The organism is Azospirillum sp. RU38E, assembly GCF_900188385.1.
GTDB lineage: Bacteria > Pseudomonadota > Alphaproteobacteria > Azospirillales > Azospirillaceae > Niveispirillum.
Genome location: NZ_FZOI01000001.1, coordinates 688,593 through 743,400, shown reverse-complemented (window position 1 = coordinate 743,400; position 54,808 = coordinate 688,593). Strand labels below are relative to the sequence as shown.

General features: G+C 62.8%; 62 protein-coding genes (2 of these 62 only partly in view). 19 read left to right on the top strand and 43 right to left on the bottom strand.

The genetic code is table 11. The annotated features are described in order from the left end of the window. Positions 1-107: the beginning of a hypothetical protein gene (locus CHB97_RS03200; RefSeq protein ID WP_089367391.1), read on the bottom strand. Its footprint begins 697 nt before the window's first position; 107 of the gene's 804 nt are visible here — the first part of the coding sequence; its start codon is at positions 105-107; its stop codon lies off the left edge, out of view. A 364-nt stretch (positions 108-471) separates the two neighbouring features. On the opposite strand from CHB97_RS03200, the gene tkt reads away from it, so the two are divergent. After that, complete coding sequence (gene tkt / locus CHB97_RS03195; protein ID WP_089286464.1) at positions 472-2,469, top strand: transketolase; 1,998 nt, start codon at positions 472-474, stop codon at positions 2,467-2,469. Positions 2,470-2,542: 73 nt separating this feature from the next. On the opposite strand, the gene CHB97_RS03190 is transcribed toward tkt, so the two are convergent. The 7 genes from CHB97_RS03190 to fabD all read right to left on the bottom strand — a co-directional run bounded on the left by CHB97_RS03190 (position 2,543) and on the right by fabD (position 7,992). Next, positions 2,543-2,944 (bottom strand): type II toxin-antitoxin system VapC family toxin, encoded by a 402-nt coding sequence (locus CHB97_RS03190; RefSeq protein WP_089286463.1) that lies wholly within the window; start codon positions 2,942-2,944, stop codon positions 2,543-2,545. Continuing rightward, on the bottom strand, positions 2,941-3,201 hold the full coding sequence (locus tag CHB97_RS03185; protein WP_089286462.1) for an antitoxin: 261 nt from the start codon (positions 3,199-3,201) through the stop codon (positions 2,941-2,943). Before CHB97_RS03185 ends, CHB97_RS03190 begins: the two co-directional genes overlap by 4 nt. A gap of 64 nt (positions 3,202-3,265) precedes the next feature. After that, entirely contained in the window at positions 3,266-4,294 is a 1,029-nt protein-coding gene (gene mltG / locus CHB97_RS03180) for an endolytic transglycosylase MltG (protein ID WP_244559359.1), read from the bottom strand. A gap of 99 nt (positions 4,295-4,393) precedes the next feature. Continuing rightward, the gene (gene fabF, locus CHB97_RS03175; protein ID WP_089286460.1) at positions 4,394-5,659 is read right to left on the bottom strand and encodes a beta-ketoacyl-ACP synthase II; all 1,266 of its coding nucleotides are present in this window, start codon (positions 5,657-5,659) and stop codon (positions 4,394-4,396) included. 151 nt (positions 5,660-5,810) lie between these two features. Further along, positions 5,811-6,047: an acyl carrier protein gene (locus CHB97_RS03170; protein ID WP_089286459.1), complete on the bottom strand. Its 237-nt coding sequence runs from the start codon at positions 6,045-6,047 to the stop codon at positions 5,811-5,813. Positions 6,048-6,280: 233 nt separating this feature from the next. Then, entirely contained in the window at positions 6,281-7,021 is a 741-nt protein-coding gene (gene fabG, locus CHB97_RS03165; RefSeq protein ID WP_089286458.1) for a 3-oxoacyl-[acyl-carrier-protein] reductase, read from the bottom strand. Between the two features lie 35 nt (positions 7,022-7,056). Further along, positions 7,057-7,992, bottom strand: a complete 936-nt coding sequence (gene fabD, locus CHB97_RS03160) for an ACP S-malonyltransferase (protein WP_089286457.1) — start codon at positions 7,990-7,992, stop codon at positions 7,057-7,059. Between the two features lie 254 nt (positions 7,993-8,246). On the opposite strand from fabD, the gene CHB97_RS03155 reads away from it, so the two are divergent. The 9 genes from CHB97_RS03155 to CHB97_RS03115 all read left to right on the top strand — a co-directional run bounded on the left by CHB97_RS03155 (position 8,247) and on the right by CHB97_RS03115 (position 16,496). After that, positions 8,247-9,068 carry a hypothetical protein gene (locus CHB97_RS03155; RefSeq protein ID WP_089286456.1) on the top strand — a complete coding sequence of 274 codons (822 nt, stop codon included), beginning with the start codon at positions 8,247-8,249 and terminating at the stop codon, positions 9,066-9,068. 200 nt (positions 9,069-9,268) lie between these two features. Further along, positions 9,269-9,736, top strand: a complete 468-nt coding sequence (gene rpsF / locus CHB97_RS03150; RefSeq protein ID WP_089286455.1) for a 30S ribosomal protein S6 — start codon at positions 9,269-9,271, stop codon at positions 9,734-9,736. Next, positions 9,733-10,020 (top strand): 30S ribosomal protein S18, encoded by a 288-nt coding sequence (rpsR, locus tag CHB97_RS03145; RefSeq protein WP_089286454.1) that lies wholly within the window; start codon positions 9,733-9,735, stop codon positions 10,018-10,020. Before rpsF ends, rpsR begins: the two co-directional genes overlap by 4 nt. Positions 10,021-10,040: 20 nt before the next feature. Next, entirely contained in the window at positions 10,041-10,595 is a 555-nt protein-coding gene (gene rplI, locus CHB97_RS03140; protein ID WP_089286453.1) for a 50S ribosomal protein L9, read from the top strand. Between the two features lie 177 nt (positions 10,596-10,772). Continuing rightward, entirely contained in the window at positions 10,773-11,999 is a 1,227-nt protein-coding gene (locus CHB97_RS03135; RefSeq protein WP_089286452.1) for a cyclopropane-fatty-acyl-phospholipid synthase family protein, read from the top strand. Positions 12,000-12,103: 104 nt separating this feature from the next. Continuing rightward, positions 12,104-13,606: a replicative DNA helicase gene (locus CHB97_RS03130; RefSeq protein WP_089286451.1), complete on the top strand. Its 1,503-nt coding sequence runs from the start codon at positions 12,104-12,106 to the stop codon at positions 13,604-13,606. A gap of 36 nt (positions 13,607-13,642) precedes the next feature. Further along, positions 13,643-14,785: an alanine racemase gene (gene alr / locus CHB97_RS03125; protein WP_089286450.1), complete on the top strand. Its 1,143-nt coding sequence runs from the start codon at positions 13,643-13,645 to the stop codon at positions 14,783-14,785. 140 nt (positions 14,786-14,925) lie between these two features. Continuing rightward, positions 14,926-15,696, top strand: a complete 771-nt coding sequence (locus CHB97_RS03120; protein WP_089286449.1) for an ABC transporter permease — start codon at positions 14,926-14,928, stop codon at positions 15,694-15,696. Further along, the gene (locus CHB97_RS03115; RefSeq protein ID WP_244559358.1) at positions 15,693-16,496 is read left to right on the top strand and encodes an ABC transporter ATP-binding protein; all 804 of its coding nucleotides are present in this window, start codon (positions 15,693-15,695) and stop codon (positions 16,494-16,496) included. Before CHB97_RS03120 ends, CHB97_RS03115 begins: the two co-directional genes overlap by 4 nt. 36 nt (positions 16,497-16,532) lie before the next feature. On the opposite strand, the gene CHB97_RS03110 is transcribed toward CHB97_RS03115, so the two are convergent. From CHB97_RS03110 to CHB97_RS03055, 12 genes are all read right to left on the bottom strand, one after another. Beyond that, positions 16,533-17,738: a DUF2336 domain-containing protein gene (locus CHB97_RS03110; protein WP_089286448.1), complete on the bottom strand. Its 1,206-nt coding sequence runs from the start codon at positions 17,736-17,738 to the stop codon at positions 16,533-16,535. Positions 17,739-17,773: 35 nt separating this feature from the next. Next, positions 17,774-17,974, bottom strand: a complete 201-nt coding sequence (locus CHB97_RS03105; protein ID WP_089286447.1) for a twin-arginine translocase TatA/TatE family subunit — start codon at positions 17,972-17,974, stop codon at positions 17,774-17,776. Between the two features lie 222 nt (positions 17,975-18,196). After that, positions 18,197-18,493 carry an energy transducer TonB gene (locus tag CHB97_RS03100; RefSeq protein ID WP_089286446.1) on the bottom strand — a complete coding sequence of 99 codons (297 nt, stop codon included), beginning with the start codon at positions 18,491-18,493 and terminating at the stop codon, positions 18,197-18,199. A 112-nt stretch (positions 18,494-18,605) separates the two neighbouring features. After that, entirely contained in the window at positions 18,606-19,889 is a 1,284-nt protein-coding gene (locus tag CHB97_RS03095; protein ID WP_160105510.1) for a tetratricopeptide repeat protein, read from the bottom strand. A 178-nt stretch (positions 19,890-20,067) separates the two neighbouring features. Then, positions 20,068-20,502, bottom strand: coding sequence for a biopolymer transporter ExbD (locus CHB97_RS03090; protein ID WP_089286444.1), 435 nt, complete (start codon positions 20,500-20,502; stop codon positions 20,068-20,070). Positions 20,503-20,547: 45 nt separating this feature from the next. Beyond that, positions 20,548-20,994 carry a biopolymer transporter ExbD gene (locus CHB97_RS03085; RefSeq protein WP_089286443.1) on the bottom strand — a complete coding sequence of 149 codons (447 nt, stop codon included), beginning with the start codon at positions 20,992-20,994 and terminating at the stop codon, positions 20,548-20,550. Between the two features lie 2 nt (positions 20,995-20,996). After that, positions 20,997-21,911 (bottom strand): MotA/TolQ/ExbB proton channel family protein, encoded by a 915-nt coding sequence (locus tag CHB97_RS03080; RefSeq protein WP_200819780.1) that lies wholly within the window; start codon positions 21,909-21,911, stop codon positions 20,997-20,999. A 61-nt stretch (positions 21,912-21,972) separates the two neighbouring features. Then, complete coding sequence (locus CHB97_RS03075; RefSeq protein WP_089286442.1) at positions 21,973-22,662, bottom strand: energy transducer TonB; 690 nt, start codon at positions 22,660-22,662, stop codon at positions 21,973-21,975. Between the two features lie 319 nt (positions 22,663-22,981). Beyond that, positions 22,982-23,389 (bottom strand): hypothetical protein, encoded by a 408-nt coding sequence (locus CHB97_RS03070; protein ID WP_089286441.1) that lies wholly within the window; start codon positions 23,387-23,389, stop codon positions 22,982-22,984. 114 nt (positions 23,390-23,503) lie between these two features. After that, positions 23,504-23,935, bottom strand: a complete 432-nt coding sequence (locus tag CHB97_RS03065) for a TIGR01244 family sulfur transferase (protein WP_089286873.1) — start codon at positions 23,933-23,935, stop codon at positions 23,504-23,506. Positions 23,936-24,234: 299 nt separating this feature from the next. After that, positions 24,235-24,744 (bottom strand): MarR family winged helix-turn-helix transcriptional regulator, encoded by a 510-nt coding sequence (locus CHB97_RS03060; RefSeq protein WP_089286440.1) that lies wholly within the window; start codon positions 24,742-24,744, stop codon positions 24,235-24,237. Positions 24,745-24,918: 174 nt separating this feature from the next. After that, positions 24,919-25,581 (bottom strand): Fe2+-dependent dioxygenase, encoded by a 663-nt coding sequence (locus CHB97_RS03055; protein ID WP_089286439.1) that lies wholly within the window; start codon positions 25,579-25,581, stop codon positions 24,919-24,921. A gap of 111 nt (positions 25,582-25,692) precedes the next feature. On the opposite strand from CHB97_RS03055, the gene CHB97_RS03050 reads away from it, so the two are divergent. Then, positions 25,693-26,508, top strand: coding sequence for a hypothetical protein (locus CHB97_RS03050; protein ID WP_089286438.1), 816 nt, complete (start codon positions 25,693-25,695; stop codon positions 26,506-26,508). Positions 26,509-26,551: 43 nt separating this feature from the next. On the opposite strand, the gene CHB97_RS03045 is transcribed toward CHB97_RS03050, so the two are convergent. Next, positions 26,552-28,357 (bottom strand): ABC transporter transmembrane domain-containing protein, encoded by a 1,806-nt coding sequence (locus tag CHB97_RS03045; protein ID WP_256387112.1) that lies wholly within the window; start codon positions 28,355-28,357, stop codon positions 26,552-26,554. Positions 28,358-28,546: 189 nt separating this feature from the next. Here CHB97_RS03045 and rpmE point away from each other — a divergent pair, with 189 nt between their 5' ends. Continuing rightward, positions 28,547-28,768: a 50S ribosomal protein L31 gene (gene rpmE, locus CHB97_RS03040; protein ID WP_089286437.1), complete on the top strand. Its 222-nt coding sequence runs from the start codon at positions 28,547-28,549 to the stop codon at positions 28,766-28,768. 146 nt (positions 28,769-28,914) lie between these two features. Here the strand turns inward: rpmE and era are convergent, their stop codons facing one another. The 9 genes from era to folK form a co-directional block, all read right to left on the bottom strand. Next, positions 28,915-29,949 carry a GTPase Era gene (gene era / locus CHB97_RS03035; RefSeq protein WP_089286436.1) on the bottom strand — a complete coding sequence of 345 codons (1,035 nt, stop codon included), beginning with the start codon at positions 29,947-29,949 and terminating at the stop codon, positions 28,915-28,917. Beyond that, the gene (gene rnc / locus CHB97_RS03030; RefSeq protein WP_089286435.1) at positions 29,950-30,663 is read right to left on the bottom strand and encodes a ribonuclease III; all 714 of its coding nucleotides are present in this window, start codon (positions 30,661-30,663) and stop codon (positions 29,950-29,952) included. Next, on the bottom strand, positions 30,660-31,481 hold the full coding sequence (gene lepB, locus CHB97_RS03025; protein WP_089286434.1) for a signal peptidase I: 822 nt from the start codon (positions 31,479-31,481) through the stop codon (positions 30,660-30,662). The genes rnc and lepB overlap by 4 nt, the downstream gene beginning before the upstream one ends. Beyond that, positions 31,478-31,888, bottom strand: a complete 411-nt coding sequence (gene acpS / locus CHB97_RS03020; RefSeq protein ID WP_089286433.1) for a holo-ACP synthase — start codon at positions 31,886-31,888, stop codon at positions 31,478-31,480. Before acpS ends, lepB begins: the two co-directional genes overlap by 4 nt. After that, complete coding sequence (locus CHB97_RS03015; protein ID WP_089286432.1) at positions 31,885-32,637, bottom strand: pyridoxine 5'-phosphate synthase; 753 nt, start codon at positions 32,635-32,637, stop codon at positions 31,885-31,887. The genes acpS and CHB97_RS03015 overlap by 4 nt, the downstream gene beginning before the upstream one ends. Before the next feature lie 3 nt (positions 32,638-32,640). Further along, a complete protein-coding gene (locus tag CHB97_RS03010; RefSeq protein WP_160105508.1) occupies positions 32,641-33,180 on the bottom strand; it encodes a DUF2062 domain-containing protein in 540 nt (179 codons plus the stop codon). Positions 33,181-33,247: 67 nt separating this feature from the next. Next, positions 33,248-35,461, bottom strand: coding sequence for a bifunctional (p)ppGpp synthetase/guanosine-3',5'-bis(diphosphate) 3'-pyrophosphohydrolase (locus CHB97_RS03005; protein ID WP_244559357.1), 2,214 nt, complete (start codon positions 35,459-35,461; stop codon positions 33,248-33,250). Between the two features lie 69 nt (positions 35,462-35,530). Then, entirely contained in the window at positions 35,531-35,917 is a 387-nt protein-coding gene (gene rpoZ, locus CHB97_RS03000) for a DNA-directed RNA polymerase subunit omega (protein WP_089286430.1), read from the bottom strand. Positions 35,918-36,039: 122 nt separating this feature from the next. Next, complete coding sequence (gene folK / locus CHB97_RS02995; RefSeq protein WP_089286429.1) at positions 36,040-36,531, bottom strand: 2-amino-4-hydroxy-6-hydroxymethyldihydropteridine diphosphokinase; 492 nt, start codon at positions 36,529-36,531, stop codon at positions 36,040-36,042. 284 nt (positions 36,532-36,815) lie between these two features. On the opposite strand from folK, the gene CHB97_RS02990 reads away from it, so the two are divergent. Further along, positions 36,816-37,448, top strand: coding sequence for an NYN domain-containing protein (locus CHB97_RS02990; RefSeq protein ID WP_153202183.1), 633 nt, complete (start codon positions 36,816-36,818; stop codon positions 37,446-37,448). 11 nt (positions 37,449-37,459) lie between these two features. Continuing rightward, positions 37,460-38,119, top strand: coding sequence for a uracil-DNA glycosylase (locus tag CHB97_RS02985; RefSeq protein ID WP_089286428.1), 660 nt, complete (start codon positions 37,460-37,462; stop codon positions 38,117-38,119). A gap of 359 nt (positions 38,120-38,478) precedes the next feature. On the opposite strand, the gene CHB97_RS02980 is transcribed toward CHB97_RS02985, so the two are convergent. Continuing rightward, positions 38,479-38,832 carry an ArsC family reductase gene (locus CHB97_RS02980; protein ID WP_089286427.1) on the bottom strand — a complete coding sequence of 118 codons (354 nt, stop codon included), beginning with the start codon at positions 38,830-38,832 and terminating at the stop codon, positions 38,479-38,481. Positions 38,833-38,951: 119 nt separating this feature from the next. Between CHB97_RS02980 and CHB97_RS02975 the strand changes: the two genes are divergently transcribed. Beyond that, positions 38,952-39,371 (top strand): DUF1810 domain-containing protein, encoded by a 420-nt coding sequence (locus CHB97_RS02975; RefSeq protein ID WP_089286426.1) that lies wholly within the window; start codon positions 38,952-38,954, stop codon positions 39,369-39,371. 1 nt (position 39,372) lies between these two features. Here the strand turns inward: CHB97_RS02975 and CHB97_RS02970 are convergent, their stop codons facing one another. Next, positions 39,373-40,242: an SDR family oxidoreductase gene (locus CHB97_RS02970; protein ID WP_089286425.1), complete on the bottom strand. Its 870-nt coding sequence runs from the start codon at positions 40,240-40,242 to the stop codon at positions 39,373-39,375. A gap of 83 nt (positions 40,243-40,325) precedes the next feature. Here CHB97_RS02970 and CHB97_RS02965 point away from each other — a divergent pair, with 83 nt between their 5' ends. Further along, the gene (locus CHB97_RS02965; protein WP_089286424.1) at positions 40,326-40,772 is read left to right on the top strand and encodes a helix-turn-helix domain-containing protein; all 447 of its coding nucleotides are present in this window, start codon (positions 40,326-40,328) and stop codon (positions 40,770-40,772) included. Between the two features lie 63 nt (positions 40,773-40,835). Here the strand turns inward: CHB97_RS02965 and CHB97_RS02960 are convergent, their stop codons facing one another. The 4 genes from CHB97_RS02960 to CHB97_RS02945 all read right to left on the bottom strand — a co-directional run bounded on the left by CHB97_RS02960 (position 40,836) and on the right by CHB97_RS02945 (position 45,914). Beyond that, positions 40,836-41,468 carry an NAD(P)H-dependent oxidoreductase gene (locus CHB97_RS02960; protein WP_089286423.1) on the bottom strand — a complete coding sequence of 211 codons (633 nt, stop codon included), beginning with the start codon at positions 41,466-41,468 and terminating at the stop codon, positions 40,836-40,838. Positions 41,469-42,089: 621 nt separating this feature from the next. Next, entirely contained in the window at positions 42,090-42,437 is a 348-nt protein-coding gene (locus CHB97_RS02955) for a zinc ribbon domain-containing protein YjdM (RefSeq protein ID WP_089286422.1), read from the bottom strand. Between the two features lie 203 nt (positions 42,438-42,640). Next, positions 42,641-44,809 carry a TonB-dependent receptor gene (locus CHB97_RS02950; RefSeq protein WP_160105506.1) on the bottom strand — a complete coding sequence of 723 codons (2,169 nt, stop codon included), beginning with the start codon at positions 44,807-44,809 and terminating at the stop codon, positions 42,641-42,643. Positions 44,810-44,897: 88 nt separating this feature from the next. Then, on the bottom strand, positions 44,898-45,914 hold the full coding sequence (locus tag CHB97_RS02945) for an MBL fold metallo-hydrolase (RefSeq protein WP_244559356.1): 1,017 nt from the start codon (positions 45,912-45,914) through the stop codon (positions 44,898-44,900). Positions 45,915-46,086: 172 nt separating this feature from the next. On the opposite strand from CHB97_RS02945, the gene CHB97_RS02940 reads away from it, so the two are divergent. Next, positions 46,087-47,922, top strand: a complete 1,836-nt coding sequence (locus CHB97_RS02940; protein ID WP_089286420.1) for a tetratricopeptide repeat protein — start codon at positions 46,087-46,089, stop codon at positions 47,920-47,922. Positions 47,923-48,132: 210 nt separating this feature from the next. Here CHB97_RS02940 and CHB97_RS02935 read toward each other — a convergent pair whose 3' ends face one another. Then, positions 48,133-48,267, bottom strand: coding sequence for a YdcH family protein (locus tag CHB97_RS02935; protein ID WP_347710428.1), 135 nt, complete (start codon positions 48,265-48,267; stop codon positions 48,133-48,135). Between the two features lie 291 nt (positions 48,268-48,558). Here CHB97_RS02935 and CHB97_RS02930 point away from each other — a divergent pair, with 291 nt between their 5' ends. Beyond that, positions 48,559-49,209, top strand: coding sequence for a UbiX family flavin prenyltransferase (locus tag CHB97_RS02930; RefSeq protein WP_089286418.1), 651 nt, complete (start codon positions 48,559-48,561; stop codon positions 49,207-49,209). A gap of 6 nt (positions 49,210-49,215) precedes the next feature. Here CHB97_RS02930 and CHB97_RS02925 read toward each other — a convergent pair whose 3' ends face one another. The 6 genes from CHB97_RS02925 to CHB97_RS02900 all read right to left on the bottom strand — a co-directional run bounded on the left by CHB97_RS02925 (position 49,216) and on the right by CHB97_RS02900 (position 54,472). Further along, complete coding sequence (locus CHB97_RS02925) at positions 49,216-49,431, bottom strand: hypothetical protein (protein ID WP_143270678.1); 216 nt, start codon at positions 49,429-49,431, stop codon at positions 49,216-49,218. 95 nt (positions 49,432-49,526) lie between these two features. Next, positions 49,527-49,739 carry a hypothetical protein gene (locus CHB97_RS02920; protein WP_089367389.1) on the bottom strand — a complete coding sequence of 71 codons (213 nt, stop codon included), beginning with the start codon at positions 49,737-49,739 and terminating at the stop codon, positions 49,527-49,529. Then, positions 49,726-50,475: an RNA methyltransferase gene (locus CHB97_RS02915; protein WP_089286415.1), complete on the bottom strand. Its 750-nt coding sequence runs from the start codon at positions 50,473-50,475 to the stop codon at positions 49,726-49,728. The genes CHB97_RS02920 and CHB97_RS02915 overlap by 14 nt, the downstream gene beginning before the upstream one ends. A gap of 8 nt (positions 50,476-50,483) precedes the next feature. After that, positions 50,484-51,425 (bottom strand): DUF2971 domain-containing protein, encoded by a 942-nt coding sequence (locus tag CHB97_RS02910; RefSeq protein ID WP_143270677.1) that lies wholly within the window; start codon positions 51,423-51,425, stop codon positions 50,484-50,486. A gap of 68 nt (positions 51,426-51,493) precedes the next feature. Then, positions 51,494-52,963, bottom strand: coding sequence for an IMP dehydrogenase (gene guaB, locus CHB97_RS02905; RefSeq protein ID WP_089286413.1), 1,470 nt, complete (start codon positions 52,961-52,963; stop codon positions 51,494-51,496). A gap of 204 nt (positions 52,964-53,167) precedes the next feature. Next, the gene (locus CHB97_RS02900; protein WP_089286412.1) at positions 53,168-54,472 is read right to left on the bottom strand and encodes a CAP domain-containing protein; all 1,305 of its coding nucleotides are present in this window, start codon (positions 54,470-54,472) and stop codon (positions 53,168-53,170) included. A 271-nt stretch (positions 54,473-54,743) separates the two neighbouring features. On the opposite strand from CHB97_RS02900, the gene CHB97_RS02895 reads away from it, so the two are divergent. Beyond that, positions 54,744-54,808, top strand: partial view of a DMT family transporter gene (locus CHB97_RS02895; protein WP_089286411.1) — the start only. 811 nt of this gene lie beyond the right edge of the window; 65 of the gene's 876 nt are visible here — the first part of the coding sequence; it begins with the start codon at positions 54,744-54,746; its stop codon lies off the right edge, out of view.

The following is a 54,808-nucleotide window of genomic DNA, read 5'->3' as shown; positions in this document are numbered from 1 at the left end:
TCCAGGGACGAACTGTTATCCAGCCGTTCCAGCCGTTTGGTCAGGGCCTTGTCCAGTTGGCCGATGGCCATATCCAGGCGCTGCAACGCGGTGGTCAGGCGATCCAATTGCAAAACTCTCTCAAGCTGGTCTGAGGGAACGGTGAGAGGTGCCCCACAACACCCGCGCCGACATTTCCGGCGGCGCCGCGGCGAACGATAGGGGGGCGGCCTGCTGCCGTCAATAACAGCCCCTGTCGCATAGCCGAAAGATCGTCGATATTCCGCTGCCCGCCATGTCCTATTGAACAGCGGCCATGCTTGGCTGTGGCTTGACCCTTGGGGGTGGTTACCGCAATTTGCCGCCGTTCCAAAGGGGCTTCAACCGCCGGACCGGGGTGGTGGGGCCCGCTTGTTGCTGGTCCGCGCTTCAAGATAATGTCGGCGCCCGCCCAACGCATGGCGGACGCCCCCATGAAAGGCCCTTCGCGCAATGTCTTCCGCACCGTCTGATCTGATCGAAGGCGTCTCGCACGCCGATCTCGCCAACGCCATCCGCGCCCTTTCCATGGACGCGGTGGAAGCCGCCAAGTCCGGGCACCCTGGTATGCCGATGGGCATGGCCGATGTGGCGACGGTGCTGTTTACGAAGTTCCTGAAGTTTGACCCGAAGCGCCCCAGCTGGGCCGACCGTGACCGTTTCGTGCTGTCCGCCGGCCATGGCTCCATGCTGCTTTACAGCCTGCTGCACCTGACGGGCTATGATGATTTCCCCCTGTCGGAACTGAAGCGCTTCCGCCAGATTGGCTCGCGCACGGCCGGCCACCCGGAATATGGTTATGGTGGCGGGATTGAGACCACCACCGGCCCGCTGGGCCAGGGTATTGCCACCGCTGTCGGCATGGCCATGGCCGAACGCATCATGCATTCCCGTTTCGGCGATGATCTGGTGAACCATTTCACCTATGTCATCGCCTCGGACGGCGACCTGCAGGAAGGCATCAGCCACGAAGCAGCCTCCTTGGCCGGCCATCTGGCCCTGTCCAAGCTGATCGTGCTGTGGGACGACAACAAGATCAGCATCGACGGCGCTACCAGCGTTTCCTTCAGCGATGACAATCTGGCCCGTTTCCGCGCCTATAACTGGGACGTGCAGGAAATTGACGGCCATGATCCCAAGGCGATTGCCGCCGCGATCGAATATGCCCGCACGACCGAAGCGCCGTCGCTGATCGCCTGCCGCACCACCATCGGCTATGGCGCGCCGACCAAGGCCAACACCGCCTCTTCCCACGGCTCCCCGCTGGGCGCCAAGGAGATCGAAGGCGCGCGTGCCAACCTGAACTGGCCGCACGCCCCGTTCGAAATTCCCGATGCCATCCTGAACGCCTGGCGCGCCCTGGGCAACCGCGGTGCCGTTGAGGCTGACGCCTGGGTGAAGCGTCTGGCCCGCAGCGAACAGCGTCTGGCCTTCAAGGCCGCCATCGCCGGCGAGATCCCGGTGGAGGCACAGGCCGCCTTGCTGGCGCACAAGAAGGCAGTGATCGAGACCAAGCCGAACATCGCCACCCGTCTGGCTTCCGGCAATACGCTGGATGCGGTGGTGCCGCTGGTGCCGGAACTGATGGGCGGTTCCGCCGACCTGACCGGTTCCAACAATACCCGTGCCAAGGGTGCGGCGGGCGTGCAGAAGGACAATTGGTCCGGCCGCTACATCCATTACGGTATCCGTGAGCATGGCATGGCCGCCGCCATGAACGGCATGGCGCTGCATGGCGGCGTGATCCCGTTCTCCGGCACGTTCCTGTGCTTCTCCGACTATTGCCGCCCGGCCATCCGCCTCTCGGCGCTGATGAAGACCCGTGTCATCTATGTGATGACGCATGACAGCATCGGCCTGGGCGAAGATGGCCCGACCCACCAGCCGGTCGAGCACATGGCCGCGCTGCGCGCCATCCCCAACCTGCTGGTCTTCCGCCCCGGTGATGCGGTGGAAACGGCCGAAGCCTGGCAGATCGCGCTGGCCAGCCGCAACCGTCCGTCGGTACTGGCGCTGACCCGCCAGAACCTGCCGACCCTGCGCCCGGATTACAGCGAAGAGAACCTGACCGCCAAGGGTGCCTATGTGCTGCGCGAAGCCGAAGGTGCCCGCAAGGTTACCCTGCTGGCCACCGGTTCGGAAGTGGCCCTGGCCGTGGAAGCCCGCGACCGCCTGCAGGCCGCCGGCATCGGCACCGCCGTCGTCTCCATGCCGTCCTGGGAACTGTTCGCCGAACAGTCGGACGAATACCGGGCCGAGGTGCTGGGCCGCGGCACGGTGCGCATCGGCGTGGAAGCCATGGTGCGTCTGGGCTGGGACCGCTGGCTGGGTGAAGATGGCATCTTCATCGGCATGCCGGGCTTTGGCGAATCCGGCCCGTACCAGGAACTGTACAACCATTTCGGCATCACGGTGGACGCCGTGGTCGCCGCCGCCAAGAGCCGGCTGTAACAGCCGGCCCTGACGGGGTTGAAAGAGCAACGGCGCCAGGGGCAACCCTGGCGCCGTTTTCTTTTCGGCTGGCTCAGGGTTTTGTCCAGTCCTGAAGCGACAGCTTCTCCATTCTGCCAAATGCCTGGTCATTGCTGATCAAGATCATCTGACGGGAAAGGGCATGGGCGGCGATCATCTGGTCGGCGAGGCCAAGGGTGAAACCCCGCGCCTCCAGCCCTGCCCGCATCTGACCATAGGTGACGGCTGCCTCACGGTCCCAGGGCAACACTTCCAGCCGCAGCAGCAACTCGCTAACAAGCCGGTGGAGCTTTACGGCCTCTGGCCGCTTGGCAAGGCCATAAAGCAATTCAGCCTCTGTAATGACCGAGAGGAACAGTTGCGACATAGGACGCGCCGTCACATGCCGCATGACCACGGGATGGCCGCGCACCATATGCCCAACGATGTTGGTATCCAGCATGAAGCCGGTCATTCATGCCAACCGTTAAAAGGATCGCGGACGGCAACAGGGGACGTTCGGCGTTCCGTCAGAAAATCATCCGGCACCGGCGTGTCGGCAAGCGCTTCAATAAAGCCGCTCCAATCCTGCGGACGCCGAGAGAGAATGACGTCACCCGTCGCGGGATCTTGCCGGATATAGACCTCAGAAGCCCCGTCGAAGCGATAAGCGGCGGGCAGGCGTACCGCCTGACTGCCGCCATTGCTGAACAGCTTGGCAATATGAACCATGGCACACCCCTTCCAGCCGCTGTCACCAGCATATGAAAGCAGTGTGTCTATATCAAGATATAGACTACTCCCCGTCACGCACCTTGCGCCATTGCACGACGTTGCGGTTATGCTGGTCCAGCGTCTCCGCAAAGGCGTGGCCGCCCGTGCCATCGGCAACGAAATAGAGATAGCGGTTGGCTTCCGGTTTCAGCACTGCCTGCAGCGACAACAAACCCGGATTGGCGATGGGGCCGACGGGCAGGCCATCGACCATGTAGGTGTTATAGGGGCTGTCCAGCTTCCAGTCGGCGCGGGTCAGCGCCCGGTCGATGCTGCCCTTGCCCTGCGACAGGGCATAGATGATGGTGGGGTCGGATTGCAGCTTCATGCCCTGGCGCAGCCGGTTGATGAAGACACCGGCCACGCGGGGGCGCTCTGCCGCCACACCCGTCTCTTTCTCCACCACTGAGGCCAGGATGACGGCCTGCTCCTTGGACATAATCGGCAGGTCGGGCGCACGCTCGGCCCACAGCTTTTCCAGCGCCTTGGCCATGTCCGTCTGCATCCGGGCCAGCAGATCGGCCCGCGCATCGCCATAGGAATAGTGATAGGTCTCCGGCAGCAAGCTGCCTTCCGCCGGCACTGCGGCCACATCGCCGGAAAGGGCCGGATCGGCCTTCAGCAGCTCGACAATCTGCCAGGCGGTGAGACCCTCCGGCACGGTGAAGCGCCGCACCACCGTCTTGCCGCTGAGGATCAGCTCAATCGCCGCTTTCAGGCTGATGCCGGCGGGAAAAGCATATTCCCCGGCTCGCAAGCCCGCCCCATCGCGTCGCAGGCGCATGGCGATAGCCAATTCCAGCGGGTGGCGGGTAATCCCGGCCTCTGCCAGCTGACGCGAAATGGCGGCCACGCCACTGCCACGCGGGATGACCAGCGCCTTGTCCGCCACCAGCGGGCCAGGGCCGGTGTAACGCTGCCAGCCATAAAGACCGGCCCCGCCTGCCATTGCCGACAGCAGCAGAACAATGACTCCAAACCACAACAGCCAACGAAACGGCCGGCGCTGCTTCTGGGGGGAGTTGGGAGCGGGGGAATCGGGTTCGGTCAAAGCGGCTGGCTCTGGCTGGAACAGGGCCGAACACCATGCCGGCCCCTTGAAACAAAAAGGGCGGGCCATGACGGCCCGCCCTTATCGTTGCTGGCGGCCTTAAGAGAAGGCCTTGAACACCAGGGAGGCGTTGGTGCCACCAAAGCCGAAGCTGTTGGACAGCGCAGCCCGGACCTTGCGTTCCTTCGCCACCTTGGGCACCAGATCGGCACCCTCGGTCCCATCATCCGGGTTTTCCAGGTTCAGGGTGGGCGGAACCACCTGATCGCGGATCGACAGCACGGAGTAAATGGCTTCCACCGCACCCGCAGCCCCCAGCAGGTGGCCGATGGCCGACTTGGTGGAGGACATGGAAGCACCGGCCAGATCATTGCCGAACAGCCGCTTCACGGCCCCCAGCTCGATCATGTCGCCCAGCGGCGTGGAGGTGCCGTGCGCGTTGATGTAATCCACCTCGTCCGGGTTCAGGCCAGCCCGCTTCAGCGCCATGCGCATGGAGCGGAAGCCGCCATTGCCATCTTCCGACGGGGAGGTGATGTGATAAGCATCGCCGGACATGCCGTAGCCGACCACTTCGCCGTAAATCTTGGCGCCACGCTTCTTGGCGTGTTCCAGCTCTTCCAGCACCACGACGCCGGCGCCCTCGCCCATGACGAAACCGTCACGGCCCTTGTCATAGGGGCGGCTGCCCTTTTCAGGCGTGTCGTTATAGGCGGTGGACAGCGCGCGGGCCGCGGCAAAACCGGCAATGCCCAGGCGGCTGCAGGCACCCTCCGCCCCGCCGGCCACCATCACATCGGCATCATCCAGCGCGATCATGCGCGCGGCGTCGCCGATGGAATGGGCACCCGTGGAACAGGCGGTGACCACCGCATGGTTCGGGCCCTTATAGCCATGCATGATCGAAATATGGCCGGAGGCCAGATTGATCAGGCAGGAAGGGATGAAGAAGGGCGAAACGCGGCGCGGACCCTTTTCGGCCAGCAGCAGCGACGTTTCATAGATGCCGGGAAGGCCGCCGATGCCGGAGCCGACGGTCACGCCGGTCCGCTCGAACTCTTCCTCGGTGCTGGGCTTCCAGCCGCTGTCCTTGATGGCTTCATCTGCCGCCGCAATGGCGAACATGATGAAGTCGTCCATCTTCTTCTGTTCCTTGGGCGGAATGAAGAGATCGAGGTTCAGCGTGCCGTCGGTGCCATCACCGCGCGGCACCTGGCCCGCGATCTTGCAGGGAAGGTCCGAAATATCGAACCCCTGGATGGTACGGATACCCGACTGGCCTGCGATCAGGCGATCCCAATTGGTCTGCACGCCCACCCCCAGCGGGGTGACGAGACCGAGACCGGTGATGACAACGCGGCGCATGTGTCCGACCTGCGAACGTTATTGGAAAAAGGGCGCCTTTGGGCGGGGCACCCAGCCCCGGATATGGGACTTCCGCTGAGGCGTTGCGAGGCCGGCGGCGCAGTTTTCCATGAATGAAAAGCAGCGCCCTGCCGGCCCGCCCCGACCCTTATCAGGCCTGCTTCGAGCTGATGAAGTCGATAGCGTCCTTGACGGTCAGGATCTTCTCGGCCGCGTCGTCCGGGATCTCGATGCCGAACTCTTCTTCGAAGGCCATCACCAGCTCGACCGTGTCCAGGCTGTCAGCACCCAGATCGTCGATGAAGCTGGCCGTCTCCGTCACCTTGGCTTCTTCAGCGCCCAGATGTTCGATGACGATCTTCTTCACGCGTTCAGCAACATCGCTCATTGATTTGACCTTTCAGGATCTTCCGGTGGAACCAGTCTCTGCCTGGCGTTAAGGGCGTTCGGAAAACGGGTGGGCGGTAACGCCCCAAGACCCGGATTTCCCGGACGCCGTTCGGGAAAGTGCCGTCACTTAACACGAACCGCGACCCCTGACCAGCTTTCACGCGAGGGACAGGGGTGCCGATTATGCGGGGGACGGCAGAAAATATGCGTCGAAGCGGTCGCCCGCCCCGATCAGATCATCGCCATGCCGCCATTGACATGCAAGGTCTGACCGGTGACGTAACCGGCCTCAACGCTGGCCAGATACAGCACGGCGGCGGCAATGTCATCCGGCGTGCCCAGCTTGCCGGCGGGGATGCGGCTATGCATCGCCTCCTTCTGGGCATCGTTCAGCACGTCGGTCATGGCCGTGGCAATCATGCCGGGGGCGACGCAATTGACGGTGACGTTGCGGCTGGCCACTTCCTGGGCCAGCGCCTTGGACATGCCGATCATGCCGGCCTTGCTGGCGGCATAATTCACCTGACCGGGATTGCCGGTGACGCCCACCACCGAGGTGATGCCGATGATGCGGCCCCAGCGCCGCTTCATCATGCCTTTCAGCAGCGAGCGCGACAGGCGGAAGCCGGCGGTCAGATTGACATCGATGACCGACTGCCAATCCTCATCCTTCATGCGCAGGATCAGACCGTCACGGGTCAGCCCGGCATTATTGACCAGGATGTCAACGCCGCCACCCAGGGCGGCTTCGGCCTGCTTGGCCAGTTCTTCCACCTGGGCCGGGTCGGACAGGTTGGCAGGCACCACAACGGCCCGCTCCCCCAGTTCCGCCGCCAGGGCGTTCAGCGCTTCCACCTTGGTGCCATGCAGGGCCACGGTGGCGCCATGGGCGTGCAGCACCTTGGCGATGGCGGCACCGATACCGCCCGAGGCGCCGGTGACCAGCGCCTTCTTGCCATTCAGGTCGAACATGCCTGTACTCCTTGGGAATTCGATGGATCGGGCTATCAGGCCAGGGTGAAAGCGTCAATATCCGCCGGTGCCCCGACGGAAATGGCGGCCAGTTCCTTATCAATGCGCTTGACCAGACCGGCCAGCACCTTGCCGGACCCCAGCTCCACCAGTTCGGTGACACCCTGTTCCTTCATGAACAGCACGCTTTCGCGCCAGCGCACGGCCCCGGTGACCTGCTCCACCAGCAGGCGGCGGATGGTCTCCGGATCGGTCACCGCCGATGCGGTGACATTGGCCACCAGCGGGGCCACGGGCGACTGGATTGCCGTGCCGGCCAGCGCCGCCGCCATGGCATCGGCCGCCGGCTGCATCAGCGGGCAATGGAAGGGGGCGGAGACGGGCAGCAGAATGGCCCGCTTGAAGCCGCGCTCGGCGGCGATCTTGATGGCGCGCTCCACCGCCGCCTTATGGCCGGAAACCACCACCTGCCCCGGTGCATTATCATTGGCGGCGCTGCAGACTTCGCCCTGCGCCGCCTCAGCGGCAATCTCGCGGGCGGCATCCAGATCAGCCCCCAGGATGGCGGCCATGGCCCCCACGCCCACCGGCACCGCCTTCTGCATGGACTGGCCACGCAGCTTCAACAGGCGGGCCGTGTCAGACAGGCTGATGGCACCGGCCGCGCACAGGGCCGAATATTCGCCCAGGCTGTGCCCAGCAACGAAGGCGGCCTTGGACAGGTCCAGCCCTTTTTCCGCCTGCAGCACGCGGGCCACGGCAACGGATACTGCCATCAGGGCCGGCTGGGCATTCTCTGTCAGCGTCAGGTCGCCTTCCGGCCCCTCGAACATCAGGGCAGAGAGATTCTGACCAAGCGCCGCATCCACCTCATCAAAGACCGATTTGGCGACGGCGAAATTCGCCGCCAGTTCACGGCCCATGCCGACGGCCTGGCTGCCCTGACCGGGAAAGACGAAAGCGCGGGTCATAGCGAAATCCTGCTGTAAATCCAGTGCGGCCTTGATACAGCGCCGCCGCGCCCTGTCAAGCCAAAGCCCCGCCTGCCCGGCCGGAAACCCTTGTGACGTAAAGGTAAGGCACCATCGTTGCACTACCGGAATGGACGGCGCCCGAAAAAGCCATGCTATTGCATTTGCAAAACAGTATTCATGAACTTGTCAGGACCGGACGACGAAAGTTCAATCATCATGCCTTGCCTGGGACAAGAAGATAACGGCGCGCCATGAAAGGAAAAAAAACCATCACCCACCATACTGACAGCCAGGGCGCCAGACCTCGCTTCCGCTGGCTGCAGATTATTCTGATCGCGCTTATCACCCCCTGCACATCGCCCGGTTTCGCCAAATCCGGCCCCCTGGACGACATCTGGATCGGGGACCACGCGCAGCCGCCGATCAATCTCTATATTGCCCGCACGCAACTGACCCGCGACCCGGCGGATGTGCGCATTCATGCCTTGAAGACCTGGCTGGACCATGTGGCCCGACGGGCTTCTGTCAGTTTTCAGCTGCGCCCCGCCAGCGCGGAACGCTGGCAGGTGGAGCTGACACAGGAACCCGACAGCTGCGCGCTGGCCAATGCCCGGCTGCCGGATCGGGAGCAATCTGCCCATTGGCTGCTGCCGGTGCTGCGTGACAGTCTCGTCATTGTCGGGCGGGCGGACGACCCGTTCCAGGGCGATGTCGGCACCTTGCTGCGGCAGGCTGACGGGGCCATCGGTGCCGCATCCGGCATCTATCGCGTCACCCTGGAACAGCGCGGCATCCGCTATATTCCCGTTGATGATCAGGGCGCCATCATCCAGATGATTGATATGGGGCGCCTGCGTTTCGGCCTGCTGGTCGGCAGTGCCGCGCTAACCCATACCGGCCCCGGCCACATCCGCATTCTGGGCAAGATCGCCGATATCGATTTCTGGTTCTCCTGCAGCCGCCTGATGGAGCCGGAACGCGTCGCGCGCCTGCGCCAAGCCCTTGAACGGGGGGAGAACGAGAGGCTGCGCCTGGAATTTCTGTCCCTCTGGGCACGCCGCCCCGCGCCCTGACCCCATGCGGAAATGCGCACGAGCCCATGCCGGAAAGCGGGCCCAAGCCGGCTTGCACCTGGGGAAACTTGCTGTATAGTCCCGCGCTTCCGTAACCCCGCCGGTGCCCTGCCTTGGCATCGGCTAGGTCCGTGCGGCTGCCTTCCGGCTCTTAACCGAACCGGTTCAGCGGCGGACCATCAATAGCCATGGGGAGTTTAATGGCACTTTATGAAACCATCCTGATCTGCCGCCAGGACATCTCGTCCGCGCAGGTCGAGAGCCTGACCGAAACCTTCAGCAACATCCTGAAGGAACAGGGCGGCTCCGTCGTCAAGACCGAGCAGTGGGGTCTGAAGACCCTCACCTATCGGATCAAGAAGAACCGCAAGGGTCATTATGTCTATCTGGGTCTGGACGCGCCTGCCGCGGCCGTCGCCGAGATGGAACGCAACATGTCGATCAACGAAGACGTGCTGCGCTACATGACCGTCAAGGTTGAGAAGATCGAGGAAGGCCAGACCGCCATGCTGGCCAACAAGGGCGAGCGCGCTGAGCGTGGCCCGCGCGGTGGCTTCGGCGACCGTGGTCCTCGTCGTGAATTTGGTGATCGTGGCGACCGTGGTGACCGTCCGGGCCGTGGCCCGCGTCGTGACGCCGCTGTTGAAGGTGAAGGAGACCGCGCATGAACGCCGAACGTCCCCAGGGTGCCGCTCCGGCCGCTGGCGCTCCCCGCTCCGGCGGTGGTGGCCGTCGTCCGTTCTTCCGTCGCCGGAAGACCTGCCCGTTCTCCGGCCCGAACGCGCCGGCGATCGATTACAAGGACGTCAAGCTGCTGTCCCGCTTCATCTCCGAGCGCGGCAAGATCGTCCCGTCCCGTATCACCGCCGTGTCGGCGAAGAAGCAGCGTGAGCTGGCCCGTGCAATCAAGCGCGCCCGCTTCCTGGCTCTTCTGCCGTACATTGTGAAGTAAGCGAGCCAGGAGAAAAGACCATGGACGTCATTCTGCTGGAACGCGTCGAAAAGCTGGGTCAGCTGGGCCAGGTTGTGAAGGTTAAGGCGGGTTATGCCCGTAACTTCCTTCTGCCCAAGAAGAAGGCCCTGCGCGCGACCAAGGAAAACCTTGCTTACTTCGAAGGCCAGAAGGCGCAGCTGGAAGCGCGCAATCTGGAGCTGAAGAAGGAAGCGGAAGTTGTGGCCACCAAGGTCGACGGTCTGGCCGTCGTCGTGGTGCGTCAGGCCGCCGAGTCGGGTGTGCTGTACGGTTCCGTCACCTCGCGTGACGTTGCCGATGCGGTCACCGCCGCCGGTACCACCATTGCCCGCGCTCAGGTCGCCATCGTCGACCCGATCAAGACCCTGGGCCTGTTCAAGGTCAAGGTTGTCCTGCACCCGGAAGTGTCGGTGTTCGTGACCGTCAACGTTGCCCGCTCGGTGGAAGAAGCCGCCGTGCAGGCCCAGCGTGGCGGCATGGTCGTCGGCAACGACGAGGATGAGGAAGACGACGTGGCTGAGGAAGTCGAAGCCACGGAAGAAACCGAGGCCTGATCGCCCCGGTTTCTGTCTGACTGAAGCGAAAGGCGGCCCGTCCGGCAGGACAGGCCGCCTTTTTCTTTGGCGCTTGCCGATCTATGCCCTTTTGGCTGCATCGAACGGCCGGGTTCAATCCGGACCCTTTCGGGATTACCCTATCGCCACGAGGTATCGACGGCAGGGGGAACCGACATGCTGTTGTTCCGTATGCTTTCCCGGTTGATCCGTGACGGCCGGCTGGAAGTGGTGGATGCGCGCGGCGGCGTGCACGCGTTCGGCACGGGTGATGCGGCTGAAACCATCATCGTCCGGCTGACCGATCCGGCGCTGCACTGGAAACTGGCCGTCAATCCAGGGCTTTATGCCGGCGAAGCCTATATGGATGGCACGCTGCAGATGGTGCGCGGCAGCCTCTATGACTTCATCGATCTGGTGACCCGCAACGCCGGGTTCGGCCACATCGGCCCCTTTGACGGGCTGCGCCGGCTGGGGATCGGGCTGCAACGGCTCTGGCAGCAGCGCAACCCGCTGGACCGGTCGCGGCGGAATGTGGCCCATCATTACGACCTGTCCGGGGCGCTTTACGACCTGTTCCTGGATGCCGACCGGCAATATTCCTGCGCCTATTTCGCCGAACCGGAGATGAATCTGGAGGAGGCGCAGGCGGCCAAGAAGCACCATATCGCCGCCAAACTGCTGCTGCGTCCCGGTCAGAAGGTGCTGGATATTGGCTGCGGCTGGGGCGGCATGGCGCTGACCCTGGCAGAACTGGCCGATGTGGAGGTGACGGGCATCACCCTGTCGCGGGAACAGCTGGCCGTGGCCCGCCAGCGCGCCGAACTGGCCGGCCTGTCCGACCGGGTACGATTCGCGCTCTGCGATTACCGGGAATGCCAGGGCCAGTTTGACCGGATCGTCAGCGTCGGCATGTTCGAACATGTCGGCGTGCCGCATTATCCGGGCTTCTTCCGGACGATACGATCATTGCTGACCCCGGATGGGGTGGCCCTGCTGCATTCCATCGGCCGGGCGGAAGGGCCGGAAACCTCCAATCCCTGGCTGCGCAAATATATCTTCCCAGGCGGCTATTCCCCCGCCCTGTCGGAGGTCATTCCGCAGGTGGAACGGGCGGGCCTCTGGCTGACGGATATGGAGATTCTGCGGCTGCATTATGCCCAGACGCTGCGTCATTGGCGCCGCCGCTTCATGGCCAACCGCGACAAGGCAGCAGCACTTTATGATGAGCGTTTCTGCCGGATGTGGGAATTCTATCTGGTCGGCTGCGAATGTGCCTTCCGCCACCAGGGCCATATGGTCTTCCAGATGCAACTGGCCCGGGAAGTGGACAGCGTGCCGCTGACCCGTGATTATCTCTATGTTGGCGAAGGCGCGGAACAGCGCCGGATACAGGCCGCCTGATCCAAATTATCCACAGCTTATCCACAAACTGTCCCCGGCTTTCACCGGGCGTGCTATGGGATGGTTTAGCGACTGGCCCGCAGGGCTGCTAAAATCATCCCATCATGGATACCAAGCTGATCGACCCTTCCGGCTTCACCGGCAACACGCCCGCCTATCGCAGCCCGCCCCATAATGAGGAGGCGGAACAGACCGTGTTGGGCGCCATTCTGGTGAACAACAAGGCCTTCGAAAAGGTGGGCGAATTTCTGCGCCCGGAACATTTTTTCGATCCGGCCAACCAGAAGATCTTCCAGGCGATCTTGAAGATGATTGATCGGGGGCAGGTGGCCAACCCGATCACGCTGAAGGCCTTTTTCGAGCAGGACCGCGATCTGGCCGATATTGGCGGCCAGGAATATCTGGCCCGCCTGGCCGCTGCCATCGTTACCGTCCATAATGTGGAAGATTACGGCCGCATCATCCATGACAGCTATCTCCGCCGCCAGCTCATCGAGGTGGGCGAGGAGATGGTCAATCAGGCCTATAAGCACGATATCGACATTGCCGCCAATGACCAGATCGAAGAGGCGGAAAAGAAGCTGTTCGAACTGGCGGCCACCGGCGACATCAAGGGCGATTTCGTGCCCTTTGACCGGGCGCTGAAGGCAGCCATCGAAACGGCGGAAGCGGCCTTTCGCCGTTCCACCCATGTCACCGGCGTCACCTCGGGCCTGCGCGACCTGGATGCCAAGCTGGGCGGCCTGCATCCCAGCGATCTGCTGATCCTGGCCGGCCGCCCCTCCATGGGTAAAACGGCGCTGGCCACCAATATCGCCTTCAATGCCGCCAAGGCCTATATGCTGTCCGGCGGCAAGGAAGGGGCGCCGGTCGGCTTCTTCTCCCTGGAAATGTCAGCCGAACAGCTGGCGCTGCGTATCCTGGCCGATCAGGCGGAAGTGTCGGGCGACAAGATCCGCCGGGGTGATATCGCCGCCACCGATTTCCCGAAATTCGTCGAGGCCAGCCAGTATCTGGCGCGTGTCCCCTTCTTCGTCGATGACACGCCGGCCTTGTCCATCACCGCCGTGCGCACTCGGGCCCGCCGGCTGAAGCGCACCCATGGGCTGGGTCTGGTGGTGGTCGACTATCTTCAGCTGTTGCGCGGCGGCGGCACCAGCCGGGGTGAACAGAACCGCGTGCAGGAAATCTCCGAGATCACCCGCGGCCTGAAAGCCATCGCCAAGGAACTGGAACTGCCCGTCATCGCCCTGTCCCAGCTGTCGCGCAGCGTGGAAAGCCGCGAGGATAAGCGCCCCCAGCTGTCCGATTTGCGTGAATCCGGCTCCATTGAGCAGGATGCCGACGTGGTGATGTTCGTCTTCCGCGAACAATATTATCTGGAACGTGCCGAGCCCGGCCGCCGCCCGGATGAGAGCGAAGACAAATATAATGACCGTTACCAGCAATGGCAGGAACGGTTGGCCCAGGTGCATAACACTGCCGACGTGATCATCGGCAAGCAGCGTCACGGCCCGGTGGGCACTGTGCGCCTGTTCTTCGATGGCAATTACACGCGCTTCGGCGACCTGGACACCACCCATGGCGGCGGTGATTACGACGATTAAGCGGCGGCCCTGGGCGTGCCGCAGGATGCAGCAAATATGACTGAACTTCCCTCCCCCCTCGCCACCGCGCTGGAAACACCGGCTGCGGCCCGCGTCGGGGCGGTGCTTGCCATTGATCTGGGCACCCTTACCGCCAACTGGCGCGATCTTGCCGCCCGCGTCGGCCCGGCCGAATGCGGTGCCGTCGTCAAGGCCGATGCCTATGGGTTGGGCGCCGTGCCCGTGGGCCGCAGCCTGTGGCAGGCCGGTGCGCGTACTTTTTTTGTCGCCGATATTGAAGCCGGCGTGCGGCTGCGCGCCGCCCTGCCCCAGGCCCGCATCATCGTGCTGCATGGGGTGCCCGCCGGCACCCAGGGGGAAATTGCCCATCAAGGGCTGGTGCCGGTGCTCTCCACCCTGGCGGAGATGGAACGCTGGCGCGATCATGCAGCCCAGCTGGGCCGTAAACTGCCGGCGATTATTCATATCGATACCGGAATGAACCGCCTGGGGCTGCCGCTCAGCGACTTGGATCGGATCCGAAACGATTTACCTTCCCTGTTGGCCGGCCTGGATTTGCACGCCTGGATGAGCCATCTGGCCTGCGCCGATGACCCGCAGCACCCGCTGACGGCGGAGCAGCGCCAGCGCTTTCTCACAGCCCTGGAAGGGTTGCCGTCGGCTCCGCTGAGCCTGAGTAATTCCGCCGGTATTTTCCACGGGCCTGATTACCATTTTGATCTGGTCCGCCCCGGCATCGCCCTTTACGGCCCCAACCCCGCCCCCTGGATACCCAACCCGATGCGACCGGTGATCCGCCTGCTGGGCCGGATTCTACAGGTACGGTCGGTCTCGGCCGGCGTCACCGTCGGTTATGATGCCACCCATCGGGTGACGCGCCCCGGCAAGGTGGCGGCCCTGGGCCTGGGTTACGCCGATGGCTATCCCTGGTCTCTGGCCGGCAAGGGCCAGGTGATGATCGCCGGCCATCCCTGCCCCGTCATCGGCCGCGTCTCGATGGACCTGCTGACCGTGGATGTGACCGATGTCCCCGAGCCCCTGTTGAATGTGGGCGGTTGGGCAGAGGTGATCGGCCCTGCCCGCGACGTGGATCAGGTGGCGCGGGAGGCCGGGACCATCGGCTATGAAATCCTCACCCGTCTGGGTGCCCGCTATCATCGGGTCTATCACGGCGGATGATGGCTAGCGGAACCGATGGCCGCCCCCTATGTTCATGGCTCTGTTGCGCTACAGCCGCACGTCCCTTGGCGCCATTGACAGGGCGGATGTCAGGGGCTAGCCGTTAACCCATCCGCCCCGCGCCCTGAGAGGTCAGGTTAATGCAGTTCCTTCGTGCGATTGGTCGCGCCACCCTGACCTTCCTGGAAGCGACGGGTCGGCTGGCCCTGTTTACCCTGACGGCCCTGTCGCATTGCGTGCGCCCGCCCTTCTATTTCCGCCATATCGGCCGGCAGATGGTGGAGATCGGCTATTACAGCCTGCCCGTCGTCGGCCTGACCGCCGTTTTCACCGGCATGGTGCTGGCACTACAAAGCTATAGCGGCTTCTCCCGTTTCTCGGCCGAAAGCGCCATCGCCACCGTGGTGGTGCTGTCCATCACCCGCGAGCTGGGGCCGGTGCTGGCCGGCCTGATGGTGGCTGGGCGCATCGGTGCCGCCATGGCGGCGGAGCTGGGCACCATGCGGGTGACGGAACAGGTGGACGCGCTGACCACCCTGTCCACCAACCCCTTCAAATATCTGGTGGTGCCGCGTCTGCTGGCCGGCACCACCATGCTGCCGCTGCTGGTGCTGGTGGCCGATATCATTGGCGTGTTCGGCGGTTATCTGGTGTCGGTCTACCGGCTGGGCTTCAACCCCTCCAGCTACATCAACAATACCTGGCATTATCTTGAATTCATGGATGTGGTGTCGGGGCTGGTGAAGGCCGGTGCCTTCGGCTTCGTCATCTCCCTGATGGGCTGCTACCACGGCTATAACTCGCGCGGGGGCGCGCAGGGTGTGGGGGCAGCCACTACCAATGCCGTGGTTTCCTCCTCCATCCTTATCCTGGTGCTGAATTATCTGCTGACGGGGATCTTCTTCTCATGAGCGAGACACTGGAATTGAACACCGCCATGGAAGTGCCGAAGATCGCCCTGAAAGGTGTGAAGAAGGCTTTTGGTCCCAAGGTCGTGCTGGATGGCGTTGATCTGGAGATCAAGCGCGGCGAAAGCGTCGTCATCATTGGCGGTTCCGGCACCGGTAAATCGGTGCTGCTGAAAAGCATCCTGGGCATCCTGACGCCGGATTCAGGGACGATCCAGATCGATGGCGAGGATACGACCCATATTGGTGGCCGCGACCGCGAACGGGCTTTGGCGAAGTTTGGGATGTTGTTCCAGGGGGCCGCCCTGTTTGACAGCTTGCCGGTCTGGGAAAATGTCGCCTTCGGCCTGATCCAGGGTCATGGGGTGGGCCGCAAGGAGGCGCGGGAACGCGCCATCGCCACGTTGGGTGCCGTCGGCCTGACGCCGGATGTGGCAAACCTGTCGCCATCTGAGCTTTCCGGCGGGATGCAGAAGCGCGTTGGTCTGGCCCGCGCCATCTGCACCAATCCGGAAATCATCTTTTTCGATGAGCCGACCACCGGGCTGGACCCGATCATGGCCGACGTCATCAATGATCTGATCGTGAAATGTGTGAAGGATCTGGGTGCCACTGCCCTGTCCATCACCCATGACATGGCCAGCGCCCGCAAGATCGCCGACCGTATCGCCATGCTCTATAAAGGTAAGCTGATCTGGGTCGGGCCGGTGTCGCAGATCGACAATTCCGGCAACCCCTATGTCGATCAGTTCATCCATGGCCGGGCCGAAGGCCCGATCCAGATGCAGATCAAGGCGTTCTGAAGCCGGTGAGCGACGTCAAACGGCAATGCGGTCGAATTATCGCCGTTTGACGCCGGGGGGTGTGCCCCGCACGGGCACGAATAGTACCCCCGCCTGATCCATTGCCGCGTCGACAAGCTGGTCATCCTTACAATCAAATAATTGCAGGAGCAGATCGTCCATGGCCCGCTCTTCCGACTGACCGCATTTAGCATAGAGGGTGGCCAAAGCCGCTGCTTGATAGTCACTGCGGCCGCTGTCACCGCCAGCATATCCCCTCTCCTGCGCCACCTGATGGGCCAGCAGAAAGGGTTGTTGCAGACGCTTGGGCACATGGGCATGGCCCAACAGGGCGCGCAGCCCCTCCCCCGTCCCATCGGCCAGCAAGGCCGCCACATTACCGGTGGCAACACGGGAGCGAACCGAAAGGCCGGCGGCGAAGAAATCAAAGTCGCCCGCGCAGAGGGCGCGCAGCAGAAGCGGCAAGCCCAGGCGGCCGGAATCGTGCAAATGCACCGCCATGGCACGAGAATCCATGCCCGAACGCCCCAACGGGCGCAGCAGCGCCAATGTGGCGCTGTCACGGCCATGCGCCACCAACTCCTTCACCAGAACGGGGGAGAGATGGTAGCGGTCGATCAACATATCCCGTACCAGATTGGACGCGCCGGCCACCAGCCGTTCGACCACCGAGGCCGGCAGCAATTCACGTCCAGCCAGCGGCTCCGCGATCAGCGGCACATGGGCATAGCGGTCCGCCAGTCCCTGCAAGGTCTTCTCCGACAGGTCCGCGCCGGCATTACCCGCCAGCGTGGCGATGACGGCAAGATTGCCAACCTTGGCCAGGGAGTGACTGACAGTCGCCGACAATGCCCGCCGCGCAGCAATGGCCAGATGCTTGGCCGCATCATCCTGGCCAATCACCTCCAGCAGGATCGAATCTGCCAGACTGTCGGCATGGCGCAGCAGGGGAAAAGCCACCGAAGTGACATCGGTGGCAAGTGCATGGGCAAGCTCATCATTCAGCAGTGGGCTGTTATAGACCTGCCACGCCACCGCCTCGCGCACTTGGAGCACGGTGTCACGGGCCAGCCGCAGCAACAGGTCCCGCGCCGTTTCCTGTGCACCTGGCGCCATAAGGCCAAGCTCCGCCGTCCGCACAATCTTCTGCACCAGAAGAATGCGCGGTTCGGCAGAACGATCCTCGGCCAGATGTTCAACATCCGCCGGGGTTAGAAAAGGATCACGATCCGACATGTCCATGGTGATGGAAGCCGATGTCACACAGGAAACGCCGCTCAGCGCGGCGCGTCGGCGCCCGGCTTGGTCTCGGTCAGCTTGGGATCATCGGCCGGGGCATCGTCGTCGCGCATCCCCTTCTTGAACGCTTTCACGCCCTTGGCCATGTCCCCCATCACATTGGGCAGCTTGCCGGCACCAAATACCAGCAGAACGACAACCAGAACAATAACCCAATGCCAAAGGCTCATCGCGCCCATGGGACTTCTCCCGTTTCAGGTGAAAGCAGTGCCGCTGGCATACAGATAAGGACTTCCAGGCCGGAGGGGAAGACCTTCCGCTGCCAATGACGGAAAAGCTGCCCAGCAATTCAGCAGGAGCTATGGCAGCCACATCTAATCGACATTATAGTTGGACCCCATGGCGCTGGGGCCCATGCTGTTTGGCTGCTTATCCGTGTCTCAGCCATCTGACCATCCGCCCTAGGCTTGGCCCCGCATTTCAAAACGCACGACCAGCCTTTGGCGCGCCCGCTCCCGGATATCCAGCGCCTCGCCGTCTCCCCCCCCCTCCGGCATGTAGCGAAGGCCGGCAGCATAACGCAGCGCCGATTGTTCGAACAAACCGGGCGGAATGGCCTCCACCACGCGGACATCATGGGGCGCGCCATCACTGCCAATCTGAAACTCGACAATGACACGCCCCTCCCGCCGCAGCCGCAGGGCCCGTTCGGGGTAATGCAGTCGTGGACGATAGAGCGGTTCGAATTCCGGCATCATGGATCCGGCAACAGTCGAGCGAAAGGCAACGGCAGAGACAGCCGCAGCCTTTCACACTGATCAGATAAGCAAAGGGGCGGGTGGATTGATCCACCCGCCCCTTCCGGCTGGCTTACTTCTTGGCAGAAGCGGCCAGCAGACTCAGGTGCGCCAGATCGGCGGGGCCGTCGGTGCCCTTGATCTGCTTGGCAGTGGCTTCCGCCTTCGCCTTCTGACCGGCGGCAATGTAGTAGGTCACCAGACGCAAGCGTGCATCATCCGGGTTCTTCAAACCGGTGCCCTTGGCCAGGGCCTGTTCGGTCAGCGTGATTGCCTTGTCATACTGGCCGTAACCAGCATAGGCCTCTGCAACACGCAGCATCGGACCCGGATTACCACCGGCAACGGCCTGCTGTTCGGTCTGGGCCAGCGTCTTCTTGTCCTCGGCCACATTCTTGGCAGCCAAGTCCTTCAGGCGCTGATGGCGTTCGGCTTCCTTGCCCTGACCCAGCAGCTTCAAGGCATAGCCCTTGTCGACAATCACCTGGGCTTCACCGGGGTTACCGGCCTGCAGCGACAGCTGCGCCATCTCCATGATGTCGTTGGTGCTGTCCAGAAGCCCCAGATTATTCTTCAGGCGATAGAAATCGAGTTCCAGACGGTCACGCGCAAAGGTCGGCTTCCGCTGCACACGACTGATCAAGTCGTTCCAATAATCCTTGGTCGGATAATACTGGACCAACTTCTCCAGCGCAGTCGTATAGCCAGCCTCGTTATTGATGGCGTTGTTGGCGGCCGCCAGCAGACGCAAATCATTCTCGTCAGGCTTCTGTCCGGACTTCTCCACCGCAGCGATCTTGGTAGAAACCTCCTTGATCGCGTTGGGATAATCCTTGTTCTGGTAATAGGCCTGCAACAGCAGGGTGCGCATGGTGGCGTCGTTGCCGCCATCCTTGAAATAGCGCTGGGCCCAGGTGATGGCCTTGGCGAAATTCTTCTGCTGATAATATTGCTGGGCAAAAGCCTGCGTGAAGGTCAGCAGCTGAGAGGCCTGCATACGGCCGGAAGCCGCCACCGTCTCGAAGGCCTTTTCAGCAGACGGCGTATCGCCCGCCTGATAGGCGGCGACCAGACGCATCTGCTCGACCATGAAATCTTCGAACGGCGTCTTGTCGGCAACATTATCGGCTTCGCGGATCTTGGCGACAGCTTCCTTGAACTTCTTCGCCTTCATCAGATCCTGGGCTTCGGTCAGCGGCTTGCCAACCTCGGGCCGCACGGTGTCACCAGCGGGCTTGCCCTTCTCCTCCTTGGCCTTCTGCGCAAAGGCATCGGCCGGCGCCATCACGGCAGCGAAGGAGCCAAAGGCGAGAGCCGTTCCCAGCAGGGCGGCCTTGAAGATACGGGTACGGGTCATTGTCTCGATCTCGGATCTCGCATCGGCGCGCGCACACCAAAAGGGGCGCCCACTCCGCCGATCAGGTGAACCATGACGGCCGGCCATCCGACCGCTGAAAACGGATTACATCACGACATGACGGCAGAGATGTGGCGCCGGAACAAAACCCGACGCCACGATCTTCGCTGACGCGATATCAGTCCAGGAACTGTTCGCCGCCAATCAAACTGATCTTGGTCAGACCCAGACGCTGGGCCGACGTAAGAACAGTTGCAACGCTCTTGTACTTCACCAGCTTATTGGACCAGAGGTGAACTTCCGGCTGCGGGTGCTTTGCAGCGGCGATCCTGATCTCCTGCTCCAGTTCAGCGCGCCCGGCAAGGGCGCGGCCGTTCCACAGAACAGTGCCGTCGAAGTCAACCTGAATGGTAACCACCTCAGGCTCCACAGGATTTTCCTGTTGGGGCGGGTTACCGATCGGCATATCCAGCTTCACAGCGTGAGTCTGCACCGGAATGGTGATGATGAGCATCACCAACAACACCAACATGACGTCGATCAACGGCGTCGTGTTCATTTCCGGGCTGACCGCACCCTCTTCACCGCTGCCGCCACCTACACTCATGCCCATGAGGGCCTCCTATCGTATAAGTCCCGAGGGGGAAGGAACTGGCGGTCAAAGACCGCCAGTCGCCATCACGCCCGCGGGGGGCTCGGTAATAAAGCCGATCTTCATGATGCCGGCGCGCTGACAGGTCACAACAACCTTACCAACTGCCTCGTACCGCCCTTCCTTATCACCACGGATGTGGATTTCCGGCTGGGGGTTCAGCACCGCGACTTCCTTCATGCGCTCAAACAGTGCCTTTGTGTCGGGCAACAGACTGGCATTCCAGTAGATGTTGCCGTCAGCATCGACAGCGATGGTCACATTCTCCGGCTTGGTCACAGTCGGCACGTTGGCTTCACTGGGAAGCGTCACGGGTACCGTCTGGATAGCGACCGGAATGGTCAGCAGGAAGATGATCAGCAGAACGAGCATCACGTCCACGAGCGGTGTCGTATTGATCTCCGACACCACCGTTTCTTCATCGCCATCGGCGGGCCCGACGCTCATTCCCATGGTCAGGCGCTCCGGGCGGCGGAGGTCTTCACCTTCTGGCCGGCGATCAGCAGGGCATGCAGATCGGAGGAGAAGTTGCGCAGACGATCCATCACCACCTTGTTACGGCGGGTCAGCCAGTTATAGGCCAGCACGGCGGGCACGGCGACCAGCAGACCGATGGCGGTCATCACCAGAGCGCTACCGACCGGACCGGCAACCTTGTCGATGGAGGCCTGACCGGACAGACCGATATTCACCAGCGCGTTCAGAATGCCCCACACGGTACCGAACAGACCGATGAAGGGAGCAGTGGAACCGACGGAGGCCAGGAAGGACAGACCGCCCTGCAGACGGGCATTGACCGCGTCAACCGAACGCTGCAGCGACATGGTCACCCAGGTGTGCAGGTCGATATGGTCGGTCAGGGCACCATCATGATGCTCGGTGGCACGCAGGCCATCTTCCACCACGCCACGGAAAGCCGAGGTTTCCTTCAGGCGGGTAGCGCCCTCGGCAACCGAACCGGCGGTCCAGAAATCCTTCTCGGCGGCCTTGGCCTGGCTCATCAGGCGGGTCTGTTCGAACAGCTTGGTGATCAGGATGTACCAGGTGCCGGCGGACATGATGACCAGAACAACCAGCACGCCCTGGTCGACCGGGTCACCATGGGCAACGATGGCCTTCAGACCATAGGGGTTCTCGGTGGGGGCGGCCGGAGCTTCAGCGGCCGGTTCAGCGGCGGGGGCAGCGGCCGGCTCAGCGGCAGCCGGGGCAGCGGCCGGAGCGGCAGCCGGATCGGCAGGGGCGGTCGTGGTGGCGGCCGGGGCGGCAGCCGGATCGGTCGCCTGGGCAAAAACCGGGGCCGACAGGGTGGCAACCAGGGCGGCGGCAGCGGCAAGGCGGCTGATACCGCCGAGGGTGAACATCTTGCTCATCGTAGCTCTGCTTTCAGACTTACGTGTTTCGAATGGGATCGATCGGTCTTGCAACTGGCGCTTAGCGCGCATCTTCCAGGCGGAAGGTCAGCGGAACGACCACGGGCAACCAAGCGCCCTGGGTCTTGCCATCAACCGTCGGCGGTTCGCACTTCCAGCGACCGCGCTTGGCTTCCTTCATCCAGGCATTATCAAGCCGTTCAAATCCGCTCGACTTTTCAACCTTGGCATCGGAGATGCGACCATCTTCATTACAATAGAGGCGCATCATCGTCGTACCGGCTTCTTCCAGTCGAATCGACTGGGAGGGATATTCCGGCTTCGACACCGACTTGACGTTCAGCTTGCCACCCGTCGGCGGTGCCGGCGGGGCAGCAGGAGCGGGCGTCGGGGCCGGCGTCGGCGGACGAACTTCCGGCGGCCGCACATTGGTCGTCGCCGCCATCGGCGGATTGGGCGGCGGCGGCTGCGAGATCACAATCTCGGGCGGCGGAACGAACACCTGCGGGGGCGGTTCAAACTGCGGTGGCGGCGGCGGCGGCGGTTCTTCCGGCGGCGGCGGGGGTACGTCCTCGATGATCTTGGTCTCGAGCGGTTCAGTAGCCATCTGAACCACATCGCGGGCAAGACCGGATGCGAGGGCGTAGATCAACCCGATATGCAGGACAACAACCACCGCAATGCCAACCAACCGCCCGGACTTTTGCGGCTGCTGTTGCCGCCGATAGGGCGTTTGCGACAGGTAGGACATCGGTCGGTCACTCGATCCACGGGGGATGGGGCATCCGGCATAGCACACATAGGTGGGTTGAATCATCTGCCGGTCTTATTCAAAGCCGACTTTTTTCAAACCCACCGCCGCGCGCCATGTTCTTGCCAAAAGTCAGTGATACACGCGACCTCCCCGTTGCGAAGGAAGTATCACGCCAAGCAATCACCGCTGTTCGACAAGGTTCCGAATGCGACGGCCTGACAAGTCCGAAGCAGGACTTCAAAGACAGGGCCTGTTACGGGGACAGTTCTTTGCGGGCCGTAGGCAGGCGAAACGCCGTGCAGAAACCCGCTCACTCTCAGCACGGCAAACCGGGCGGCCCGGTGGGGCAGCGTCCGGCTTCACGATGGCGCCCTTCCGGCGTCAGGCCGATGCGAAGGGCACGAACGACGTCGCTGCCACGCAGTGGCAGAGCGTAGAAGAGAGCAATGGCCACCACAAGCAAGGTCGGCAGCAAGGACGGCTCATCACCATCCAGCTGCCGTTCACGCTTGGCGGAGCCATGGGAGCGACTGGAAGTCGGCTCAATTCCCTTATCGGAAAAACGAGGCGACTGCTGCTTATCCTCCGGAGAGAGCGAAAGCAGCGGTACGGCCAGCAGGCTGGAGGCAAAGGATTGCATCGCGGCCCGGGGAAGCAAACTCCCCTGGACCAACGTCACTGTAAACAGGATTGCGAGGAGCCCTTGAGCCCAACTGCGCATCATGTCGCGTGCAGCCTCCACCTACCGGTACCCCGACCGGACCGGTAGCGACACTCGCACAGCGATGCGGCCAACACAATGGCCTTAAGCGTTTTCGCCGTATGATTATCCCGACTTTTAGCGCTGTCGGTCGAGCAGAGGCCGATGAGCGGAAATATCGTAACCCGCAGAGCCAGCTATACGCAATATTTCGTCAATTGAATGCGTTCCCGCTTTCGCTTCAGCGAGTGCCCAGAGAATCGTGCAGCGTGTGCCGCTGCGGCAATGGGCGAGAACGGGGCCGGGTGAAGCTGCAACAGCCCCAGCAAAAGCGGTTGCCGCCTCTGCGCCCAGCGTGGCGCTGGTGACCGGCTGGTGAATATAGGCAAGCCCCAGCGCCTGGGCACGGGCCGCCGCTTCAGCGGCAGTGGGCTGGCCCGGATCTTCGCCATCAGGACGGTTATTGATAATGGTGCGATAACCCGCAGCCTTGATGGCGGCAAGATCATCCAGCGTCATCTGCGGGGCAACCGCGACACCATCGACGAGCGGACGAATATCCAGAGCCATGACAAGCATCACCTGCTGACGGAACCTGCGGACGGGGCCGGGCGTGACGTGATAGGCGGCGCGACGAAGACCCACTGTCGCACTCTATATCGTCACGCCCGTTTCGCGCCGCAAGAAGGCCCAGCCAAAAGGATAGGTGGATTGCCTTAACGGACCGGGCACATGCTGCAACACGAAACGTGGCTAACATTGGGTTAAGAGCAGGCTGATTCAACAGCCTGTTCCGCAACCCAGCCCGTTGTGCATAGCAGCAAAACACCTCAATTATGCCATGATTGGCGGGCGGCGCCCGCCACGTTTCAGGCGATCCGCAGACTTACCGTATCGCCCTCCGCGGTTTCGCGGGCGCGGCGGCGGGCCACCAGCAGCAGGTCCATCAGGCGCTGGCGCTGATCGGCCGACAGATCGGCCAGCAGACGGTCATTGATCATTTGCCGGCGCGGCTGCAGACGATAGAGGATTTCCAGACCGGCCGGGGTGACGCGCAGCAGCTTGCGACGGCGATCCTGCGGATCATCGGTCTGGCTGATCAGGCCCTTGCGGATCAGCTCGGTCACGGTGGCGCTGATATGCGGGCGCGACAGGCCACGGGCCGAAGCGATCTCCGAGGAGAAGATGCCATCGCCGATGCGGCGGCCATCCTGAAAATTCACATCACCGGCCACATTCATCAGCACCGTCCATTGCGGTGCGGTCAGCCCGGCTTCGGCCAGAACCCCTTCGCACTGGTGGGAAAGCGCGTTCGCCAGATCCATCAGGCTCAGCGCTATGGCATCTTCGGCACGAAAACGGAAAGGGCTCTGCGACATGGGTCTTCTCCTGCCATCCAAGGTTCGATTGCAGAAGATTGCCGCAGTGCAAGGGCCGCTGCATTGACACGGATCAATAAGAATTGGCTTAAACAATCATCCGCCGGGCCAATTCGTCGCTGGGCGGCGGAAATCCGGGCCGCCGGGGGGGCGCGGCCCCCCAGGGCGCCGAAATCAATCCTCCACCCATTTGCGCAGCAGATTGGCCAGGGATTTGGAGAGAAGATCAAAGGCCGGCGTCTTGCCGGATTGCTGGAACAGGGCCTGACGGGCTGTATCCAGATCAAACAGGATTTCCCGCTCCGCCGCATCGCGCACCAGGGAGCGTATCCAGCCGACGGCCGCCATGCGCTGCCCCGCTGTTACCGGCGCCACATGATGCAGGGTGGTGGAGGGATAGAAGATGCCGCTGCCCGCCGGCAGCTTGAAGGCCACCTCCCCTGCCGTCGTCTCCATCACCAGCTCGCCCCCCTCGTAGCTTTCCGGTTCAGCCAGAAACAAGGTGAAGGAAATATCGGTGCGCACCCCGCCCATCAGCGCATCATCAACATGCGAGCCATAATGCTGACCCCCGGCATAGCGGCTGAACAGGATGGGGCCGAAGCGGCGTGGCCTGGTGGCCATCGCCACCACCGGATTACCCCGAACCGCCTGTTCCACCAGAGCCCGCAGATCGGCATGGGCGGGGTCGTCGGCACGCAGCTGTTCATTTTCTTTCACCAGGCGGGCGTGCCAGCCCGCCGTCGCCGCCCCCGGCTGCCAGCGCCCGCCGGTCAGGCGTTCGACAATCTGCTGTATCTGATCCGGGGAAAGTACATTGGCGACGGGCAGTATCATCGGGGTTCCAGCCGTTTCAGAAGAGAATGGTGTTGCGAGTGACTTGCAATATTATAGGCCACATGGCACCGTCTCGCCCATCTTTCGTGCAGCAAATTATGGGAACGGATCATGCAAATTCGTCATCGCCTCTGGCTCGGCATCGGCCTGTCCGTCGTGGCCGGTGCCGCCCCGATGCTCTCTGCCACCGCCAGCCCGACCTTGGACGGCGCACCGCTGCTGATGCAGCTGGCGCAGGGGGGTGAAGGGGGTGAAGGGGGCGAGGGTGGCGAAGGCGGGGAAGCCGGCGTCAGCCCCGAGGCCGCCGCCAAGGATCCAGTCGCCTTCATCTCCGCCCTGGATGTCACCGCCGCCCATTATCATGCCGGGCTGAAAGCCTTCGAGGAGGGCGAGGCCCAGGCCGCCGGGGAGATGTTCGCCCACCCGATTTCAGAGATTTATGTCGATCTGGAGCCTGTCTTCAAAGCCCAGGGCGTCACGCCCTTCCAGGCACAGATGGAAAAGGCATCCGAGCTGGCGCTGAACAAGGCCCCGCTGCCAGAGGTGAAGAAGGCCGTGAAGGCCGTGCTGGATGCGCTGGAGGCCGCCGCCGGCAAGGCCCCGGCGGGAACGGTTTCCCCGGCCCAGGTTCAGGCCAAACTGCTGGCCGACATGATCGACCGTGGCGCGCGCCAGTACCGCACCGCTGCGGCCGGCACCGCGTTTGAACCCTATCTGGACGGGTACGGTTTCGCCATCGCCGCCAAGCAGCGGCTGAACGGCTTGACCAAGGCGGGCAAGTCGGCCCCGGCGGAGGCAACGCAGGCCATCAGCCTGCTGGAAAAGGCCTATCCGACCGCCAAGCGCCCGGCCACCCTGCCGGTGAAGCCGGAAGACCTGTTGGTCGCCGCGTCCAAGGCGCAACTGGCACTGTCCCGCATCCGCTGACACATCACCGGCCGGGCGGGGAGGCCCCCTGCCCGGCCGGTGATCAGGCGCCGTGCGGCTGGTCGAACTGCAAGGCCGCCAGCCGGGCATAGAGCCCGTTCTGGTGGATCAGCTCCTCATGCCGGCCCACGGCTTCCACCCGTCCCTGATTCAGCACGACGATGCGGTCGGCATTGACGATGGTGGAAAGCCGGTGGGCGATGATCAGGGTGGTACGCCCGCGCATCAACCCGTCCAGCGCCTGCTGCACGGCGCGTTCGCTTTCGGCATCCAGCGCGGATGTCGCCTCATCCAGCAGCAGCACGGGCGCGTTGCGCAGAATGGCGCGGGCGATAGCGATGCGCTGGCGCTGGCCACCGGACAGCCGCACGCCCTTTTCACCTAAGAACGTGTTGAACCCGTCCGGCAGCGCCTGCAGGAATTCCAGCGCATGGGCGGCCTGGGCGGCCGCCAGCACCTCGGCATCACTGGCATCGGGGCGGCCATAGCGGATATTTTCCATGGCATTGGTGGAGAAAATCACCGGATCCTGCGGCACAATGGCGATGCGCCCACGCAGGTCAGCCAGCGCCGCCTGGGCCACATCCACCCCATCCAGCCGGATGCTGCCCCGCTGCGGATCGTAAAAGCGTAGCAGCAATTGGAAGATCGTCGTCTTGCCGGCACCGGACGGGCCGACCAGCGCCACCGTCTCCCCCGGCTCCACCGCCAGGGTCAGGCCGGTCAGGGCCGACTGGTCGGGGCGGGCGGGGTAATTGAAATGCACATCGTCGAACTGCACCGCCCCGCGCGCCGGCTGCGGCAGGGGCAACGGCTGGGAGGGGGGCTGCACGGGGGACGGCGTGGCCAGCAGGTCGAACAGCCGTTCGGTGGCCCCCGCCGCGCGGGCCAGATCGCTGGCCACCTCCGACAGTGCCCCGACGGCACCGGCCACCAGCACGGCATAAAAGACGAAGGCCGAAAGCTGGCCGCCACTGATTCGCCCGGCAATGACATCCTGCCCGCCCACCCAGAGCACCAGCCCGATGGCGGTGAAGACCAGCACGATCACCAGCATGGTCAACCATGACCGTGCCTTGATGCGCAGCAGGGCGACATCGACGGCCGCCTCCACCCGGTCGGCGAATCGCTGGCGCTCCCAGGCCTCATGACCGAAGGCCTGCACGGTGCGGATGCCGCCCAGCACCTCATCCACGGCACTGCCGACATCGGCCACCGCATCCTGAGAGGCGCGGGAAAGCTGGCGAACCTTGCGGCCGAAAATCACGATGGGCGCCACCACCAGCGGCACCACCAGCAAGACCATGCCAGTCAGCTTGGCGCTGGTCAGCCCCAGCAGCACCAGACCGCCGGCCATCATCAGGATATTGCGCAGCGCGATGGAGACGGAGGTGCCGATCACCTGCTGCAACAAGGTGGTGTCAGTGGTCAGGCGCGACATCACCTCACCGGTGCGAGTCGTCTCATAAAATTCCGGAGACAGGGACACCAGATGGTCAAAGACCCGGCGGCGGATATCCGCCACCACCCGTTCCCCCACCCAGGAGACGAGATAGAATCGGGCAAAGGTCGACACCGCCATCAGGATGATCACCAGCAGCAGGACCAGCAGCGCCTGATTCAGCAAACTGCCATCCCCGGCGGCGAATCCATGATCCACCAACGCCCGCAGCCCCTGCCCCAGCCCCAGCACCGTGCCGGCGGAGACGATGAGCGCCAGCGTCGCCCCCACCATCCGCGCCCGATAGGGCATCAGAAAGGGCCAGAGCAGCCGCAGCGGCTTCAAATCCCGCCGCACCGGGCGGGCGGCGGCGGCATCATCGGAACGGTTGCTGTCTCGAAACGCCAAGGCAGAGCCCTCAATCAGAAAAAGCAGGTGGCATCCACCCGTCACCCGTGGTAACGGCTGCGCGGCCTGAGGGCAACTGGAACACCTGCCGCAGCCCAACCCAGCTTTGCGTTACAGCAATGCGTGATGGGGTTGCCATGCTGCGCGCGATTGTTTATAAGCCCGGCTTCGTTTTGAGGACTGCCGACCATGAAGACCGATATCCATCCCGACTACCACGAGATCACCGTCATCATGACCGACGGCACCTCGTTCAAGACCCGCTCCACCATGGGCAAGGCCGGCGACACGCTGCGTCTGGACATCGACACCAAGTCGCATCCGGCGTGGACCGGCGTTCAGAAGCTGCTGGACACCGGCGGGCAGATCGCCAAGTTCAACAAGCGCTTCCAGAGCTTCGGCCTGAAGTAAGCTGTTGGCCTGACGGCCCTGTGCTTGAAGAAAAGGCGCCGGCGGAAATTCCGCGGCGCCTTTTTCTATGTGGCCAGTCGACACGGCCGGTGAAAGAAAAGGCCCCCGGAACTGCACTGTTCCGGGGGCCTTTTCCGTCGTAACCATCAGGCGTTGAAGTCCAGGCCCCAGGCCTCGTACTGGTCGGGGTCTTCCGACCAGTTCTCCCGCACCTTGATGAACAGCATCAGGTGAACCGGGCGTTCCAGCATCTTGGTCAATTCCAGGCGCGAGGCCACGGAGATGGATTTGATGCGCGCCCCGCCCTTGCCCAGGATGATGGCCTTCTGGCTGTCGCGCTGGACATAGATCACCTGGGAGATGCGCACGCTGCCATTCTCAAACTCTTGCCAGCTTTCCGTTTCCACCGTGGTGGCATAGGGAACTTCCTGGTGGAGCTGAAGGAACAGCTTTTCCCGCGTCACCTCTGCCGCCAGCAGACGTTCCGGCATGTCAGAAAGCTGGTCGGGCGGGTAGAGCCAGGGGCCGGCCGGCAGGGCGCCGGCAATGAATTTCAGCAAGCCCTGCAGCCCGTCACCGGTCAGGGCGGAGACCATGAAAGTATCGGTGAAAATGCCATGACCGGCAAATTCCTGCGCCAGTTCCAGCAGGCGGTCACGCCGAATCAGGTCGATCTTGTTGAGGATCAGCAAAGCCTTGCGGCCAGCCTCCTTCAGCTTTTCGATGATGCCCAGCGTATCATCATCGATCCGCTTCTGCGTGGCATCGAACAGCACAGCCACCAGATCGGCATCGGTCGCCCCCTGCCAGGCCGCCGCCACCATGGCGCGTTCCAACCGCTTCTTCGGCGTGAAGATGCCCGGCGTATCGACATAAAGAATCTGGCTGTCGCCTTCCATGCCAATGCCCAGCACGCGCGACCGTGTGGTCTGCACCTTGGGGCTGACGATGGAAATCTTGGAACCCACCAGCGCGTTCAGCAGGGTGGATTTGCCGGCATTGGGGGCGCCCACCAGGGCGACGAAGCCGCAACGGGGATTCTCCGGCGCCGGCGTTTCATCGGCAGCCCCCTGGCCGGACAGGAAGCGGGAGACGATATCGTCACCGCTTGCCGGCGGGGTATCCTGTGCCGAAGCGGCTTGGCTGCCATCCGGAGACGGCTTCTTTTCATTCTCGGTCATTCACGTCCTAACACGGCGCAGCAATTGTTCGGCGGCAGCCTTTTCCGCCGCGCGTTTGGATGGCCCCTTGGCCGTCGCCGGTTCGTGTCCATCCACACTGACGCGGACTTCGAACTGCGGGGCATGGTCGGGGCCGCTGCGGCCGATATCCTCATAGAGCGGCAATTTTTGTCCGCGCGCCAGCGCCCATTCCTGAAGGCCGGTCTTCGGGTCTTGCGGGGGTGCGGCGCGGGCGCGTTCCAATTGCACATCCCAATGGCGGCGGATGAAGGCCCGCGCCGGCTCCAGCCCGGCATCAAGATAAAGCGCGCCAATCACCGCCTCGCAGGCATCGGCCAGGATGGCGGGCTTGATGCCGCCCTCGGCCGCCTGTTCGGACGGGGACAAGTGCAGATATTGGGCAAGACCGATCTTGCCCGCCACCACCACCAGGGCCTCGGCCCGCACCAGGGCTGTCAGCCGGCGGGCCAGCGCCCCTTCCGGCTCGCTGGGGAAACGGTCCAGCAACCATTCGGCGACCACCAGCCCCAGCACCCGGTCGCCCAGGAATTCCAGCCGTTCATAACCCCGGCCAACGGCCCGGCGATCCATGCCGCCGACAGACGGATGGGTCAGCGCCTCCCGCAGCAGCAGCTTGTTGGTGAAGCTATGGCCCAGCGCCGTTTCCAACCCCTCTGCCGGGGCGGCGGCGGTGGATGGCAGGTTCTTACTCATTCAACCGGCTCCCAAACCCGTCCGTCCCGCAGGACCGACGGCCATTTCCAGAATTGCCAGAGGGGCGCCCCCTCCTCCAGCGACAGCAGGACGTGACTGGCGCGCCCCACCAGATTTTCCAGCGGCACCATGCCCACCGCCTCCGGCACCCGGCTATCCTGGGAATTATCCCGGCTGTCGCCCATGGCGAAAACATGGCCCGGCGGCACGGTATAGACCGGCGTATTATCCAGCGGATAGGTGTCGCCCGCCATCTCAATCACCGGATGCTGGCGGCCACCGGGCAAGGTTTCGATATATTGCGCGGCGGTGAAGGTGCCGCCGAAGGTTTCCGCCAGCACGAAATCCGGCACCCGCACGCGGGGGGCCGCTTCCCCATTGATATAAAGCGTGCCGCCGATCATCTGCACCCGGTCACAGGGCAGGCCGACAATGCGCTTGATATAATCAATGGACGGGTCTTTCGGCAGCTTGAAGACGGCAACATCGCCCCGATCCGGCATCCGGCCGAACAGCCGGCCGGGCACGGCGTGACAATCCCGCGTCACCGGGGCGGAACGGTCGCCGAACTGCAGGAAGCTGGGCAGCGAATAGCGGCTGAAACCATAAGAGAATTTCGACACCACCACATAGTCACCCACCAGCAGCGTCGGCACCATGGAACCGCTGGGGATGTTGAACAGCTCAAAGGCGCTGGTGCGCGCAGTGATGGCAAACAGCAGGGCGATGGCAACCGTGCGCATCACCTCCCCCCAGCCGCTATGGCTGGGCGCCTGGGAAATGGGCTTCACACGGGCGCTCTTGCGGGTCTGGCTCATGGCAGCACGGTGGTGGAGATGACGATGAAGGCTTGGGCATAAGGCGGCTCGTCCGTCATCGACAGATCGATCCGGGCCGCCATGCCGGGCGGGGTCAGCGCTTGCAACCGGGCGAGCGCCCCGCCATGGCACAGCAAGGCGGGGCGACCATTGGCCGCCGACACCACCTCCAGGTCACAGAAATGCACGCCCTCGGCATAGCCGGTGCCCAGCGCCTTGGATGCCGCCTCCTTGGCGGCAAAGCGCTTGGCATAAAAGGCGGCGCGGGCGGCGGGGGTGAGCTTGCCATCACCCGCCGCCCGTTCGGCGGCTGTAAAGACGCGGGCCGTGAAACGGGCGCCGAACCGGTCCAGGCTGGCCTGGATGCGGCGGATATCCACCAGATCGCTGCCGATACCCAGGATCATGCGCCAACCGCAACGGTACGGGCGGCATCCATACGCGCCCGCATCTCGGCCAATGTCGCCGCCAGCCCGCTGAAAATCGCCTCCCCGATCAGGAAATGGCCGATATTCAGCTCCACAATGGTGGGGATGGCGGCGATGGGGGCGACATTCTCAAACGACAGCCCATGGCCGGCATGGCATTCCAGGCCGATGGACGCCGCATGGGCGGCCCCGGCCACCAGCCGCGCCAGCTCGGCCTCCCGCGCCCGGCCCGCCGGGGCATCGGCATAGGCACCGGTATGCAGTTCCACCACCGGCGCCCCGACGGCCACCGCCGCATCCAACTGCGCTGTCTCTGCGCCAATGAACAGGGAAACCCGGATGCCGGCATCGGACAGGCGGGCAATGAAGGGTTTCAGATAATCGCGGTTGGCGACCACATCCAGCCCGCCCTCCGTCGTCCGCTCCTCCCGCCGTTCCGGCACCAGACAGACGGCGTGCGGCTTATGGCGCAGGGCGATGGCCAGCATCTCCTCCGTCGCCGCCATCTCAAAATTCAGCGGCCGGGTGATGCTGGCCATCAGCCGCTCAATATCGCCGTCGCGGATATGGCGGCGGTCTTCGCGCAGATGGGCGGTGATGCCGTCGGCCCCGGCTTCAATCGCCAGCAGGGCGGCCCGCACCGGATCGGGATGTTCCCCGCCACGCGCATTGCGCACCGTGGCAACATGGTCGATATTCACGCCCAGACGCAAAGCCCGCCCCGCCATCTTTTATCCTTTCAGCCGTTTGCGCGCCGCCGCCCGGCGGCGCTCCGCCCTGCGTTGCTGATAGAGCGCGATGAGCGGCTTGGCAACGAGATAGGTGAGCGGCCCCAGCACCGCCCCCAGCAGGCCGCCCCCGACCAGCATCGGCATGAACAGCTGCCAGGGATGGTCCAGCAGGAAGGTCAGCGACAGGTCAGGCCCCTGCCCTTCCCCCGGTGACATGCCCAGCAGCAGGCAGCCGAGCCGGTAACTGGCAAACCAGATGGCCGGATAGGTCCAGGGATTGGCGATCAGCGTACCCACCACCCCCGCCATCATCCGGGCGCCCAACAGCCAGGCCAGCCCCATGGACAGGGGCACATGCAGGCCGATAAAGGGGGTCAGCCCCATGAAGACGCCAGCCGCCATGCCCAGGGCAATGGAATGCGGCGTGCCCTGGATGCGGGCCACCTTGATGATGTAATAGCGCCCCTGGCGGCGAAGCCCCATGCGCGGCCAGAGCAATCGGCGCAGCTGTTGTGCCCGGCTCAAGGGGTGACGGCGCATGAACATAATGGTGCCAAAGCCCTTTCCGGCTTGCCAACCCCGCCCCCCTTGACCAGGGGAGCGGATTTCAGCGCCCGCGTTCCACCGACTGGATCACGGGGGTGGCGCGCAAGGCGGCCATGATGTTGGTCAGATGCTTCACGTCATGCACGTCCACATCGATCAACATCTCAAAATAATCCGAGGTGCGGTTGGTGATTTTCAGGTTGGTGATATTCCCACCATTCTTGCCGATCACCGTTGACAGGTTGCCCAGCGCCCCGGTTTCGTTCGACACCACCACCGACAAGCGGCCGACCAGATCGTCCGGGCTGTCGGCCGTGGGATCCCAGGAAACGTCGATCCAGCGTTCCGGGCTGTCATGGAAGCTTTCCAGCGTCTCACAATCGATCGTGTGGATCGTCACCCCCTTGCCGGTGGTGACGATGCCGACGATACGGTCGCCGACGATGGGATGGCAGCAGCGGGCATAATGCACAGCCATGCCGGGGATCAGCCCGCGGATGGCCAGCGGCGCGCCGGTCTTGCGGGACTTGGCCTTACTGGCCGCCGCCGCCACAGAGGCCGCCACCTTCTCGTCGCTGGTGGCGGGCGTAACGGTGCGGTGGCCAGGGAAAATGGAATTGAAGACATCGCGCGACCCGGTCTGCCCGCTGCCAATGGCCGCCAGCAGATCATCCACCGAGGGCTGCTGATAGATTTTCAGCACCGCATCGAAAGCTTTTTCCGAGTATTCGTAGCCTTCCTGCTTGAAAATCCGCTCCATCAACCCGCGGCCGAGCTTGATATGCTCGCCCCGCTGCTGGGTGCGGGTAAAGCGGCGGATGCGGGCCCGCGCCTTGCCGGTGATGACGAAATTTTCCCAGTCCGGCGAGGGCGAGGAATTTTTCGAGGTGAGGATTTCCACCTGATCGCCGTTCTGCAGGTGGGAGCGCAGCGGCTGCATCCGGCCATTGATCTTGGACCCAACGCAGGTGTCGCCCACCTGGCTGTGCACGGCATAGGCGAAATCAACCGGCGTCGCCCCGCGCGGCAGCGCGATCAGGTCACCCTTGGGCGTGAAGCAGAAGACCTGATCCTGGAACAGTTCCAGCTTGGTATGTTCCAGAAACTCTTCCGGCCGGGTGGCATGTTCCAAAATATCCAGCAGCTCGCGCAGCCAGCGATATTGCCGGCCTTCCGTGCGCGGTGCCTCTGGCCCCGCTCCCTGCTTGTAGGACCAGTGGGCGGCCACGCCCATATCGGCCACGGCATGCATGTCACGGGTGCGGATCTGCACCTCAATCCGCTGCTTTTCCGGCCCGATCACCGTGGTGTGGATGGATTGATAGCCGTTGGGCTTGGGCGTGGAGATGTAATCCTTGAACCGCCCCGGCACCACCGGATAGCGGGCATGGATGATGCCCAATGCCTGATAGCATTCGGTAATATTATCGACGACAACGCGGAACGCCATGACGTCAGATAATTGTTCGAACGCCACATTCTTGGCGTGCATCTTGCGCCAGATCGAATAGGGCGATTTGCGCCGGCCGCTGATCTCCGCCTCGGGGATCGGCGATTCATTGCCGAAGCAGATCGTCTTCTTCAACTCGTCAATGATGCGGTCGACGCGACCCGCCCCCACCTTTTCCATCTCATCCAAACGGATCTTGATGGATTCGTAGGCGTCGGTGTTCAGCTCCCGGAAGGCGATATTTTCCAGCTCGTCCTTCCAGCGCTGGATGCCGATGCGCTCCGCCAGGGGCACATAGATTTCCAGCGTCTCGCGGGCGATGCGGCGGCGCTTTTCCGGCTTCAGATATTGCAGCGTCTCCATATTGTGGAGACGGTCGGCCAGCTTGACCAGCAGAACGCGGATATCTTCCGACATGGCCAGCACCAGCTTGCGGAAATTTTCCGCCTGCTTGGTGCTCTCGCTCTGCTCACCGATATTCTGCAGCTCAATGCGCGACAGTTTGGTGACGCCGTCGACCAGACGCGCCACCTCCGCCCCGAACAGACGCTGGATTTCCTCCAGCGTCGTCAGCGTATCCTCCACCGTGTCATGCAACAGGGCGGTAATGATACTCCGATAGTCCAGCTTCAGTTCGGTCAGCAGCCATGCCACCCAGATCGGGTGCATGTAATAGGGGTCGCCGCTGGCGCGCGTCTGCGACCCATGCGCCTTCATCGCGAAGACATAGGCGCGGTTGAGCGCATCTTCATCCGCGTTAGGGTCGTACCCCACGACGCGCTCAACCAGTTCGTACTGGCGGATAATTTTCGCCTGACGGTTCATCGCGGCGCCCCCGTCAAGCCTTGATCCCTGCGCCAGCACGCACCTTGCATTTTCGCGTTGTCCGGCCCCTTAGAGGTCCTCGTCGGCCAGATCGGCGGCGTTAATCTCACCTTCGCTGAAATCGGCGCCCAGATCATCATCTTCGCCAGCATCGGCACGCGGGGCGTCCTGAACCCAGGCAGCCTCACCGGCCATCAGCTCGACGATTTCTTCTTCCGGCTCGTCCTGCTCGGCAACGCGCTGATGCCCCTTGATCAGGCTGTTCTTGAGATTTTCCAGAACAACGGTCTCATCGGCAATTTCACGCAGGGCCACAACGGGATTCTTGTCGTTGTCGCGGTCAATGGTCAGCTGCGAGCCGGACGCGATGTCACGGGCGCGCTGAGCGGCCATCATCACCAGCTCAAAACGATTCGGGATTCTTTCGACGCAATCTTCAACGGTAACGCGGGCCATTCCAACGACACTCCAGCCACATGGAAGCTTTCATTTATAAAGGGCTGTCCGCTGCATTGCAAGACACCCTCCCCCACCGCGCGAACAAGGCAGCCACCCGCCCCCAATTTGGCGGGCCGGGATCACTCCCCGACCAGGGGACGAATCAATTGCCCCGGCGGCAGATGGGCGATCAGATCATCAATCGACCGACCGCTGACGGGATCACGCCAATCGGGCGCCAGCTCCCGCAGCGGCAGCAGAACGAAGGCCCGTTCTGCTGCACGCGGGTGGGGCAATATCGGCGGACCCACCTGACACACACCATTGTAGTCAATCAAATCCATATCCAGCGTCCGCGCCTCATTGACCACGCGCCGTTGCCGCCCGAACGCCGCCTCCACCTGATGCATCAAGGCCAGCAACTCGCCGGCGGCCAGATCGGTGTCCAATGCCGCTACTGCATTGACAAACCAGGGCTGATCCGAAACCGGCACCGGGGCGGATTCATAAAAGCGGGAGAGGGCGAGAATCCGCACCCCCTGTTCTTGCAGCCGATCCAGCGCCTGACGGCAGGTTTGCGCGGGCGCACCCGAACCGGAACTGAGATTGGAACCGATACCAATGAAAATCACGTGGCAATTCCATGGTCTTTGTAATATCGCGCCGGCATCTGCCGACATTTACATAACGGCGCTTGCTGACAACGTGGTGATGGCATAGGGTGCCAGAAACTGCCATACAGGGAACGCGCATTCTGGGCAGCCCTGCCCGTTATGCCGCAAAAATGGGGGAGAGGTCTGGCTTTCGGGGCCTGTCGCTCCCACATGGCTGATGCGGATTTCAAGGCCCCATCCCTTCTGGTGGGAACACAATATTCCGCCTGTGTTTTGTTCACGATCAATTTGCCGAGGAAGAAATGGCACGAAAGATTTTCTACCAACAGGAACGGCTGGCGATGTTCATCGACGGCGCCAACCTTTACGCCGCTGCCCGGTCCCTGGGCTTTGACATTGATTACAAGCGTTTGCTGGAACTGTTTGCCGCCGAAGGGCGCTTGATCCGCGCCTTCTATTACACGGCCTTGGTCGAAGACCAGGAATATTCGCCGATCCGGCCGCTGGTCGATTGGCTGGATTATAATGGCTACACCATGGTCACCAAGCCGACCAAGGAATTCACCGACGCGTCTGGCCGCCGCAAGATCAAAGGCAATATGGACATCGAACTGGCGATCGATGTCATGGAGATGGCCGAGCATGTCGACCATATCCTGCTCTTCTCCGGCGACGGGGATTTCCGTCGGCTGGTGGAAGCGGTGCAGCGCAAGGGTGTGCGCGTCACCGTGATCAGCACCGTGCGCTCCACGCCGCCGATGGTGGCGGACGAACTGCGCCGGCAAGCGGATAATTTCCTGGAATTGCAGGATCTTTCCGCCTCCATCCAACGCAGCCATGGGCCGCGTTATCAGCAGGCTCCGCTCTCGGCGGAACATGCCCCGCATGATGATCATTCGGTGCAGCCCGATCAGCATCCCGATCCGCTGGACTGAGCGTTTTACATATGGTCAGCACCGCTGCTTCCCGTGTCCCGGCCCCTGGCCGGGATTGCGGTCTTTGCCCACGTCTGGCGGAATTCCGCCAGACGAATCGGGCCACCTTCCCCAGCTACCACAATGCCCCCGTCCCCTCCTTCGGGACGCTGGATGGACGTTTGCTGATTGTGGGGCTGGCGCCGGGGTTGCACGGGGCCAACCAGACAGGCCGGCCCTTCACCGGCGATTATGCCGGCGATCTGCTCTATGACACGCTGATCCGTTACGGCTTTGCCCGTGGTCAGTATGACCGCCGCCTGGATGACGGATTGGAACTGCTGGATTGCCGCCTGACGAACGCCGCACGCTGCGTTCCGCCGGAAAACAAGCCCACCCCGGCAGAAATCGCCAGTTGCCGCCCGTTCCTGGTCGGTGAAATTTCTGCCATGCCCCGGCTGCGTGCCGTGGTCGCCCTGGGCACAGTTTCCCATAACAGCACGCTGACCGCCTTTGGTCTGCGCCCGTCACATTTCCGCTTTGGACATGGGGCAACGCATATGCTGCGGCCCGGCGTGACGCTGTTCGACAGCTATCACTGTTCCCGATACAATACCAATACTGGTCGGCTGACGACGGAAATGTTCCAAACCGTCTTTGCTGCGGTTCGCGCCCATATCGACGCCAGTTAGAACGACCTGCGTTCCGTCAAAACCACAGCCTGTCCGGCACCTTAAATAAGCGCGCCGACGACAAACCACGCATACATCGTGCCGAAAAAGCCCGTCAGGGCGACAACATCACGGAGATAGGCGAGACGCTTCATCTTGTCCTCCATCTGTTCTGGCTGAACAGTGTCAGAACGAACAAAGAACGGCAAGCGCTTTGTTCTCACTTCGTTCGCATGAAGAGCAGGGCATTCCATGCGCCTCGCGCATATCGAACCGAGAGAGCCGGCCTACAGCCCAGCGATGTTTCCTTTCAGACGACGATATCGGTTGGGGGAACGCGGTGATGGCAGGCCCGCTTGCCCTGCCATCACCTGCCAATTTCAGCCCAGCGCCGCCTGATAGCTCTCCGGCTTGAAACCAACCAGCAGCTTGCCGTCAATATCCAGCACCGGCCGCTTGATCATGGAGGGCTGGTCCAGCATCAGGGCCACAGCCTTTTCCTGATCCAGCCCTTCGCGGGCTGCTTCTGGCAGCTTGCGAAAAGTGGTGCCAGCGCGATTCAACAGAATCTCCCAGCCCAGGGAGGCCACCCAGCCTTCCAGGATAGCGCGATCAATGCCTGACGCCTTGTAATCATGGAACACATACGCAACCCCGGCATTGTCCAGCCAGGTGCGGGCCTTCTTCATCGTGTCGCAATTCTTGATGCCATAAAGGGTGACGCGGCGGCTCATATCCTGACAGGCTCCTTGTTGCAGCCCCTGTAAAAGCGGGCGTTTCATGCCCAGGTCTTCACAGGTTGGCCCCTGCTGTCAACCGGGGGGGGGCGCCTTGATAAGCGGAGGCAGAGGGGATGAGCAGTTTCGATGCCCAGCGTTTCCTGGATGCACAGGAACCGGTGATCGATCGGGCGCTGGCTGAAATACGGGCGGGCGCCAAACAAAGCCACTGGATGTGGTTCATTTTCCCACAACTGCGCGGCCTGGGTCGTTCCCCCACCGCGCAGTTCTTTGGCTTGGCCGATCTGGCTGAGGCGCAGGCCTACCTGCGCCATCCGGTATTGGGCGCACGCCTGTACGCCTGTACGACCGCTGTGATGGGCGCCCCCGCCGACAGCCTGCACCAACTGTTCGGTACCCCTGACGATCTGAAATTCCGATCCTGCATGACCCTGTTTGAACGGGCGGGCGGCGACGGCATACCCCTGTTTAAGCAGGCATTGGACCGTTGGTGCGGCGGCGAGCATGACAACAGCACGCTCGCCTTGCTGTAACTCAACGCGCAAGCGCCGCCGTCAGCACAGTGACCAGGGACGTGGTGGGGCGGCCGATCAGGCGGCTCAACGTGTGGCTGTCATCGAACAGCCCGCCTTGTGCCGCACCGGCGTCAGAACTGGCCAGCAGGTCGGCCACCGGTTCCGGCAGTCCCACCTTCACCAGCAGACCGCGAAATTCCGCTTCCGGCAGGTTTTGGTAAGCAACAGGCTTGCCAGCAGCCTGGGCCAGGGTGGCAGCCCAATCGGCCAGGGTGAAAGGCTGGTCACCGGCCAGCTCGTAAATCTTGCCGGCATGGGCCTCTCCTTCGGCGATCACCCGGGCCGCCGCCTCGGCATAATCGGCGCGTGCAGCGGCGGCAATCCGGCCCTCCCCCGCAGCACCAAACAGGGCGCCATGCTCCAGGGCGGAGGGGATGAAGCCGTTATAATTCTCCGTATACCAGCCATTGCGCAGCAGCACGAAGGGCAGGCCGGCGGCCTGCAGATAAGCCTCCGTCGCCACATGTTCCGCCTTCAGCGGCAAAGGCGAGGCATCCCCCTGCAGCAGGCTGGTATAGGCCAGCAGCTTCACGCCGGCTTTCACGGCCGCATCAATGACATGGCGATGCTGTGGCACCCGTGACCCCACCTCGGAAGAGGAGATCAGCAGCACCCGGTCAACCCCGGCAAAGGCCGTTGCCAGCTGGGCCGGCTGATTATAGTCCGCGGCCCGCACCTCCACACCGACGGCGGCCAGATCGGCCGCCTTGGCCGGGTCGCGCACAGCGACAATGATGCGGTCGGCGCCCACCAGGGTCCGCAGCGACTGCACAACCAGCCGGCCCAGCTGGCCGGTGGCACCAGTAACAAGAATACGCGCATTGCTCATGATGAAACCGCCTCTATGGTCTCGGTTCAAGGATTGGTCTATAATAGAGACCATTGAAGCAGCCCGGAAGGAGGCAGTTTTCCATGCCCAGGTTACCAAAAGGGAACCTTGCCCAGCAGCAGGGGCCCGCCACAGCGGAGAGCGCCCTTGCGCGCTGGGAGCGGCTGGGCTTTTCCCTGGCCAATTGCCCGGTGCGCGATGTGCTGGACCAGATCGGCGATAAATGGAGCAGCCTGATCCTGCTGACCCTGGCCGACGGGCCGCAGCGCTTCAGCCAGTTGCATCGCTGCGTGCCGGATATTTCCAAGCGCATGTTGACCCAGTCGCTGCGCAATCTGGAACGCGACGGACTGCTGATCCGACAGGTATTTCCCACCAAGCCGCCGGCGGTGGAATATCGCCTGTCCCCCCTGGGGCAGGGCATCCTGGCCCCGTTGGGGGCGCTGGTCGGATGGGCGGAGCAACATCATGACGCCATCCGCCAGGCCCGCCGGGATTTCGATGTCAGGGAGGCCGCCTTGCCGGCATGAAAAAGGGCCGGGCCCCTTCCCTTAAAGGAAGGAACCCGGCCCCTGACCCGCACGCGACAAGGATTAATCGACGAAGCGGAAGACCTGGGCGGCCGCGCGGCGTACCTTCTTCAGATTCACCAGCCAGTCGCCGGCCGGATCACGATAGCCGAGCGGCAGGATCACGGCCGAGCGCAGCCCCAGCGCCCGCAGGCCCAGAATTTCATCCAGAGCCGCCGGATCGAACCCTTCCATCGGGGTGCAGTCCACCCCTTCAAAGGCGGCGGCCGTCATGGCCAGACCCAACGCAATATAGGCCTGACGCGCGGCATGTTGGAAATTCACCTCCGGATCGCGCTGCGGATAGTTATTCAGCAGCATCTGGCGGTAATTTTCCCAGCCTTCATTGGTGAAACCACGTTCCTGGTTCACCAGATCGAACATGCCGTTGATGCGATCTGCGGTGTAATTATCCCAGGCGGCAAAGACCAGCAGGTGGGAACCATCGGTGACCTGACCCTGGTTCCAGGCGATCGCCTTGATCTTCTCCCGGATTTCCTTGTTGGTCACCACCAGCACTTCGAACTGCTGCAGCCCGCTGGAGGTGGGGGTGAGGCGGATCGCCTCCAGAATTCGGTCCAGCTTGTCCTGCGGCACAGCCTTGGCCGGGTCCATCTTCTTGGTGGCATAGCGCCAGTTCAGCTTTTCAATCAGCACGGGATAACCTCTTTAAATCAGCTTGCGGGCCAGATGCCCGGAAAAGCCATCGAAAACAGGGATGATCAACCCAGCGTGCCCCCACCGCGAAGGCAAGAGGCGGCAACCAGCTATCATCCTGCGCGGGAGTGACAATCTAACGAAACATCGCTGACGTCTGTGTCAAACGTCACTTTGACAAAGAGTGCCATCAGGCGAAGTTACGCTGGATGAAAATATCCTGTTCGATCCGCCAATTGAAACCGCTGGCTCGGCCCCAGTCCACCGGATGGTCAATGGAGACGAAATAGTGATAGTCTTCATTAAAAGGCTGAGGTCAAAGAAGATCGGCAATCAAAATGCTCAATTTTTCGAAATTGGTCGCATTATTCTTGATCAGCTTCAGCTCTTCCTGAAGCTGGTAATCCTTGGGGTCCCGAAGGGGATTAGATAGCCCAGCCCGTCCGTTTCTTCACCCGGCACACCTTGATGGTGGTCAACACAAGCGGAAGCTTTTCAAAAGCTGCTTGACGCCAGCCTGTAGTTTCTGAAAGCAAACCCCTGAACATTGCCTGGGCAAAATGGGGCCGCTTCGCAAACCAACGGCTGACGCCGGGCAATCCCCCGCGTCAGCCCGTCGATTCAGGCTTTCTTCACAAATTCCGACTTCAGGTCCATAGCCCCGATACCATCGATCCTGCAGGCGATGTTATGGCCATTGGCCCCATCCGTCAGGCGGATGCCCTTGACCTTGGTCCCCCCCTTGATGACCAGGGACGAACCCTTGACTTTCAAATCCTTGATGACGGTGACAGTGTCGCCATCGGCCAGCACATTGCCGTTGGCGTCACGGATCACGCCATCCGCCACCTCTTCCGCGCTGGCAGTTTCCGGGTTCCATTCATGCCCGCATTCCGGGCACATCCACAGGCTGCCATCTTGATAAACATGTTCGGAAGAACAGGCGGGGCAGGTCAGTTGATCGGACAAGAAAGTACTCCCACACAGACAGGAACGACATTTAACATATTGAAAATAAAATAAAATCCTTTCCAAGTCAATAAAACACCAACCGCCTTGCCGCCAAGGTGGCGCCCCATTGAAATCAATGGGTTTTCCAGTGGTGCGGCAAAGGCGCCATTCTTGAGCCAGCTGCGTTCAGTCGAACGCAGCTGGCTCTCGAGAAATCCGCTCTAAATCCGCGCCCGCAGCGACAGGGTCCAGGTCCGCCCATCCGCCGGCGTCACCAACCAGGCGCGGGTGAAGCCCGCCGCCGTGGGGCGGGAGAAGCGGACGGCGACCAGCGGGTTGCGTTCATCCAGCAGGTTCTGCAGCTTGAAGGTCAGGCGATAGGCGCCCTTCTCCAGCCCGGTCCACAGGTTGATCTTGCTGTCGGCCGGCACCCAGGACAGGTTGGAATTCTCCGCATATTGCCGCGACTGCCACAGCCATTCGCCCCCGGCAAAGCCTGCCAGATCATCCAGCGGCAGGTCGGCCCGGTAATCGGCCCCCAGGGCCAATTGATGGCGGGACTGGCGCGGCAGGGCCAGCCCGCCAATCTGCCCACCCACCGCCGCAAAGGCCGGGATGTCGCGGTAATCCGGATCAGCATAATCCCGGAATTCGGCATCAATGAAACTATAGGCCCCGTGCAGGTCCAGCCCTTCCAGCGGCCGCGCCGTCAGCTCCAGTTCCAGCCCGCGTGACCGGCTGCGCCCGGCATTGTTGGTGTAGAAATTATTCAGCAACCCCGCCGTGGATGCCGCCACCACCTGCTGCCGGCGCCAATCGATATGGAACAAGGCGGCATTGGCGGTGAGGCGGCCATCGGCCAACACGGATTTCACGCCCGCCTCATAGGTCCAGTTGCTTTCCGGGCCGAAGCTGCGTTCGGCATCGAACAGATTGGCCATATCGTTGAAGCCGCCGGATTTCATCCCCTTGGCCGCACTGACATAGGCCAGCAGATTGTCGCTGGCCTGCCAGGAAAGCTGAACGCGCGGCGTCCACAGGGTCCATTGGTCGGACAGCCGGATAGGCTGGCCGGCGGCGTTGCGGGCGGTGCTGGCGAAATCCTTGGCATCGCGCTGCCAGCGCAGATCGCCGGTCACCGCCAACCCCTGGCCCAGCCGCAGCGTGGCCGACCCATAAAGGGCGGCACTGTCGGTGCGGGCGTCGGTGGCCACGCCGGACGGGCTGGTCTGGCCCTGGACATATTGGATATTGCGCCGCCAGGTGCTGTTATCAAAGCGGTAGAGGCTGCCGCCCAGCAGCCAGGTCAGCGCCTGCCCCTGATCCAGCGACAGCAGGCGGATTTCCTGCGACCCGTCCCAGCGCTTGGTCAGTTGCCCGGCGCGGGACAGCAGGGCGGCACTGTAATCATCATCGCGGTTGAACTCGTTACGCTCCTGCCCGATGGCGGTGATGCTGGTCACTTCCACCGCGTCGGCACTGTAGCGCGCCGTCAGGGCGGCGCGTTGGGCATCGCGCATGAAACCTGTGTGCTGGGCGTTGGCAGCGAACGCCCCCTGATATTCCGGGATTTCCCCGCAATATTGCGACAGGGCAACCGTGCCGGCCCGCGGCTGGCAATTGGTGGCCAGATAATAGCCCTTGGGCTGGTCGTCGCGGTCGCGCGCGGTCAGCAGGCGTAACGTCGCCTCCAGCCGGTCTGTCGGGGTGGCCCGCAGGGTCAGGGCGGCGGAGGTCGATTGTTCCGACCCGATCTCCGGCCCGTCCGCCACGCTGTTCTTATAAAAGCCGCCATATTCCTTGTGCGCCACATTCAGCCGGGCCGACAGCTTGCCCGGCACCAGGGCCCCGCTGACGGCCCCCGTCGCCTCCCGCCGGTCCTTGGCACCGGCGGTCAGTTCCAGGCTGCCCTCTGTCTCCTCCCCCGGCGGGTTGGTGACCAGATTGACCGCACCGCCGAAACTGTTGCGGCCGAACAGGGCGTTCTGCGGCCCCTTCAACACCTCCACCCGCGCCAGATCGGCCAGGAACATATTGATGGAGCTGCGGCCGGAGATATAGACGCCATCCAGGAAGAAGCCGACCGACGGCTCATCCCCCGTACCCGGCTGCGACAGGCCCCGCATGGCCGGCGCCGGGTTGAAGCGCCCGAACGGATCGCTGACCACCAGCCCCGGCGCATGGCTGGCGATGCTGGCAATGCTGCTGATCCCGGCGCGATCAAGGATGGCCGCATCCAGCACGATCAGGCTGGCCGGCACCTTTTGCGGATCTTCCGCACGCATCCGGGCGGTGACGATAATCTCCTCCACCGAAGCGGCATCGGCAAGGGCGGCCGGCGTGATGATGGCGGTGGCCAGCAGGGCAAGGGCGGGCAACAGGGGACGCATGGGGCGACCTGGGGATTGTTGTTCTTCGGTAATCCCCGCCCTATCGCGTTTGCCCGGTGGCGTCCATACGCCATCCGGGCATTGCTGATCACAGAACCAGGGTCTGCCCCACCGCCAGCACGCCGAAATCCTGTTCACCCAGCCCCTTGGCCTGCCGGGCGGCAGCCAGGGCGATAACGGGATCGTCGATCCCTTCATCGGTCAGCCCGGCGAAGGTGCCAAAATGCATCCCGATGCTGCGGCGGCTGCCCAGATCCAGATGGGCCTGCACCGCCTCTGCCGGGTTCACATGCTGGGTGCGCATGAACCAGCGCGGTTCATAGGCGCCAATGGGAAGCAGCGAGAGGTCGATGCCGGGAAAGCGCCGCCCGATCTCCTTGAAATGCGGGCAATAGCCGCTGTCGCCACAGAAATAGAGCGTGCGGCCAGCCGCCTGCAGCACAAAGCCACCCCACAGCGTCTCGTTCCGGTCAAACGGGCCACGGGCGGAAAAATGCTGCGCCGGGACATAGGTGACACTCACCCCCGCCAGAGGGTGGGACTGCCACCAGTCCAGTTCCGTCACCTGCTGCGGCCCGCTGGCCTGGATCAGCGCGCGATTACCCAGGCTGGTGACGACCGGGGCCTGGAAGCGCCGGTTTAATTCACGCAAACTGGCCCGGTCCAGATGATCATAATGATTATGGCTGACCAGGATGCCATCCAGCACCGGCAGATCATCGAAGGAGAGGCCCGGTGCGCGAACCCGTTTCGGCCCGGCAAAGGGCACCGGGCTGGCACGGTCGGCATAGACGGGATCGGTGATGAACCAGCGCCCGCCAATGCCGATCAGAAAACAGGCATGGCCGATGAAGGTGACGGACAGGGCCGTCTGCGCCACCGGCCCCGGCTTGGGCCAGGGCTGGTTTTCAATCCAGTCCGGCCAGGGGGTTGGTTGTCGCTCCCGCATCCAGCGCCAGAGATCGCCCAGGCTCTTCTCCCGCTCCGCCACACCGGGGTTGAAGAAGCGTTTGCCATCAAAATGATCGGATGGCGGATGGGCGGCAGCGCGGTTGGCCGCCATGCTGGCAACGGCAAGCCCGGCAAGGGCGGCGCGGCGGGTCATCTTTTCCATAAATCCCGTGGCTGAAAGTCCGTGATCCGCCAGCAAGATGGATCAAGCACCGGTCGCTGACAGTGGCGCCGCGCACAGGGGGCATCACCCGTCGCCACGCCGGCTTGACCCGGCGCGGCTGAACGTTACCATGACGATATTTCCACTTTGAATTGGCCCCCCCATGTTTCGCCGTCCCGCCCCTCCGCCCGCCGGTGCCATTCCCGCTTTGCTGCAGGCGGGGCTGACGGCGCAGCGCCAGGGGCAGGCGGCGCTGGCGGAACAGACCTATCGGCAGGTGCTAGCCCTGGACCCGCGCAATGCTGACGCACTGCAACTGCTGGGTCTGCTGGCCAAGCAGGCCGGACAGATGGCGGCGGCGCGCGACTTCATGGAAAAGTCGCTGAAGATCAACCGCCGCCAGCCCAATGTGTTGAGCAATCTGGGCAATCTGCATCTGGCGGAAGGACGGCCGGCCGATGCGCTTGCCTGCTACGATGCGGCCCTGGCGCTGGCACCGGGCAACCAAGATTATCTTTATCATCGCGCCAAGTCACTCCACGCCCTGGGAAAGCTGGCAGAGGCCGAAAAGGCCGTGCAGGCCAGCCTGTCGCGGGGCGGCCAGCATCTGCCCAGCCTGCAACTGCTGGCCTTGATCCTGTTCGGACAGGGTCGGCTGGCAGCGGCGGAGGCGGCGAACCGGCAGGTGCTGGCCCTGGCCCCGGATAATATCATCGCGCTGAACAACCTCGCCCTCACCCTGCGTGGCCAGCACCGTTACTCGGAGGCCGAACCCATCTGCCGCCGCGCTGTCGCCCTGGCCTCGGCCCAGAAAGAACCCTGGCTCAATCTCGCCAATGTGCTGAGCGATCTGGGCCATTATGAGGAAAGCATCGGCGCGCTGCGCGAGGTGCTGCGCCGCGATGCCTTTGACCGCGATGCCCATCGCAATCTTGCCCGCCGGCTGTGGACCCTGGGCCGCACGGCGGACCTGTTCCAGGCGGTCGACCAGATGCTGCGGCAATGGCCGGATCATCCGACCGCCCTGGATATTGCCGCCGGCATCCAGGCGGAATTCGGCCGGGGGGAAGAGGCACTGGCCAACAGCGCCAGGGCCGTGACGTTGGCCCCGGACGATCCGGCCCTGCAGCGGCGGCGGGCGGATTTGCTGCTGCGCGCCGGGCATCTGGCAGAGGCGACGCCGATCCTGCGCGCCTTGACCGCCCGCTTGCCGCAGGACAAGCCGCTCTGGAACGATCTGGCCGTGGCGCTGACCCGGCAGGGGGAGGTGGCGGCCGCGCGGGAGGCAGCAAGCCGCAGCCTGGCCCTGGACCCTTATGACCAACATGCCATCGCCCTGCTGGCCACATTGGACCGGCTGGCCGACCCGACGGCCCTGGCGGAGCGGGCGGCCATTGATCGCTGCGTCGGGGTTTTCGACCTGCCCACCCCCGCCGGCTGGGCCGATAGGGAGCAGTTTCTGGCCGATGCGCTGGCGGTGCTGAACCGGCTGCATGATACGGTGAATGAGCCGATCCACCTGACCCTGCGCCGGGGCACCCAGACCAGCGCCAACCTGTTCGCCTTCCGCCATGATCCGCCCCTGGTAGCGCTGCGGGAGATGATCTTGGCGCAGGTGCAGGCCTATGTGGCGGCCATGCCGGCGGACCCGGCCCATCCCTATTTCGGGCGGCGGCGGGGCGGTGTGCGCTTCGCCGGCTCCTGGTCGTCGCGCCTGCGCGATGGCGGCTTTCACACCCACCATATCCACCCGGAAGGCTGGATCAGCGGGGTATTCTATCTGCAAGTACCGCCAGCGGCCGACAAGGCCGGACAGGAAGGCTGGCTGACCTTCGGCGTACCCAATCTGGGGCCGGAGATCAGCTTGCCCGCCCTGCACGCGGTACAGCCAAGGCCGGGGCGGCTAGTGCTGTTCCCCAGTTTCATGTGGCACGGCACCGTGCCCTTCCAGGATGAAACGCCCCGGATCACCATCGCCTTTGATCTGGTGCCTGACTGATCCCAAGGGGCGTGACGCATGGCTCTTGGTGTGTGCGTTCGCCCTCAGTCGCCGGGCGCCGCCATCCGGCGGCTTGGCTACGCGGCACGTGCCGCGCGGCGGCAGTCGCCGCCGTGCCATTGGTCAAGAACTTGACCAATGGTGTAAAATAAAATGACGGCCGGAACATCCGGCCGCCATCACTGTTCAAGGCGGGCAAGGCCGCAGCGCTCAGGCGCGGCCCAGGCGTTCCATCTCCTCCTTCACCCGCAATTTCTCCAGTTTCAGCATTTTCAGCACGGTACTGTCCGGCAGGGGCCGGCGGCTTTCCATCCGCACCTCGCGATCCAGGCTTTCATGTTTCATGCGAAGCGATTCCACGCGCTCGGGAAACAACATCAAGTCCCTCCTAAAATTGCTGATGGATGGGTTGGACTGCCTGCTTTACCTGCTCTATGTGCTCCTGTCGGGGATGACCCGGCAAAGGGGGCGTCCCCTTCCGCTTTCTTGCTCCGGCACCCGTTGCCATGGTGCCGGACTTCATCCTGACACGAAACCGCAACTTGGCCATCGTAAATAAGGGTTAGGGTCGGTGACTTTTAAAGGGATGAAATGCCGCGCTGGACGAAGCACGGTGTCAGCGCTACATCACCTCCCATGGCCCATTCATCCCACGACGCGACCGGTTCGCCCGGTCTTATCAGCAGCCCGCAAACGCGCAGCAGACCCCGGCTTGTTGTCGGGATCAGCGGTGCTTCCGGGGTGATTTACGGCATTCGCCTGCTTGAAACTCTACGCCGCATCGGGGTTGAAACCCACCTCGTTATGAGCAGGTCTGCCGAGGTGACCCTTGCGCATGAAACAGGGCTGAAGGCGGCGGAGGTGCGGGCCCTGGCCGATGTCGCCTATTCGCCGGCCGATATCGGGGCGGCCATTTCATCAGGCAGTTTCCGCACCCTGGGCATGGTGGTGGCCCCCTGTTCGGTGCGCACCCTGGCGGAGATTTCCGGCGGGGTCACCAGCACCCTGCTGACGCGCGCCGCCGATGTGGTGCTGAAGGAACGGCGGCGGCTGGTGTTGATGCTGCGGGAAACGCCGCTGCATCTGGGCCATATCCGCAACATGGCCCAGGCGACGGAGATGGGGGCCATCGTCTATCCGCCCGTACCCGCCTTCTATGCCAAGCCACAGAGCCTGGAGGAGATGGTGGACCACACGCTGGGCCGCGTGCTGGACCTGTTCGACCTGGATAGCGGCCGGGTGCGTCGCTGGGGTGAGGATGCGGGGGAGGCAGAAGAGGCGGGCTGACCCCCCTCAAGCCTGCAGATATTCGTGCATATAAACCATCAGCCGGTCGGCGATGCGCCGCAGCATAGCGGCATCATCGGGTTTGGAGGCTTCCAGCCGCGCGGCTTCCGCCTGCAGCTCATCAGCCTTCAGCACGATATCGTGCCGCAGCCCTTCCAGATCCAACCTTTTCAGTCCGGCGCCCATCGCCCGCTCCACCCGCTGCTGAAAGCGACCCTTCAAGCCTATAAGCCAAGATGATGAACGACGTCTTAAGGTCAGCGATCAGTTCAGGAATGTCGATCCGCACAAAAGAATAGGGACCGATGGTACGGGGTTCAGCCCTGCCCGTCTGCCCCTTCCATCTCTTCCCGGATGCGGCGTTCCAGCGCATCCACCTTGGCTTTCAGGGCATCGATGCGGGCCAGCAGGTCCGGCAGGCCGGCGGCCCCCACGCTGGACAGCGCCGACAGGCTGGCCTGCAGGTCATCGGCCACGGCGGCCAGATCGGGGGCCGGCTGGTCCGCCGGCATGTCCTTATCCGCCGACATGATAGGTGAACAAAGCGATGCTGGCCGCCACGGTGGCATTCAGCGATTCCACCGCCCCGGTGGTGCCGATGGTCAGGCGCGTGGCCGGCAGGTCCGCCGGCACCCCCTGCCCTTCCTCCCCCAGCACCAGCCGCGCATTCTGCGGCCAGGGATATGTCGCCAAATCTTCTCCCCCGGCATCCAGCGCCAGCAGCGGGCCGGCAGCCTGGGCCAAATCCGCCCAGCGCCCCCCGCGGGCGAGTGTCAGGCTGAACACGCCATTGCTGGCGGCACGCAGGCATTTCGGATGGAACGGATGGGCCGATTCCTCCAGCAGGATCACCCTGGTCGCGCCAAAGGCAGCGGCGGAGCGCAGCAGCGCGCCCAGATTGGCCGGGTCGCCCAGGGCACAGACCAGTTCCAGCCCTTCCGGCGGCAGGCTCAGGTCCGCCGGCGGCATCTCCGGCACCTGCCCCACCAGGATCGGATAATCCGTGCCCGACACATCCAGTTCGCGGAACAGGGGACCGGCCAGCACCACCGGCTGCACATTCTCAGGCAGCGGCCAATCAGCGATCCATTCCGGATGGCGGATCAGGATGCGGCTGAACAGGTCCGGCCAGCGGGTCAGCGCCTCCGGCACCGTCTTCAGGCCAGCCAGCAGGAACTGGCCCTGCTTGCGGATGCCACGGCTTTCCAGCAGCCCGGCCCAGGCCTTGAACTGCGGGTTTTGCGGGCTGTCGATCTGATGGAACATTCTATACCTCAGTTAGCTCGATAGGTCGTTTTTGATAAAGTAATTTTTGGCTTAATTGTATTTTGGCGAATAAAATTCATAACCGATATTTCATTCAGATTTTGCCTTGGCGCCGGACCAATGCATAATTCTACATTACTACCTTCAACATAAAAAAATTTTTCAACGTAGGGGATCATGAGTCCTCGCGCTGATCTAAATTTTTTATTTATGTTCCAGAATGCGGGATCATAGATTTCTCGAATAATGTCATAGTACGGATATTTCCATATGTACCTAAACTCCTCTTCTTCATAAAATCCAGGATTCTTAAAACAGGAACCCAAAATTGCTAAATACTCACAAAAAGATACAAACAAAAAATCCCTTTCATTACAGCCTTGCTCCTTAACGATACTCAAAAATTCTCCTATAGAATTTTCAATGACAGATCGCGCAACAAAAATTTTTTCATCTTCATCATAAATTACCCGCATTAGATTACCACTAACTCCAGCATATTGATCCGAGAGTGAATGGAAAATTTTTCTGGATAAACCTATAGAAACGCCACCAGACGGCGGACAATATCCCCTCCACTGACTTAACAAGTCCGAGTGCCTTGAAAAACTACAAGAAAATATTGACTCCCCAAGTGAAGTCGATTCTAGAAATCGTATTATCCTATCAGAAAAATCCTTTTCTTTTTTTCCAATTGATTTTGAGTAAAAATTTTTTATTTCTTTAATCAAAATATTAACGCCATGAAAAAATTCCTCATTATCATTCATAAATAAAATACTTGATAGCCAAAAATTTATATTCTTCTCGTTTCCTGGCTTGAAAATATTCATAAATGCCTCAATACCAGTATAGTGATAATAAAATTCATCACCAATACACTCAGAAAAATTGAGCACATTCCCCTTTATTCTACTTTCAGCTTGAAGCAGAAGATCCAAACCTTTCAACTTACCCCTCCCCAAAAGGATAACGCCCCGCCTATAGACGGGGCGTTCTGCTGAAATCGGAAAACGCCTCACCCCTGACGGTAGTTCGGCGCTTCGTTGGTGATGGTGATGTCGTGGACATGGCTTTCGCGCAGGCCCGCGTTGGTGATGCGCACGAATTGCGGCTTGGTGCGCATCTCGGCGATGGTGGCGCAGCCGGTATAGCCCATGGAGGCGCGCAGGCCGCCGATCAACTGATGGATCACCGAGGAGATCGGACCCTTATAGGGCACGCGGCCTTCCACACCCTCCGGCACCAGCTTCAGCGTGTTGGACACTTCGGCCTGGAAGTAACGATCGGCGGAACCACGGGCCATGGCGCCAACGGAGCCCATGCCGCGATAGCCCTTGTAGGAACGGCCCTGGAACAGGATCACCTCACCGGGGCTCTCATCCGTGCCGGCGAACAGGCCGCCCATCATGGCGCAGGAGGCACCGGCGGCAATGGCCTTGGCCAGATCGCCGGAATATTTGATGCCGCCATCGGCAATGACCGGAACGCCATGCTTGTTGCAGGCTTCCACCACGTCCAGGATCGCCGTCAGCTGCGGCACGCCCACACCGGCCACGATGCGGGTGGTGCAGATGGAGCCGGGGCCGATACCGACCTTGATGGCATCGGCACCGGCATCGATCAGGGCCAGGGCGGCGTCGGCCGTGGCGACGTTACCGGCGATGATCTGGGTATAGTTGCGCAGGGCACGCGCGGCGCGCACCTGATCGGCTACCTTCTTGGAATGGCCATGCGCGGTGTCGATCACCAGCACGTCAACACCGGCATCGAACAGAGCCTCTGCGCGGGCCAGCCCGTCCGGGCCGGTGCCGGTGGCGGCGGCAGCACGCAGGCGGCCATCAGCATCCTTGGCAGCGTTGGGGTGCAGCTGGGCCTTTTCGATATCCTTGACGGTGATCAGGCCGATGCAACGGAAGGCATCATCCACCACCAGCAGCTTTTCGATGCGGTGGCTGTGCAGCAGGCGCTTGGCCTCATCCTTGCCAACACCGGGCTTGACGGTGATCAACCCCTCATGGGTCATCAGCTCGGAAACCGGCTGGTTGGGATTGTTGGCGAAACGCACATCGCGGTTGGTCAGGATGCCGACCAGCTTGCCGCTTTCCGCCGTCACCGGAATGCCGGAGATGCGGTGGCGGGCCATCAGCGCCAGTGCGTCGGCCAGGGTGGCATCCGGGCGGATGGTGATGGGGTTCACCACCATGCCGCTTTCAAACCGCTTCACGGCGCGCACTTCGTCGGCCTGACGTTCGATATCCATGTTACGGTGGATCACGCCGATACCGCCGGCCTGGGCCATGGCGATGGCCAGGGCCGATTCCGTCACCGTATCCATCGCCGCCGACAGCAGCGGAATGCCCAGTTCGATCTTGCCCGTCAGCTTGGTGCGGGTATCGACCTCCGCCGGCATCACCGAGCTTTCAGCCGGGACCAGCAGGACGTCATCAAACGTAAGGGCTTCGCGGAAACGGTCGGCGTAGGACATGAACCTGATCTCCCAAGGGCGGCCGGGCTGGGAACCGCCAGATACGGCTTATGGGACGCCGTTCCGGCACTGAACGCGCGCAGCGCCCAAGGCCAGGTCGACATCCCAATTCAAAAGGTTCGCCGCACTATACACAGGGATAAGCGATTGGAAAGCCACCAGGGTTAGCGGGCCAGGGTTGCTTTTCCAGCAAGGAGGGGGCGTCTACCCCACCAGCCACAGCAGCCCGTCACGTTCCTCCACCGTGCCGACCGCGCCGACGGCCAGCCCGGCAAAGGTGACGCTGATATCGATGCTGCCATTGCCGTCCAGATCGGCATGGAGGGTCGCCCCCTTGTTGCCCTCTGCCCCGTCATTGGCGGCCCAGCTCAGTTTGGAGACACCCTTCTGCCAGCCCCACAGGCTGAGCTGCTCGCCCTTGCTGAAATCGGTGATGGTGGACCAGCTGGTCTGGCCGCCCTGTCCATCGGCGAAGAAGATATCGCTGCCGGCCCCGCCGGTCAGGAAGTTGGAACCGGTGCCGCCATCAATGACATCATTGCCAGCCCCGCCATTGGCGGCATCATTGCCACCGCCGAGATTAAGGAAATCCGCCCCATCGCTGGCCGACACCACTTCACCGGCGGCACTGCCCAGGAACTGCCAGTCCAGCCCGGCGACGGGGCCGGCATATTTCTCCGGCGTCACCGCCAGCCATTTGTTCAGGCTGGCATTCCAGCTTTGGAACTGGCTGGTGACAAAGCTGGCGGCCTTCACATCCAGCCCGACATTCTGCCCGGCCATGGTGACAGCGGCGGCCACGCTGCCCGTCTGGCCACCACCGCTGAAGCTGACCGCATGGGTGCCGTTACTCATGGTGACGGCATAGCCGCCCGCCGCCGTGGTGCGCCCCACCACCTGCCCGTCAACCTGGATATCCACCCCGCCGATCCCTTCGCCGGGATCGTAATAGCCATCACCATCCCGATCCTGAAACACGATACCGGTGAGAAAACGGGCGCTGCCGGATGTGCCGAAATTTTGGGTGATCATGGAAGCGTTATAGCCGGTGAACTCCCCCACCCTTTGCCCGATCCCCAGCTCCACGAAATTATCCGCCAGGATATTGGTGCGGTGCCCGGCGCTGAGGAACAGGCCGCGATGCTGGGCTTCGATATAGGATTGCAGGTCACGGGCCGATAGCGGCCCGGTGGTGCCTTGCCAGGCAATATTCTCCCCCCAGGCACGGGCGCTATAGCCGGTGGCGGCGATACGCTGGCCGGGATTGCTGTTATTCACGCCGGTATGGCTGAAAATATCGCTGTCCAGCATCCAGGCGCTATGCGCATCGGCGGCCTGTTCCAGCAGGCTGTTGGGGGCCAGCACCGGCTTGGGCGTGGCGCTGATGGTGCCGGCGGGCAGACCCTGGTTCAGATCAATACCAAAGGCGGCCGCCGTGCCCACCGGGTCCAGCCGCGCCCGGTTGACCAGCGACAGCATATAAAGCTCATAGGCATCCAGTTCGGCCATGACACAATTCCCATCGGGTCGAAGACGTCACCGGATCATATCCTGGCCCACGGCCTCCCCGCCTGTGGCAAATGCTGGATGAGCCGTCGGCATGGCGACCACCGGGGCGATCCTTGCAGACCGTTTGCCGCCCCCACCATTTGCCGGCCGCCCGGCCCGACCTGCGCAAAGCGCACGCCACAGGGGCGGGCGGATCGGTTATGGATGAAAAACAAACAGCAGCTTGCGTCCAGCCCTTTCCGGCTGGCGGCCCGCCGACCGGAACCGTTTGATGAAACCCATCCATATGTTGATGGCCCTGGCCGTCATGGCCATCTGGGGCACCAATTTCGCCGT

What these genes read in the sequence shown, in the direction of transcription:
- CHB97_RS03115 (WP_244559358.1), top strand. Translation starts at nt 15,693, where the DNA reads ATGAGCGAGACACTGGAATTGAACACCGCCATGGAAGTGCCGAAGATC.
- CHB97_RS02900 (WP_089286412.1), bottom strand. Translation starts at nt 54,472, where the DNA reads ATGGCCGAACTGGATGCCTATGAGCTTTATATGCTGTCGCTGGTCAAC.
- CHB97_RS02980 (WP_089286427.1), bottom strand. Translation starts at nt 38,832, where the DNA reads ATGAGCCGCCGCGTCACCCTTTATGGCATCAAGAATTGCGACACGATG.
- CHB97_RS03085 (WP_089286443.1), bottom strand. Translation starts at nt 20,994, where the DNA reads ATGGGAATGAGCGTCGGGCCCGCCGATGGCGATGAAGAAACGGTGGTG.
- CHB97_RS03015 (WP_089286432.1), bottom strand. Translation starts at nt 32,637, where the DNA reads ATGGCGGGGCGGGCTTTGCGTCTGGGCGTGAATATCGACCATGTTGCC.
- CHB97_RS03110 (WP_089286448.1), bottom strand. Translation starts at nt 17,738, where the DNA reads ATGGACATGTCGGATCGTGATCCTTTTCTAACCCCGGCGGATGTTGAA.
- CHB97_RS03005 (WP_244559357.1), bottom strand. Translation starts at nt 35,461, where the DNA reads ATGAACCGTCAGGCGAAAATTATCCGCCAGTACGAACTGGTTGAGCGC.
- CHB97_RS02990 (WP_153202183.1), top strand. Translation starts at nt 36,816, where the DNA reads ATGGCACGAAAGATTTTCTACCAACAGGAACGGCTGGCGATGTTCATC.
- CHB97_RS03095 (WP_160105510.1), bottom strand. Translation starts at nt 19,889, where the DNA reads ATGACCCGTACCCGTATCTTCAAGGCCGCCCTGCTGGGAACGGCTCTC.
- rpoZ (WP_089286430.1), bottom strand. Translation starts at nt 35,917, where the DNA reads ATGGCCCGCGTTACCGTTGAAGATTGCGTCGAAAGAATCCCGAATCGT.
- CHB97_RS02930 (WP_089286418.1), top strand. Translation starts at nt 48,559, where the DNA reads ATGGCCCATTCATCCCACGACGCGACCGGTTCGCCCGGTCTTATCAGC.
- CHB97_RS02975 (WP_089286426.1), top strand. Translation starts at nt 38,952, where the DNA reads ATGAGCAGTTTCGATGCCCAGCGTTTCCTGGATGCACAGGAACCGGTG.
- CHB97_RS03050 (WP_089286438.1), top strand. Translation starts at nt 25,693, where the DNA reads ATGCAAATTCGTCATCGCCTCTGGCTCGGCATCGGCCTGTCCGTCGTG.
- guaB (WP_089286413.1), bottom strand. Translation starts at nt 52,963, where the DNA reads ATGTCCTACGCCGACCGTTTCCGCGAAGCCCTTACGTTTGATGACGTC.
- CHB97_RS03060 (WP_089286440.1), bottom strand. Translation starts at nt 24,744, where the DNA reads ATGTCGCAGAGCCCTTTCCGTTTTCGTGCCGAAGATGCCATAGCGCTG.
- CHB97_RS03120 (WP_089286449.1), top strand. Translation starts at nt 14,926, where the DNA reads ATGCAGTTCCTTCGTGCGATTGGTCGCGCCACCCTGACCTTCCTGGAA.
- CHB97_RS03185 (WP_089286462.1), bottom strand. Translation starts at nt 3,201, where the DNA reads ATGGTTCATATTGCCAAGCTGTTCAGCAATGGCGGCAGTCAGGCGGTA.
- CHB97_RS03080 (WP_200819780.1), bottom strand. Translation starts at nt 21,911, where the DNA reads ATGAGCAAGATGTTCACCCTCGGCGGTATCAGCCGCCTTGCCGCTGCC.
- fabG (WP_089286458.1), bottom strand. Translation starts at nt 7,021, where the DNA reads ATGTTCGACCTGAATGGCAAGAAGGCGCTGGTCACCGGCGCCTCGGGC.
- rplI (WP_089286453.1), top strand. Translation starts at nt 10,041, where the DNA reads ATGGACGTCATTCTGCTGGAACGCGTCGAAAAGCTGGGTCAGCTGGGC.
- CHB97_RS02965 (WP_089286424.1), top strand. Translation starts at nt 40,326, where the DNA reads ATGCCCAGGTTACCAAAAGGGAACCTTGCCCAGCAGCAGGGGCCCGCC.
- alr (WP_089286450.1), top strand. Translation starts at nt 13,643, where the DNA reads ATGACTGAACTTCCCTCCCCCCTCGCCACCGCGCTGGAAACACCGGCT.
- CHB97_RS03100 (WP_089286446.1), bottom strand. Translation starts at nt 18,493, where the DNA reads ATGATGCCGGAATTCGAACCGCTCTATCGTCCACGACTGCATTACCCC.
- CHB97_RS03070 (WP_089286441.1), bottom strand. Translation starts at nt 23,389, where the DNA reads ATGATGCGCAGTTGGGCTCAAGGGCTCCTCGCAATCCTGTTTACAGTG.
- era (WP_089286436.1), bottom strand. Translation starts at nt 29,949, where the DNA reads ATGACCGAGAATGAAAAGAAGCCGTCTCCGGATGGCAGCCAAGCCGCT.
- CHB97_RS02920 (WP_089367389.1), bottom strand. Translation starts at nt 49,739, where the DNA reads ATGTCGGCGGATAAGGACATGCCGGCGGACCAGCCGGCCCCCGATCTG.
- fabD (WP_089286457.1), bottom strand. Translation starts at nt 7,992, where the DNA reads ATGACCCGCGCTTTCGTCTTTCCCGGTCAGGGCAGCCAGGCCGTCGGC.
- rpsR (WP_089286454.1), top strand. Translation starts at nt 9,733, where the DNA reads ATGAACGCCGAACGTCCCCAGGGTGCCGCTCCGGCCGCTGGCGCTCCC.
- rnc (WP_089286435.1), bottom strand. Translation starts at nt 30,663, where the DNA reads ATGAGTAAGAACCTGCCATCCACCGCCGCCGCCCCGGCAGAGGGGTTG.
- CHB97_RS03170 (WP_089286459.1), bottom strand. Translation starts at nt 6,047, where the DNA reads ATGAGCGATGTTGCTGAACGCGTGAAGAAGATCGTCATCGAACATCTG.
- acpS (WP_089286433.1), bottom strand. Translation starts at nt 31,888, where the DNA reads ATGATCCTGGGTATCGGCAGCGATCTGGTGGATATCCGCCGCATCCAG.
- CHB97_RS03130 (WP_089286451.1), top strand. Translation starts at nt 12,104, where the DNA reads ATGGATACCAAGCTGATCGACCCTTCCGGCTTCACCGGCAACACGCCC.
- CHB97_RS02935 (WP_347710428.1), bottom strand. Translation starts at nt 48,267, where the DNA reads ATGAAACATGAAAGCCTGGATCGCGAGGTGCGGATGGAAAGCCGCCGG.
- tkt (WP_089286464.1), top strand. Translation starts at nt 472, where the DNA reads ATGTCTTCCGCACCGTCTGATCTGATCGAAGGCGTCTCGCACGCCGAT.
- CHB97_RS03055 (WP_089286439.1), bottom strand. Translation starts at nt 25,581, where the DNA reads ATGATACTGCCCGTCGCCAATGTACTTTCCCCGGATCAGATACAGCAG.
- lepB (WP_089286434.1), bottom strand. Translation starts at nt 31,481, where the DNA reads ATGAGCCAGACCCGCAAGAGCGCCCGTGTGAAGCCCATTTCCCAGGCG.
- CHB97_RS02945 (WP_244559356.1), bottom strand. Translation starts at nt 45,914, where the DNA reads ATGACCCGCCGCGCCGCCCTTGCCGGGCTTGCCGTTGCCAGCATGGCG.
- CHB97_RS03190 (WP_089286463.1), bottom strand. Translation starts at nt 2,944, where the DNA reads ATGACCGGCTTCATGCTGGATACCAACATCGTTGGGCATATGGTGCGC.
- CHB97_RS03135 (WP_089286452.1), top strand. Translation starts at nt 10,773, where the DNA reads ATGCTGTTGTTCCGTATGCTTTCCCGGTTGATCCGTGACGGCCGGCTG.
- CHB97_RS03155 (WP_089286456.1), top strand. Translation starts at nt 8,247, where the DNA reads ATGAAAGGAAAAAAAACCATCACCCACCATACTGACAGCCAGGGCGCC.
- CHB97_RS02985 (WP_089286428.1), top strand. Translation starts at nt 37,460, where the DNA reads ATGGTCAGCACCGCTGCTTCCCGTGTCCCGGCCCCTGGCCGGGATTGC.
- CHB97_RS03065 (WP_089286873.1), bottom strand. Translation starts at nt 23,935, where the DNA reads ATGGCTCTGGATATTCGTCCGCTCGTCGATGGTGTCGCGGTTGCCCCG.
- CHB97_RS03090 (WP_089286444.1), bottom strand. Translation starts at nt 20,502, where the DNA reads ATGGGCATGAGTGTAGGTGGCGGCAGCGGTGAAGAGGGTGCGGTCAGC.
- rpmE (WP_089286437.1), top strand. Translation starts at nt 28,547, where the DNA reads ATGAAGACCGATATCCATCCCGACTACCACGAGATCACCGTCATCATG.
- fabF (WP_089286460.1), bottom strand. Translation starts at nt 5,659, where the DNA reads ATGCGCCGCGTTGTCATCACCGGTCTCGGTCTCGTCACCCCGCTGGGG.
- CHB97_RS03105 (WP_089286447.1), bottom strand. Translation starts at nt 17,974, where the DNA reads ATGGGCGCGATGAGCCTTTGGCATTGGGTTATTGTTCTGGTTGTCGTT.
- CHB97_RS02950 (WP_160105506.1), bottom strand. Translation starts at nt 44,809, where the DNA reads ATGCGTCCCCTGTTGCCCGCCCTTGCCCTGCTGGCCACCGCCATCATC.
- CHB97_RS03075 (WP_089286442.1), bottom strand. Translation starts at nt 22,662, where the DNA reads ATGTCCTACCTGTCGCAAACGCCCTATCGGCGGCAACAGCAGCCGCAA.
- CHB97_RS02970 (WP_089286425.1), bottom strand. Translation starts at nt 40,242, where the DNA reads ATGAGCAATGCGCGTATTCTTGTTACTGGTGCCACCGGCCAGCTGGGC.
- CHB97_RS02940 (WP_089286420.1), top strand. Translation starts at nt 46,087, where the DNA reads ATGTTTCGCCGTCCCGCCCCTCCGCCCGCCGGTGCCATTCCCGCTTTG.
- CHB97_RS02915 (WP_089286415.1), bottom strand. Translation starts at nt 50,475, where the DNA reads ATGTTCCATCAGATCGACAGCCCGCAAAACCCGCAGTTCAAGGCCTGG.
- rpsF (WP_089286455.1), top strand. Translation starts at nt 9,269, where the DNA reads ATGGCACTTTATGAAACCATCCTGATCTGCCGCCAGGACATCTCGTCC.
- CHB97_RS03010 (WP_160105508.1), bottom strand. Translation starts at nt 33,180, where the DNA reads ATGCGCCGTCACCCCTTGAGCCGGGCACAACAGCTGCGCCGATTGCTC.